Source organism: Streptomyces sp. NRRL S-378 (assembly GCF_000720645.1).
GTDB lineage: Bacteria > Actinomycetota > Actinomycetes > Streptomycetales > Streptomycetaceae > Streptomyces.
Genome location: NZ_JOBX01000012.1, coordinates 56,288 through 112,677, shown reverse-complemented (window position 1 = coordinate 112,677; position 56,390 = coordinate 56,288). Strand labels below are relative to the sequence as shown.

The window sequence follows — 56,390 nt, the reverse complement described above, 5'->3', positions numbered from 1 at the left end:
GGGCGACGATCGCGCGGGCGCGCAGATGGGCGGTGGGTTCGCCCGGGGGGCACCAGGGGGCGAGCGCGACGACTCCTCGGACCTGCGGGTCGTCGGCGGCGCGCAGGGCGGCGCGGCCGCCCATGGAGTGCCCGACGAGCACGACGGGGACCGGTCCTGCGACGGCGCGGAGTTCGTCCAGGGCGCGGCGGGTGTCGGCGACGGGATGGGCGTGCCGGCCGTTCCAGCCGCGGTGGCGGTAGCGGACGTGGGCGACGAGTACGTCGGGGTGGGCGGTGGCGCGCGTGAGGGCCGTCGCGAAGGGCCGCATGCGCAGGCCGGGAAGGTTCAGCCGGGTCGGCGGTCGCAGGGCGTCCACCCGGCCGCCGTGCAGGAGCAGGACCGCGGCGGACGCCCCTGGCGACAGCCGGTGGCCCGGGGCGGGCGTCAGGGCCTGGTCGGGCCGTTCCCGGTCCGCGTCGCCGCCTCGGTCGTCGGCGGTCTCCGGTGACGGCTGCTGGTTCACGTCTCATCTCCTGCGTTGCGGGGGTGACGGGGCGGGCGAGGTGGGCGGGGGAGGAATCCGCTGGTGCGGGCGGCGTACTCGGCGTAGCCGGGACGGCCGGCCATGTGCTTCTCCAGCAGGCGTTTGCCGCTGCCGACGGTCAGCAGTGCCGTCATGACGACCGGGGAGACCAGGCTCAGGAGGGCCGACGACGGGCTCGTGCAGGCGAGCAGGTAGAGACCCCACCATACGAGGCTGTCGCCGAAGTAGTTGGGGTGGCGGGTCCAGCTCCACAGGCCCCGGTCCATGATGCGGCCCCGGTTGGCCGGGTCCTCCTTGAACCGGGCCAGCTGGTGGTCGCCCACGGCCTCGAAGCCGAGTCCCGCGGCCCACACGATCAGCCCGACCACGCCGAGGAAGCCCACCGGGCCGGCCGCGTACGAGGCCACCTGGACGGGCAGGGAGATCAGCCAGACCAGCGCGGCCTGGAGGAGGTAGACGGTGCGCAGCGCGTACCACGTCCGGTTGCCCCGTGCCTTGTCCAGGAGCGCGGTGTAGCGCGGGTCCTCCCCGTGGCCGCGGGAGCGCCATGCGATGTGCGCGGACAGCCGCAGTCCCCACAGGACGGTCGCCGCGGCGACCAGCAGCCGTCTCTCGGGGTCTCCGTGCCCGGCGGACAGCAGGTAGGTGGTGGCGGCCACGGCGCTGAAGGCGGCGCCCCAGGCGATGTCGACGACGCGGTGCAGGCGCAGGCGGGTGCCGGCGGCGAACGCCGCGAGGAGCACGGCCGCCGCGATGGCCGCGCAGACCGCGAGGTTGGTGCCGAGGGCGCCCCAGGCCGTGCCGTTCACGACCGCTCCCCCGTCGGGTTCCGGGCGCCAGCGGCCGGGACGGGGGCGTGCCCGGCCGGGCTCATCGCGGGCTCCTCTCGGTGAGGACGATCTGGCGGACGTCGAGGTAGCGGGAGCGGAATCCGGCTTCCGAATAGGCCAGGTAGAACTCCCAGAGCCGCTGGAAGACGGTGTCGAAGCCGAGGTCGGTGACGGTCTGCCGGTTCGCGGTGAAGCGTTCCCGCCACAGGCGCAGCGTGTGGGCGTAGTGCTCGGCGAACCCGAGGTCGGACTCGGTGCGCAGGCCGGCCGCCGCCGCGTGCTCGGTGATGGCGCGGCGGGAGGGGATCACACCGCCGGGGAAGACGTACTTGCTGATCCACGTGTGGGTGGCGGCGGTGTTCAGCATCTGCCGGTGTCCCATGGTGATCGACTGGAGGGCGATGCGCCCGCCGGGGCGGAGCGCCGCGCGCAGGGTGGCGAAGTAGGAGGGCCAGTACTCGGCGCCGACGGCCTCGATCATCTCGACGCTGACGACGGCGTCGTAGCGGCCCTCGACGTCGCGGTAGTCGCACAGCCGGATGTCGACGCGGTCTCCGAGGCCGACGGCGTGGATCCGGGCCCGGGCGAGTTCTGCCTGTTCGGTGGAGAGGGTGAGGGTGGTGACGCGGGCTCCGCGGGCGGCGGCGCGCAGCGCGAGTTCTCCCCAGCCGGTGCCGATCTCCAGCAGTTCGGTGCCGTCCGTGACGTGCGCGAGGTCGAGAAGGCGGTCGATCTTGCGGTGCTGGGCGGCGGGGAGGTCCTCGAACCGGGCGGGGAAGCCGGTGAAGACGGCGGCGGAGTACGTGAGGGTCGGATCGAGGAAGGAGGCGAACAGGTCGTTGGACAGGTCGTAGTGGCGGTGGATGTTCTCGCGTGCGCCGCGCCGGGTGTTGCGGTCACGGCCGGGCCGGGCGGTGACCCACAGCGGTCGCAGGCCGCGCAGCGGGGCGGGGACCAGGTCGTCGACGTGCGTGGCGAGGACGGTCAGGAGACCGGGCAGGTCGTCGCTGTCCCATTCGCCGGCCATGTAGGACTCCCCGAAGCCGATGAGGCCGTGGCTGCCGATGCGCCGGAAGAAGGCGTCGGGGTCGTGGAGGGTGAGGTCCGGACGCCGTGCCGGTCCGGTGGCGCGTCCGGTGCCGGTTCCCCTGCCGGTGCCGGTGCGCACGTCCAGCGGGAGCTGCCTCAGGGCCCGGCCGACCAGGTGTGCGGCGACGGCCGTCCGGACCTGGCCGCCCGCCGGGAGCCGGGCCACGTCGGGCCAGCGTGCGGGGTCAGCCCGCTGCGGGGGCCCGGCCTGAGGGGCGGGCAGCCGTGCCTGGTGGTCGGACGTGGTGGCCGGGTGGGTCACGGGACCATTCCCTTCTGCGGTGTGTGCCGGGGGCGGGGCTGTACGGGCAGACCGCGCAGGAGCAGGCGGATGCCGTGGGAGCGGATCCCCGCCCAGACGGCGGCGGTCGACCAGGGCCTGCGGGCGGCTGCCCGCAGGAGGGCGCGGGCCGTGGCGGGACGGGCGCGTCCCCGTACGGTGGCGGTGAACGGCCGCCCGGCCTCGGTGTCGAGGTGCACGGTGAGGTCGAGGCGTTCCCCGGGCAGGGGCAGCCGCATCCGGTAGTGGCCTTCGACGGGGAAGAACGGAGAGACGTAGAACCGCTTCTCGGCCCTCGCCCGGCCGCCCGCGTCCGGGTGCAGGAGGTAGCAGTGCCGCTGCCCGTAGGTGTTGTGGACCTCCGCGACGACGCAGACCAGGGATCCGGACGCGTCGTGGCACCAGTAGACGCTGAGGGGGTTGAAGACGAAGCCGAAGACGCGGGCGTGGGCGAGCATCACCACGCGTCCGCCTTCGATGTCGATGTCGCGGGAGGCGAGGAACTCCTCCAGGCCGGCCCGGATCGTGGGGGCGCGGCCCGCGAAGTGGTCCCGCGGGTCGAACCGGGCGAGCGGGCGCAGCGGGCGGGGCAGGACCGGAAGCCGGTCGAGGTCCACGCACCACAGGTAGGTGCGGTGCCGGACGTCGTGCCGCAGCGGCGCGGTGCGGGTGTGGACGACAAGGCACTCGTACAGCGCGGCGGCGGGCGCCGCTTCCCCGGTCACCAGCGCACCCCGAGGGAGCGGGCGGCTGCCGCGCCGGAGCGGCAGCCGTCCTCGTGGAAGCCCCAGCCGTGCCATGCTCCGGCGTAGGCGGTCACGGCGGTGTTCAGGCGCGGCAGTTCCTTCTGTGCGGCGACCGAGGCGGGCGTGTAGACGGGGTGTTCGTAGTGCATCCGGCGCACCACCCGGCCCGGGTCCACACGGTCGTCTGCGCCCAGGGTCACCACGTAGTCGGCGCCGTCGGGCAGGTTCTGCAGGCGGCGCATGTCGTAGCTGACGCGGACCGACTCGGTGGAGGGGTCGCAGGCCGGGAGGTGGTAGTTCCAGCAGGCGCGGGCGTGGGGCGAGCGGGGCAGGAGGCCGGTGTCGGTGTGCAGGACCGTGGGGTTGGGCTCGTACGTGAACGCGCCCAGGAGCCGCCGTTCGTCCGGGGTGGGGTCGGCGAGCATGCGCAGGGCCTGGTCGGGGTGGGTGGCGATCACGACGGCGTCGTAGCCGTCGGTGGCGCCGTTCTCGGTGGTTATCCAGGCGCCGGAGCCGCGTGCGGCACGGTGGACGGTCTGCACGGGGCTGGAGGTACGGACCCGGTGGACGCTCTTGGCCGCGGCCTCGACGTAGGCGGCGGAGCCTCCGGTGACGGTCTTCCACTGCGGGGAGCCCGTGACCGACAGGAGGCCGTGGTGCTGGAGGAAGGTGAACAGGTGGGCGGCCGGGTAGGACAGCGCGGTGCGTGCGGGACACGACCACACCGCGGAGACCAGCGGGAGGGCGAAGTGGCTGACGAAGTACGGGGAGAACCGGCCTTCCCGGAGGAAGTCGCCCAGGGTGACGTGGTGGGAGGGCGGGTCTGCGAGCAGCCGCCGGGCCTTGCGGTGGAAGAGCGGTACCTGCGCGAGCAGGGCCAGGTAGCGTCCCCGCAGCGCCGCCCGGCCGGTGAAGAGGCCGGCCGGGCCGCGGGCGCCCGCGTACTCCAGGCCGCAGCCGTCGCACCGTACCGACATGCTCATCTCGGCGTCCTGGGTGGAGATCCCCAGCTCCCGGAAGAGCCGCAGCAGGTTCGGATAGGTGCGTTCGTTGTGCACGATGAAGCCCGAGTCCACACCCATGGGCCGCCCGTCCGGGCCGGTGAGCTCATGGGTGTGGGCATGGCCGCCGAGGCGGCCTTCGGCCTCGTAGAGGGTGACCTCGTACGAGCGCGCCAGGACGTGGGCGGCCGTCAGGCCTGCGATCCCGGCGCCGATCACCGCTGCTTTCCGGTGTTCCACCTCAGCACTCCCGCCGTTCGACGCGCCGCTGGGTGCGGTCGCTCACCCGTATTCGCAGCGGACGGGCGGGCGGATGGGTGCGGATGCGTCGTGACCGTGGAACGGCGGGTCGCAGGGGGTGCCGAGGCGGACGGGCGTCGTCAGGTGGGCAGGGCCATCAGGAGCAGAGGGGCGGTGGTGGGACGGCGGGAGCCTCCTGCGGGTTCGAGCGTGAGTCCTACGGCCCCGGCGTCGGCGGTGTCCCCGTCGAGGAGGACCGTACCGTCCTGGCGGATGAACCCGGCCGGACGCATGGTGCCGTCGTGGTCGAGCCACAGCTGGTACGTCATGCCCGCCGCGGGGGCGGGCAGCCCGGCGGCGGTGAAGACGGCCCTGTTCTGCCGCTCCGAGGCGACGACGGTGGTGAGCGCTCCGTTGCTGGCCCTGCCGTGCGCCGCGCGGGCGTCGGGCGCGGCCAGGACGGCGCTGACGTCGTCGAGGCGCCGTTCGGCCCGGAGCGCCCGCTGCTGGTACTGCTCGCTCTGCTGGTTCTGCCAGACGGCCAGTCCGGCCAACGACGCGGCCGCCACCACGCTGGCGGCCAGCGCGAGGGGTACGGCGCGACGCCGCAGCGCGCGGCCGGCGCCGGTCGGCTGCGTGGTGTCGGGGACGCGCGGGGGCAGTTGACGTACGCCGTCGACGGCGGCCATGACGTGCTGCTTCATCTGGGGCGGCGGGTTCTGCGCCGCGGCGTCCGCCAGACGCGCGGCGGTGGCCTCGAACTCGGCCACCTCCTCGCGGCACGCCTGGCACTGCGGCAGGTGGTCGCCGAACGCCTGCCGCTCGGCGGGGTCCAGGGCGTTGAGGGCGTAGGCGGCGGCAAGGGTGTGGAGGTCGGAGTGGTGTTGCTTCATGTGGTCACCCCCATGCAGTCGCGGAGCCGGATCAGCCCGTCGCGCATGCGTGTCTTGATGGTCGGCAGCGGTGTGCGCAGGGCTTCGGCGACCTCACGGTAGGTCAGGCCACGGTAGTAGGCCAGGGTCACGGCCTGGCGCTGAAGTTCGGTCAGGCCGCGCATGCAGCGGCGTACTTGTTCGCTCTCCAGGCGGGTCTCGACCTGCTCGGAGACCTCGTCGAACGCCGTCTGGTGCTCGTGGGCGGCCCGGGCCTGTTCCCGGTCGGCGGACGCCTGGGCGGAGCGGACGCGGTCGACGGCCCGCCGGTGGGCGATGGTCGCCGCCCACGCGGTGACGCTGCCGGCGTCGGACCGGTAGCGGGCGGCCTGCCGCCACAGGTCGATCATCACCTCCTGTGCGACCTCCTCCGACTGGGACCGGTCGCGTACGACCCTGATCACGATCCCGAAGACCATGGGTGCGAGGGCGTCGTAGAGGAGCGAGAAGGCCTGTTTGTCGCCGCGGGCGACCTCGGCCATGACCTCGGCGAGGTCACTGCGGCCGGCGTGACTCGCCCGGCCGGTACGACCGGGCCCGAACGGGAGTGGTTGGTTCACCGGGCGGGCTCCGGCTGCGGGCGCGTGTGCGGCTGTGACTGCGGCGACAAGGGGGATGGGCGGCCTGGGGCGGCCGGCCGGGGGCGGGGTGTCCATCGCATGGGGGTCCGAGTCCTTGTCCTGGGAGCGGGGCCGTGTGGTGTGTCCAAGACCTCTTCGTAGCGGACGTGCGTGCGGATGGCCGGACTTTTGGCAATCGGAGCAATTCAGCGTGTCGACGCAGGTGGGGCGGTGGCGTGCGGACAGCCCGCGGGGTGGACTGCGATCAGCCACGCCGCCATGCGGCGGGCTTCCCGGGCGGTCTGCCGCCCTGGCGGGAGGGGGTGGTGAACGGTTGACGGCCGCGTGCGGGGTGCAGTGGCGAGTGCGGCGTCCAGGACGAGGCCTGGTTCCTGATCGTGGTGGGTGGACCGGCGGGGGTTGCGGGGCACGGGCCCCGGACCCCCCGCCGCGCCCGGGTCGGCGCTACCACTTGTCGTGGCAGTTCCAATGCCCGGGAACCCAGTGGTTCACCGAGTGGCCGGGCACCCAGTGCTGCTTCCAGTAGCCCTTGCTCCACCAGCCGTCGTGCCAGTTGCCGTGGTGGTCGCGGTAACCGTGGTGCCAGCTGCCCGGGTGCCACGTGCGTTCCCAGTGGCCCTTGCTCCACTTGTCGGGCGCCCAGTGGCCCTTGACCCAGGTGCACCGATCGTGGTCACGGCGGTCCCAGCGGTTCCAGCCGTCGTGGCGGTCCCATCGGTTCCAGCGGTCCTGGCGGTTGTCCCGGTCACGGTCGTGATCACGGTCGCCGGTGAGCGCAGAGGGCACCGTCGACGGCGTCGCCGTCGGGGCGGCGCTCGCCGTAGCGGACAGGCCCAGCAGCGAGCCACCGGCCAGCAGCCCGGCGGATGCGACTCCGACGACCAGACGCTTCATGTGCGGCGAAGCGGTCATCGGGCTCACCTCCTCCCTTTCGTCTGGTTCATCAAGCATTGGGCTTCTTCTGCTCCTTCACCATCTGGAGCGTCACCACGGATTCGTGACGAGCGGGGTGAAGGATGGGCAAGAGAGTCAAAGCGTCATATCTCCTCCCTTCGGAGTGCGTGCGGTGAACCCTGTCGACCCTGCCCGGACCGTGGCGCGCTGGGGTCCGGGCCGGGGTTCTGGGGTGGCAGTGGCAGTGGATTCGTGCGAGCTACCTCAGCAACGGCTCCTCCTCCCGGCCCCGGGAACCGTCGGACCGGCCCGACTGCTCCTGCGAACCCCCCTGGACAGGGGGGTCCTGGACCCGCTCGCTCCCCGGCCGAGGGCCGGACGGCCGGCGCGCGTCCCCGCCGCCCGTACCGGCCTGAGGAGACCCGGTCCCGTCAGCGCTCCCCTGCCCCTGCCCTCCGGGCCGGACCTGACCGGGCGTCTCCCCCTGGCCCTGACCGGACCCCTTGCCGGACCCCTTGCCGGACCCCTGGCCGGGAGTCTTGCCAGTCCCCTGGCCGGGGGCCTTGCCGGTCTCCTGGCCGGGCGCCGTGCCCGGGCCCTGGCCGGGCCCCTGGCCCGGGCCGTGGCCGGATCCCTTGCCCGGAGCGGTGCCGGAGCCGTGGCCGGATCCCTGGTCGGGAACCTTGCCAGTGCCCTGACCGGGAGCCTTGCCCGGAGCCGTGCCCGAGCCCTGCCCCGGAACCTTGCCCGGGGCCTGACCGGGCCTCTGGCCGGGATCCTGGCCCGGGCCGTCGCCGGAACCCTTGCCCGGCGACTTGCCGGAACCGTGCTCGGAGCCCTGGTCGGGAACCTTGCCAGTGCCCTGACCGGGAGCCTTGCCCGGAGCCGTGCCCGAGCCCTGCCCAGGAGCCTCGCCCGGAGCCGTGCCCGACCCGTCGCCGGAGCCCTTGCCCGGCGCCTTGCCCGGCGCGTGGCCGGATCCCTGGTCGGGAGCCCTGTCCGTCTCCTGGCCCGGGGCGTCCTCCGGGGCACCCGGGATCTTGCCCGGGACCTGGCCGGTACCCTCGCCGGACCCGTTGCCCGGGGGCTTGCCCGGGCTTTCGCCGGAACCCCTGCCCGGGTCCTGGCCGGACTCCCGCCCGGGGACCCTGCCCGGGGCGCGGCCGGTACCGTCGCCCCGGCCCTCGCCCGTACCGTCGCCGGAGCCCTTGCCCGGGGCCTGGCCCGGACCGTCTCCGGAAGGGTCGTGCTTGCCCTGGTCGGCCCCTCGGCCGGGGGCCTTGTCGGGCGTGCCGCCCGGCTCCTGCGACCCGCGGCCCGTGTCCTTCTCCGGCACCCCCTCCGGGTCGTGCGGTACGGGCCGGGGTGCCTTGCCCGGGTGCTCACGCGGAGCCGTTCCTGAACCCTGCTCCGGCACGTTCGCGGGGTGATTGTCCCGGCCCGTGCCCGATCCCTTCTCCGGCTCCTTGCGGGGGGCCTCCCCCGGTTGCGTGCCCGGTCTCTTCTCCGGCTCCGGGCCGGGATACTTGTCCTGGCTCGGGCTCGGCCTGCCGCGCGGCTCCCCGGCAGGGGCCCGGCCCGGGGCGACGCCCGGGGCCGGGTCGGGGCGCCCGGGGTCCGTCGCCGGTTCGGTGTCCGTCCGGACCGTTCCCCCGTGGGCCGGCGGCAGGGCCGGGTACGGCGAGTCCGCGGTCCGGCCCGGCGGCGGCTCGACCTCGCGGTCGGACCGTCCCCGCGCCGCACCGCTCGGGCGCTCGTACCACGCCTTGCGGCCCGGGTCGTAGACCGTCACGGCCTTGACCGGCTTCGCAGCCGGCCTGACCGCGACCAGCTCGGCGGACCGGAAGGAGGACCACTCCTGCCCGCTGATCCGGGCCTTCCCCCGGACCGCGACCGGCGGCGTCAGAGGGTTGCCGCAGGCGCACCGGACCCGCGGTACACCGCGCCCGTCGACCAGTACGGACGTACCGGCCTGCAGGATCGCCTGGTAGCCGGTGGGCGCGTCGTTCTTGTACCCGTGGTTGGTGACCCGCGTGTCCCAGCCCAGCCGGACCGGCGTGAGCGACCGCAGGTAGGCCGGGATCCCCGTGGGGCGGACGCCCAGCGTGGCGGCGAAGGCGTTGCCCTTGTCCGTGTGTTCCCCGAGGAACTTGATCTGCTTCTCCACGTCACAGCTCGCGATGTTCCGGGTACCTCCGTAGAGCCCTGGGTGGCCGCCGTCGACCTCGAGGGTGCGCGCGCCGCCCGTACCGCCCTGCACGGTCCCGGTGGTCCCGGCCGCGCCGCCACCGGTCTCCTGTGACGCCGTGGCCGTCGAGGGGGTGAACGGATCGGGACCGGCTGCCGCGGCGGCCTCCAGGAAGACCTCTCCGCCGGCCGCGGTGTTGCCGCCCAGCACGGTGAAGCCGACGACCACCGCCGAGACCACGAGCGCCGCCGTGCTCGCGCTCACCACCGTCCTGCGCGAACGCCAGCGGCGCCGTGGCCGCCCGCCCCCACTGTCGGCCGGAGGCACGGAGGACCCCGACGGGTACGACGGAGGCGGTGGGGGTATCGGCGGCGGGGCCTCGGCCGCAGGCACGGGCTGCGGCTGCGAGCCCCTGCCCGACAGCGGACCGGGCGGCGGGCCGACGGGGTGCTCGGACGAAGAAGACGGAGGACTCATGACACTCGCCCCCTGACACGGGGCACCGGGACAACGATGGTGACTCGCATGCGCTCGCTCCTTCTGGCCGTCGACGCCTCCACATCCCGGAGGGGAATCTCGGAAACCGGCGCCGCGGACCGGAAGTCGGCGAAGAAGGCCCCGGACGGGACGTCTCTTCACCGGCGACGCCGATGGGGTCACGTATGAGGGTGAGCCCGTCCCCCGAGTAAGCCCCCCGCACCCGGGCGGCGTCATGTCGCGACCATTCGGGACTTGACAGAACCCGCCCGCGATCCTGCCGGGACCCGCAGCGACGGTTCCGCCCGAGGCACGGCCGCGGGCCGGCCCGCGACCAGGCGGACCGCCGCGATCGCCAGGACGTAGGGGTCGCTGCCGGCGGCCGGCAGGTGAGGGGTTTGCGGCCGCAGGGCCACCAGCGCCCGCTGGGCCGGGGGCCAGGCCTTCTCCAGCTTCGCCAGGAGGTCCTCGGCCATGCCGGGCGGCGCGGCGAAGGTTCGGTCTTGCTCAGCACCGCGACCGGTACGGGCGGGAGGCGGCCGCCGCGCTCGATCGCCGTGACTCCGCCGTCGATGTCGACCTGCTCGAACGCGGGGTCGGTGTCCCCTGTTGGCCTGTTGGCCTGGGTCCCCTGTTGGCCTGTTGGCCTGTTGACAGCCGAAAGTGTGAGTGGTTTATTACTCACATGACCACGGAACGACGACGCCAACTCTCCTCCGCCGAAGAGCGCCGCGAGACCGTCCTGCGGACGGCCATCGGGGCCTTCGCCGCACGCGGCTACTTCGGCACGACGACGACCGAGGTCGCCAAGGCCGCCGGGATCTCCCAGGCCTATGTCTACCGGCTGTTCCCGAACAAGGAAGCGCTGTTCACCGCGGTCGTCGAACGCTGCTTCTCCCGGGTGCGGGCCAGCCTCGAAGAGGGCGCCGCGCAGGCGCGGGGCAGCAGCCCCCAGGCGGTGCTGGACAGCATGGGCGACACGTACGCCCACCTGATCGCCGACAAGGACCTGCTGCTCGTCCTGACCCACGCCCAGGCGGCGGCCGTCTCCGAGGCCGCCGTGCGGGAGGCCGTGCGCGCGGGGTACGCCCGCATGGTGGAGTACGTGCGCGGCGCGTCGGGCGCGGCGGAGGCGGACGTCCAGCAGTTCTTCGCGACGGGCATGCTCTGTCACCTGCTCGTGTCGCTGGACGCGCACGAGGTGGACGCGCCCTGGTCCCGGACGCTCTCGGCCGGCATCCGGCACTACTGACGGGCGACGGCCGGGCGGACCCGCGCGGTCCGCCCTTCTTTCGAGCAACGAGTGAGTGGTCAACCACACATAGGAGAAGGCATGCTGGCCACACCGCCCCACCGTCAGACCCCCACGGCGACCCTCGCGGCCCTGGCCGCCGCCCAGTTCGCGGTCACCCTCAGCACCTCGATCGTGAACGTCGCCCTTCCCGCCGTGCGCGACGGGGTCGGACTGTCCGACGCCGGCATGTCCTGGGTCGTCACCGCGTACGGCCTCGCCTTCGGCGCCCTGCTGCTCCTCGGCGGCCGGGCGGCCGATCTCCTGGGGCGACGCCGCGTTCTCGTGGCCGGCCTCGCGCTCTTCGCCGTGGCGGCCGTCGCCGCAGGGCTGGCGAGCGCGCCCTGGATGCTCGTCACCGCCCGCACGGTCCAGGGCGTCGGCGCCGCCGCGCTCGCGCCCGCCGCCCTCTCCCTGGTCATGCGGCTCCACCCGCCCGGGCCGGCCCGCGCCAAGGCCCTCGGGGTCTGGGGCGCGGTGTCCGGGGCGGGCGGCGCCGCCGGGGTGCTGCTCGGCGGGATCCTCACCGAAGGCCCCGGCTGGCCCTGGGTGTTCCACGTCTCCGGCATCGGCGCGGCGCTGGTCCTGGCCGCGACCGTGCGCGTCGTACCGGCCGATCCGAAGGAGGTGGCCGACGGGCCCCGTCCGCGGCTCGACGCGGCCGGGGCGCTCACCGTCACCGCCGGCCTGGTGTCGCTCGTGTACGGGCTCACGGCCGCGGGCCGATCCGGCTGGAACGACCCCCTGGTCCTGGGCTCCCTCGCCGCGGCGACGGTCCTGCTCGCCCTCTTCGTCCTGGTCGAACGCCGCCACGCTGCCCCGCTCCTGCCGTCGGGGTTCCTCACCCGCGGTGCCGTGGGCCCGGCCAACCTCCTCATGGCGTTGGTCGGCGCGGTCTGGGTCGGCCTGTTCTTCTTCCTCCCCCTCTACCAGCAACAGGTCCTCGACGCGGGGCCGCTGGAGGCGGGACTCGCGCAACTCCCGCTGGCCGCGGCGAACATGCTCGGCTCCGGCCTGGCGCCCGTCCTCACCCGCCGCATCGGGCCGCACCGCACGCTCCTCGCCGGCCTGGTGACGCAGGCCGCCGGGTTCCTGTGGCTGGCCCGGATCACGGCGGACGGCACCTTCCTCACCCACCTGCTCGGCCCCGTGCTCCTCGTCGGAGCGGGCCTCGGCGTGGCCTTCGTACAGCTCACCGGGGCGGCCGTCAGCGGGGTGGAGCCCGCCGCCGCGGGACTGGCCGGCGGGCTGGTCAACACCACCCGCCAGATCGGCGGGGCGGTCGGCCTCGCCGTCCTGGGCACGCTCGCCGCCACCCGCACCGCCGCCGCGTCCGCCGAGTTGCCGCACACCGCGGCCCTCACCGAGGGGTACCGCGGCGCCTTCCTCCTCTCGGCCGCCGTCCTGGGCCTGGGGGCGGCCCTCACCCCGCTGCTCGCCCGCAGAACCCGGCCGGTGCGCACGCCCCACCCCACCGACGGCCACGTCCCCGACCCCGCTCCCCCGCCACCCGCCGTCCGCCGTACGGCCTGCCGAACCCGCTGATCACCTCACCGCAACCGAAGGAGCACCTGCCATGACCACGCACCCCACCACGGTCGACGCCGAAGCCCCCGTCGTCGTCCGTGTCGAGACCACCGTGCACGCCCCGCTCGGCACCGTCTGGGACCTGCACACCGACATCGCCGCCTGGGCCGACTGGAACGCGGACGTGGACCGGGTGGAGTACGCCGGCCCGCTGGTACCCGGGACCACGTTCCGCTGGCTCACCCACGGCCTCGACATCACCTCCACCGTCCACCAGGTCGTTCCCGGTGAGCGGATCGTCTGGGGCGGCCCGGCGCACGGCATCGACGGCATCCACGTCTGGACGTTCCGGGAGACGGCGCCGGGCGTCGTGACGGTCCGCACGGAGGAGTCCTGGAGCGGTGCGCCCGTCGAGGCCCGCCGGGCCGAGATGGAACACGTGCTGCGGCAGTCGCTGGAGGCCTGGCTCGCCGCTCTGCAGACCACCGCCGAGGCCGAGGCGGCGGCGGGAGCCCAGGCCGTGGCGAACGCCGCGGCCCGCGCCGCCGCCGGACGGGACTGACGCCCGCACCGCACGACCCCACGCCCCACGCCCGGCACCCCGCACCGCCCTGCTCCCCCTCCGTTCCGTTCCGCCGTCGCCCGAGAGTCGAGGAGACCGCCATGAGCAGCACCGCCAAGCCCTACCTGACCGGCCATTACACCCCCGTCGCCGACGAGATCACCGCCACCGGCCTCACCGTCGAGGGCACCATCCCGCCCGAGCTGACCGGCCGCCTCATCCGCAACAGCCACAACCCGAAGCCGGGGATCACCCCCACCCACTGGTTCAAGGGCAGCGGCATGGTCCACGGCATCCGGCTCCGCGACGGCCGCGCCGAGTGGTACCGCAACCGCTGGGTCCACACCCCCGCCCTGGACGGCGCCCCCTACATGACCGACAAGGGCCCCGACCTCACCGCCAGCACGGCCGGCACCCACGTCATCGAACACGCCGGCCGGCTCCTGGCCCTGAGCGAAGCGGCCCTGCCCTTCGAACTGACGGCCAATCTGGAAACCGTCGGGGCCTACGACTTCGGGGGCAAGCTGACCTCGGCGATGACCGCCCACCCGAAGGAGGACCCGGTCACGGGCGAGCTGCACTTCTTCGCCTCCTCCCCCTTCCCGCCGTACCTGATCCATCACGTCGCCTCCGCCGACGGGAAAGTGCTGGAGAGCCAGGAAGTGCCGGGCGCGAGCGCTGCGCTCAAGCACGATTTCGCCCTCACCGAGCACTACGTGGTCTTCCTGGAGGGCTCCGTGACCTTCGACCCGACCGAGCACTCGGGCATCCCGTACGGCTGGGACGACGAGCAGATCTCCCGGGTCGGCGTCATGCCGCGCACCGCGGCGGGCACCGGCGGCCGGGCCCGTGAGATCCGCTGGATCGAGATCGGGCAGGGCTACGGCATGCACTTCGCCAACGCCTACGAGGACCGGTACGGCCGCGTGGTCGTCGAGGGCCCGAGCGTGGGCCGGGACGGCTGGCGGCGCTCGTGGAACTGGTGGGTCGGTGCCGAGGACCGCGGGGCCGAACCCAACTCCGGTTCGCGCAGCACCCGCTGGACCGTCGACCTGGCGGCCGGATCCGTCCAGGAGGAGGTGACCGACGACCTCACCGTGGAGTTCCCCACGATCAACGACGCGTTCCTCGGCATCGAGCACCGCTACCAGTACGCCCTCGCCTTCCCGGACGACCTGGGGATCGCCGCCCACACCCTCGTCAAGTACGACCGCACCACCGGCGCCCGGCAGCTGCTGCCGTTCGCCGCGGGCCGGCTCCCGAGCGAGGCCGTGTTCGTACCCGCCGAGGGCGCGGACGCCTCACAGGAGGACGCCGGGTACCTGCTGACGGTGGTCAGCGACCTGAACGCGGACGCCTCGCAGCTGCTCGTCCTGGACTCCTCCGACCTGACGGTCCCCCCGGTCGCCACCATCCACCTGCCGCGCCGGGTCCCGGCCATGATCCACGGTTCCTGGATCCCCGACGCCACCGCCTGATCCCGTCCACAGGGCGCCGCGCCGGGTGAGCCGCGTCTCACCTGGGCGGCGCCGCTTGTCTATGCAACGAGTTGCATAGCAGGATCGGGGCATGGCGCTCGAACACGCGATCCTCGTCTCCCTGCTGGAGAAGCCGGGCTCCGGCTATGAGCTGGCCCGCCGGTTCGAGCGGTCGATCGGCTACTTCTGGACCGCCACGCACCAGCAGATCTACCGCGTGCTCAAGCGCATGGAGAGCGACGGCATGCTCGCCGTCCGTACGGTCCCGCAGCAGGGCCGGCCGGACAAGAAGGAGTATTCGGCCGCGGCCCCCGGCCGGGCCGCCCTCGCGCAGTGGCTGCACGAGCCGATCGAGCCCGAGAGCCTGCGGCACGACCTGGCCGTGAAGATCCGCGGGGCCGCCTTCGACGATCCGGCCTCCCTGATCCGCGAGGTCGAACGGCACCAGCAGGCGCACCGCGACCGCCTCGCCCGCTATCTCGCCGGTGAACTGCGCGACTTCACCGGACCCGACGCCCCGGCCCCGCTCGACGCCGGCCGGGAACTCCAGCACGTCGTGCTGCGCGGGGGGATCGCTCAGGAGCGGATGACGATCGCCTGGCTGGACGACGTCCTGGCCACCCTCCACCGGCTCGGCCGGACGGCGCCGCCCGTGAACGGCTGAGCCGCAACCCGGCCGTCCCCCTCATCCTCTCCTCCTCCCTCCGCGCAGCCGCGCGAACCTCGACTCCGACCCCTCGGAAGGTGATCCGCAGTGTCCGACCCTCTGCTGTTCCACCCGCACACCTACGACCCCGCCCACTTCGACCCGGAGACCCGCAGGCTGCTGCGCGCCACCGTCGACTGGTTCGAGGCCCGCGGCAAGCGGCGGATCATCGAGGACTACCGCACCCGTGCCTGGCTGGCCGACTTCCTCGCCTTCTCCGCCAAGGAGGGGCTCTTCGCGACCTTCCTGACCCCGGCCTCCGCCGCCGGTGAGGACGAGCCGGACAAGCGCTGGGACACCGCACGGATCGCGGCCCTCAACGAGATCTTCGGCTTCTACGGCCTCGACTACTGGTACGCCTGGCAGGTCACCGTCCTCGGGCTCGGCCCCGTCTGGCAGAGCGACAACGCCGCCGCCCGCGGGCGTGCCGCGCAACTCCTGTCGGAGGGCGAGGTGTTCGCCTTCGGCCTGTCCGAGAAGACCCACGGCGCCGACATCTACTCCACCGACATGCTGCTGGCGCCCACCGGCGACGGCGGCTTCCGCGCCAGCGGCTCCAAGTACTACATCGGCAACGGCAACGCCGCCGGCCTGGTCTCCGTCTTCGGCCGCCGCACCGATGTCGAGGGCCCCGACGGCTACGTCTTCTTCGCCGCCGACAGCCGGCACCCGGCGTACCGGCTCGTGAAGAACGTCGTCGACTCCTCCAAGTACGTCAGCGAGTTCCGCCTGGAGGACTACCCGGTCACCGCCGAGGACGTCCTGCACACCGGGCGCGCCGCCTTCGACGCCGCGCTCAACACCGTCAACGTCGGCAAGTTCAACCTGTGCACCGCCTCCATCGGCATCTGTGAGCACGCGATGTACGAGGCCGTCACGCACGCGCACAACCGGATCCTCTACGGCCGGCCCGTCACAGCCTTCCCGCACGTGCGCCGGGAGCTGGCCGACGCCTACGTCCGCCTCGTCGGGATGAAGCTGTTCAGCGACCGCGCCGTCGACTACTTCCGCTCCGCCGGCCCCGACGACCGCCGTTACCTGCTCTTCAACCCGATGACCAAGATGAAGGTCACGACGGAGGGCGAGAAGGTCATCGACCTGATGTGGGACGTGATCGCCGCCAAGGGCTTCGAGAAGGACAACTACTTCGCCCAGGCCGCCGTCGAGATCCGCGGGCTGCCGAAGCTGGAGGGCACGGTCCACGTCAACCTGGCGCTGATCCTCAAGTTCATGCGCAACCACCTGCTGGCGCCGGCCGAGTACGAGCCCGTTCCGACGCGCCTCGACGCGGCCGACGACGACTTCCTGTTCCGGCAGGGTCCGGCCCGCGGCCTGGGCTCCGTGCGGTTCCACGACTGGCGTCCGGCGTACGACGCCTACGCGGCCGTGCCGAACGTCGCACGATTGCGCGAACAGGCCGATGCGCTGGCCGAGTTCGCGGCGACCATGGCACCGGACGAGGCGCAGGGCCGCGATCTGGACTTCCTCCTCTCCGTGGGACAGCTGTTCGCCCTGGTCGTGCACGGACAGCTGATCCTGGAGCAGGCCCGCCTGACGGATCTGGACGAATCCGTGCTGGACGAGCTGTTCTCGGTGCTCGTGCGCGACTTCTCCCAGCACGCGGTGGAACTGCACGGCAAGGACTCCAGCACGCCGGAGCAGCAGACCTGGGCTCTGGAGGCGGTCCGCCGCCCGGTCGTCGACGAGGCCCGCTCGGCCCGCGTATGGGCCCGTGTCGAGGCCCTCTCCGGCGCGTACGAGATGGCCCAGTAGCCGCACCGCCCCCGGCGGTCCCCACGACCCCGTCGTGCGGACCGCCGGGGGACCGCGGGACCGGGCCGGGGACGCCGGTCAGTGCAGGGACTCGGCCGGGGGACGCTCGCGGAGGGCGCCGTAGGCGATGAAGTACGCCGGGACGCGGTTCAGCCAGGGTGATTCGGTGATGAGTTCCGTCATCCGCTTGGCCCTTCGGGGGTCTCCGAACGCGGTGCGGCCGGCGAGAAGGGGCTCGAACACCTGGGCGTGGGCCAGGCGCTGGAGGCCCTGGGTCGCCACGGTGGTGGGCCAGCGGCGGTACTGGACGCGGCGCACGTCGTACAGTCCCACCCTGCCCTCGCGCAGCGGGCGCACGAGGTGGCGGGCCGCGGCGACCGCGTCCTGCACGGCGAGGTTGATGCCGATGCCGCCCACGGGGGACATCGCGTGGGCGGCGTCGCCGATGCACAGCAGACCGGGCCGGTGCCAGCGGCGCAGCCGGTCCAGTCGTACGTCGAGCAGTTTCACCTCGTCCCAGGAGGTGACGGCGTGGGTCCGGTCGGCCAGCCAGGGCGCTGCCTCCGCGAAGCGGGTCATGAAGCGCTCCAGGCCTTCGGCGCGGCGCTCGGCGTCGGTTCCCTTCGGGATGAGCGCGGCGCACTGCCAGTAGTCGCCGCGGTCGATGAGCGCGGTGAAGAACCTGTCGCCGAGGCCGCCCACGAGCCCGCTGGGGTCGTCCTCGTGCCGCGGCACGCGGAACCACCAGGCGTCCATGGGGCACGGGAAGTGTTCCAGGCCGAGTTCTGGCAGGGCCCTGGCCAGTGAGCCGCGGCCGTCGCAGGCCACGGTCAGGGTGGCCCGGAGTTCGCCGGTGGCGCCGTCCGCAGTGCGGTAGCGCACGCCGTTCACCCGTCCGCCCTCGATGAGGAAACCGGTCGCCTCGGTGTCCATGCGCAGGTGGAAGGTGGGTTCGCGGCGCGCCTCGTCGGCGAGGAGGTCGAGGAGGTCCCACTGGGGCACCATGGCGATGTAGTTGTACGTGCCGCGCAGGGCGCCGATGTTCCCGACGGTGACCAGGGACCGGTCCGGTCCGATGGGCAGCTGCACCGTGGTGACGCGGCGCTGCGGCAGCCGGGCGAAGCGCTCGGCGAGGCCGATGTCGTCCAGCAGCGACAAGGTGCTGGGGTGCACGGTGTCGCCGCGGAAGTCGCGCAGGAAGTCGCCGTGCTTCTCCAGCACCGTCACCTCCACCCCGGCGCGGGCCAGCAGCAGGGCCAGCACCATTCCGGCCGGGCCGCCCCCCACCACGCAGCAGGTCGTTCGCTCCACGGCAACCACTCCCTTCGTGGAGATCGGGCGATCCCCAGGGGACGTATACCGCACCGGGGGCGGCCGTCCCGGCGGAACACCCGCTCCCGGGTCCCGCGTAGGCTCGACCCGTGTCAGCCTCCCGTCTCCACCGCGTCGCCGTCCTCGTCCTCGAAGGCGCGAAGCCGCTCGACGTCGGCATCCCCGCCCAGGTCTTCACCACCCGCGCGAGCATGCCCTACGAGGTACGGGTGTGCGGCGCGGCGCCCGGGCTGGTGGCCGGCGGCGACGGTCTGTCGTACCACGTGACGCACGGCCTCGACGCCCTCGCGTGGGCCGACATCGTCTTCGTCCCCGGCTACCGCTTCCCGGACCGTGAGGACCCTCCGCGGCCCGTCATCGACGCGCTGGTCGCCGCGCACGAGGGGGGCGCACGGCTCGCCGCGATCTCGACGGGCGCGTTCGCGCTCGCCGCGACGGGCCTGCTCAATGGGAAACGCGCGACGACGCACTGGCACTACGCCCGGGCGCTCATGGCCAAGCACCCGCTCGTCCGGGTCGACGAGAACGTCCTGTTCGTCGACGAGGGCAGCGTCCTGACCTCGGCGGGCGCCGCCTCCGGCATCGACCTGTGCCTGCACATCCTGCGCAGCGATCTCGGCGTGGCCGCCTCCAACCATGCGGCGCGCCGCCTGGTCGCCGCCCCGTACCGCAGCGGCGGTCAGGCGCAGTACGTGCCGCGCAGCGTGCCCGAGCCGCTCGGCGAGCGGTTCGCCGCCACGCGCGAGTGGGCGCTGATCCGGCTCGGGGAGCCCCTGACGCTGGAGTCCCTCGCCCGGCACGCCGGGGTGTCGCCCCGTACGTTCTCGCGTCGGTTCGCGGAGGACACCGGGTACACGCCGATGCAGTGGGTCATGCGTGCCCGCGTCGACGTGGCCCGTGAGCTGCTCGAACGCTCCCAGCGAGGGGTCGAGCAGATCGCCGCCGACGTCGGCCTGGGCACCGGTGCGAACCTGCGGCTGCACTTCCAGCGGATCCTGGGGACCACCCCGACCGAGTACCGGCGCACCTTCACGAAGGGTGAATAGGGCCGTGAGGATCCCGCCACCCCGCCTTGGCGAGATCCTTTTGAACAGTGGCGATCACGCCGCTGTCACGGGCGGGCGCGGGCGGCGAACCTGATGGCGAACGAAAGGGACTCGCTCATGACTCGCATCGCCATCAACGGATTCGGCCGCATCGGACGCAACGTGCTGCGCGCGCTGCTCGAACGCGACAGTGACCTCGAGGTCGTCGCCATCAACGACCTCACCGAGCCGAAGGCCCTCGCGCGGCTGCTGGCGTACGACAGCACCTCCGGCCGGCTCGGCCGCCCGGTGACCGTCGAGGGGAACACCCTGGTGGTCGACGGCCGCCGGATCACGGTGCTGGCCGAGCGCGAGCCGGAGCAGCTGCCGTGGGGCGAGCTCGGCGTCGACATCGTGCTGGAGGCCACCGGCCGCTTCACGTCGGCGGACGCCGCCCGCGCCCACCTGAAGGCGGGAGCGAAGAAGGTCCTGGTCAGCGCCCCCTCGGACGGTGCCGATGTCACGCTGGCGTACGGCGTGAACACCGACGCCTACGACCCGGCCGTGCACACGATCGTCTCGAACGCGTCCTGCACGACCAACGCGCTCGCCCCGCTGGCCGCGGTGCTCGACGAGCTCGCCGGCATCGAGCACGGCTTCATGACCACGGTGCACGCCTACACGCAGGAGCAGAACCTGCAGGACGGCCCGCACCGCGACCCCCGCCGCGCCCGCGCGGCCGGCGTCAACATCGTCCCGACCTCCACGGGCGCCGCGAAGGCGATCGGCCTGGTGCTGCCGCAGCTCGACGGCAAGCTGCAGGGCGACTCGATCCGCGTACCGGTCCCGGTGGGCTCCATCGTGGAGCTCAACACGACCGTCTCCCGCGAGGTGACGCGCGAGGAGATCCTGGAGGCGTACCGCGCCGCGGCCGAGGGCCCGCTGGCCGGCGTGCTGGAGTACTCGGACGACCCGCTGGTGTCCTCCGACATCACCGGCAACCCCGCCTCGTCGATCTTCGACTCGGAGCTCACCCGCGTCGAGGGCCGCCACGTCAAGGTCGTCGCCTGGTACGACAACGAGTGGGGCTTCTCGAACCGCGTGATCGACACCCTCACGCTCCTGGCCGCGGGCTGAGCAGCCGCCCCGCCGTCAGTGACCCGCGCTCCGGCCGGCCCCTCGGGCCGGCCGGAGCGTGCCGTTTCCACCGCCGCCGTCGCGAGGTCCGCGTCCGGAGGTCCTGCGTCAGAAGTCCCCGTAGCGCATGCGGCCCAGGGCCGTCATCGGCCGGTCGTGGGCGGCGACCGGGGCCGGGAGGCACGTGGAGCCCGTGAGGTAGCGGTCCACGGCGGCGGCCGCCGCCCGGCCCTCGGCGATGGCCCACACCACGAGTGACTGCCCGCGGCCCGCGTCGCCCGCCACGAACACCCCCGGCGCGCGCCCGCCGCACGCCGCGAAGCCGGCGTCCCGCGCGAAGTTGCCGCGCTCGTCGAGCTCCAGCCCCAGCTGTTCGCGCAGGCCGCCCGCCCGCTCAGGGCCGCAGAAGCCGAGGGCCAGCAGGACCAGCCCGGCCGGGAGGACCCGCTCCGTGCCCGCCAGGGGGCTGCGGCCCACCGGCTCGACGGCGGTCAGGTGCAGGGCCCGTACCCGGCCCGAGGCGTCCCCGTCGAAGCGCAGGGTGGCGCAGGCGAACAGCCGCGGATCGCGGCCCTCGCGCCCGCGCGCCTCGTCGTGGGCGTGGGAGATCCGGTACGTCTTCGGGTACACCGGCCAGGGCTCCTCGGCGGTGCGGTCCGGGCCGGGCTCCGGGTTGATGTCGAGCTGGACCACCGAGATCGCGCCCTGCCGCAGGGCGGTCCCCAAGCAGTCGGAGCCGGTGTCGCCGCCTCCGACGATGACGACGTGCCGGCCTTCGGCCGTGATGGGCGACTGCGCCCAGTCGCCCTCCCGGACCCGGTTCGCGCAGGTCAGGTAGTCCATGGCCTGGTGGATTCCGTGCAGCTCGCGGCCGGGGACGGGCAGTTCCCTGCGTTCGCCGGCTCCGACCGCGACGACGACGGCGTCGCACCGGCCCCGCAGCGCGGCGGCATCGGTCGCTCCCGCCATGGCCGTGCCCTCGGCGCCGCCCACGTCCTGTCCCGTGACGAACACCGTGCCCTCGGCCCGCATCTGCTCGATCCGGCGGTCCAGGTGTGCCTTCTCCATCTTGAACTCGGGAATGCCGTAGCGCAGCAGGCCACCGATCCGGTCGGCCCGCTCGTGGACCGTGACCGCGTGCCCGGCCCGGGTCAGCTGCTGCGCGGCGGCCAGCCCGGCCGGCCCGGAGCCTATGACGGCCACGGTCCTGCCGCTGTGCCGCTCCGGCGGGCTCGGCGTCATGTAGCCGCGCCGCAGTCCCTCGTCCACGATCGTCTGCTCGACGTTCTTGATGGTCACCGGGTCCGCGTTGATCGTGAGGACGCAGGCGTCCTCACAGGGGGCGGGACAGAGGCGTCCGGTGGCCTCCGGGAAGTTGTTGGTGGCGTGCAGCCGGTCGTAGGCCGCGCGCCAGTCGGCGTGGGCGGCGTACGCGTTCCACTCGGGTATGAGGTTCCCGAGGGGGCAGCCGGTGTGGCAGAAGGGGATTCCGCAGTCCATGCAGCGGTCGGCCTGCCGGGAGACGAGCGGCAGCAGCGCCTGGCCCGCGTGGACCTCGCGCCAGTCGCCCAGCCGTTCCTCGACGGGGCGGGCCGGGACGGGCTCGCGGGGGATCCTGAGGAAGCCGAAGGGATCGGTCACTCGCCGCCTCCCTGGATCGTTCGCGGCGGGGTGTACGGGGGTGCGCACCGCGGTCCCGGCGCGCGCGTGAAGTGGCGGTCCGACCAGGTTACGCCGCCCGGGTGGCGGGTGCGCAGGGCGCGCGGCCCTGCGCACCCGCTGTGGTCACCCCCGCAGCAGGGCGCAGACGAAGTCCTCCTGGATCTCCCGGACCCGCGCGAGCAGCTCGGGGTTGTTGGTCAGGGAGGTCTGGGTGGTGATCGAGAAGGTCAGCGAGCGCTCGCCGTCCGCCGTGGCCGCCGCCAGCTGCGTGTAGCCGGGGGTGTTGCCGGTGTGGCCGTACACCGTGCCGCAGCGGGTGGTGTAGCGGTAGATGGCCAGGCCCGCCTCGGTGCGGCCGGGGCCGGGGGGCTGGGACAGGGCGCCGGGGATGAACGTGAACTGTTGCCGGCGGGTGCGCTCCGAGAGGAGGGCGCCGCCCGCGTACCCCCGGATGAAGGCGGTCAGGTCCTTCGGCGTCGAGACGATGCCGCCCGCGGCCCAGGCCCCCGAGGCGCTCACGGCCTCGCTGACGTCGACGGGCCCCTCCTGCGGGTCGATCTGGTAGCCGTGGAGGAAGGGCTCGGGCAGCCGGTAGCCCTGGGGGAGGCTGGTGTCGGTCAGTCCCAGCGGCTGGTACACGAGCTCACGCAGCAGCGTCTCGTACCGGCGTCCGGTGGCGGCCTCGGCCATCAGCGCGACGGCGATGTTGTCGGAGTTGGAGTACAGGTAGCGGCTGCCCGGCTCGAATTCGAGGTCCTCGTCGGCCACGAACTCCAGCAGGCGCCGGGAGTCGAAGTGGTGGCGGGTGTCCTCGCTGACGATGTCGATGAACGGCTGGGAGGCCGAGTAGTCCGGCAGTCCGCTGGTGTGGTTGAGCAATTGACGCAGCGTCACCTCGTGCCACGCTTCCGGCTGCTCGGGCAGCACCTCGCCGATCGTGTCGTCCAGGTGCAGCCGGCCGCGGTCGACGAGGCTCAGGGCCACCGCTCCGCTGAAGGCCTTGGCGACGCTGGCGATCCGCATGTGGTCGGTCGCCCTCGGCGGCCGGCCGCTCTCCACGTCGGCCACGCCCGCGCGGTAGACCCTGGTGCGGTCCCCGTCGCGCAGAACGGCGATGACCCCGGGGGGTCCGTCCGGGCGCCCGACCAGTTCCCGCAGCTCCTGGCGGAGGGCCGCTCCGCGGTCCGGCGGCGGGTTGCGGTCCGCCGCGGCCTGCGCCGGCAGTACGGAGGCGCCGAGCAGGGCGCCGCACACCGCGGTCGCGGCGGCCAGGCGCAGCGACGGGCGGATCCGGCGGGAGTGGCCGTACGGGCGTGGGGACACGGCGGAAACCTCCAGGGGGAGACACGAGCGCGGTGGCCCACGATGGCAGGAGCCGAGGTGACGCCCCGGCAGGCACGGCCGCGCACGGGCGCGCCGTGGCCCATCCGGCCCTGACGGATCCACCCGTCCCCGTACCCGAAACCCTCCGGGCTGACCTTCCCTTCATTGCACATTCATGAACAGAACCTCACATTCGAAGGCGATAAGGCCGATTCGATCTACGATCCACCCATCCCTTCCTTTGGCTCACCCTCTGCACATGGATCACACAATGATTTCTGCACTGCCGCGTCGGCGTACCCTCATCGCCGCTTCCGCCGCCACCGTCCTCGCGCTCCTCGTGTCCGGCTGCGGCGTCGGCGGAGGGGAAGCCCACCGCATCAGGGTCGGAGTGTCCGGCGACTCGCCGGAGTGGGACGTCCTCGCCAAGGAGGCCGCGAAGGAGGGCCTCACCGTCGAGACGGTCGTGTTCGACGACTACTCGCTGCCCAACAAGGCCCTCAGCGCGGGCGACATCGAGCTCAACGCCTTCCAGCACCTGGTCTTCCTCGCCCAGTCGAACACCGAGAACAAGACCGACATCGCCCCCATCGCCGCGACCACCGTGGTCCCCCTGGGCCTCTACTCCCGCACGCACAAGCAGCTCGCGGACCTCCCCGACCGGGCCGAGATAGCCCTGCCCAACGACCCCGCCAACCAGGGACGCGCACTGCGCGTACTGGAGCAGGCCAAGCTCCTCGAACTGCGTCCGGAGGCGGGCCTCTTCGCCACCCCCGACGACATCACCGCCAACCCCCGGCACCTCAGGCTCACCCCGGTCAACGCCCAGCAGACCCCGCGTACGCTCCAGGACGCCGATGCAGCCGTCATCAACGACGGCGTCGCCGAACTCGCCGGGATCAAGGCCGACACCGCCCTGTACAAGGACGACCCCGCCGCCCCGCAGTCCGTGCCCTACCTCAACGTCATCGCCGCCCGCGCGGACCAGAAGGACAACGAGGACTACCGGAAGATCGTGGAGCTGTACGCCTCCCGGGCCGTGCAGGACGAGGTCCGCCGCACCAGCAACGGCACCGCGCACCACGTCGAGCTGCCCGCCGCCGACCTCCAGGCCGAGGTCGCCCGCATCCAGAAGCAGCTGAAGCGATGACCGCCGCCGTGGAACTGCGCAACGTCGCCAAGGAGTTCCCGGGCGGGGCGCGCGCCGTCGACGGCGTCAGCCTCTGCGTGGAGGCCGGCACCGTCTTCGGCGTGGTCGGCCACAGCGGTGCGGGGAAGTCCACACTGCTGCGCCTCGTCAACGGCCTGGAGGAACCGACCTCGGGCAGTGTGCTGCTGGACGGGCAGGACCTGTCCGCGCTCGGTGAGCGCCGGCTGCGCCCCGTCCGCCGCGAAATCGGCATGATCTTCCAGCAGTTCAACCTGTTCCGCTCGCGCACCGTCCTGGGCAACGTGCTCTACCCGCTGCGCCTGGCCGGCATGGACCGGGCCTCGGCCCGGGCCCGCGCCGAGGAGACCCTCGAGTTCGTCGGCCTGGCCGGGCACGGCGGGCGCTACCCCGAACAGCTTTCGGGCGGACAGCGCCAGCGCGTCGGCATCGCCCGCGCGCTCGCCACCCGCCCGAAGGTCCTGCTGTGCGACGAGGCGACCTCCGCCCTGGACCCGCAGACCACCGGCGAGGTCCTCGCCCTGCTGGGCCGCGTCAACCGGGAGCTGGGCGTCACGATCCTCCTGATCACCCACGAGATGGAGGTCGTACGGACCCTGTGCGACCGGGTCGCCGTCATGGAGGACGGCAGGGTGGTCGAGAGCGGCGAGGTGTACGAGGTCTTCGCGCGGCCCCGGCACGCGACCACCGCCGCCTTCGTGCGCTCCGAGCGGCACAGCGAGCCGGACGCCGCGCTCCTGAAACGGTTGCGCGCCCGCCACCCGGGGCGCCTGGTCACACTGCCCGTTGCCGACGGCGGCCCCGCCCTGGACGGTCTCTCGGAGCTCGTGCGGCTCCACGGGGTCGACTTCACGCTCGTGTACGGCGGTGTCGGCGAGGTCCGGGGACGGCCCCTGGGCAGCGTGACCGTGGAACTGCGCGGGAAGCCCGCGGCGGTCGACGCCGTCGTCGCCGGGCTGTCCGTACCCGCCCGGGTGGAAGCGGGTGCCCGATGAAGGCCGACTGGAGCACCTTCTGGCCCAAGGTCCTCGACGCCACCGGCGAGACCGTCTACATGGTGCTGATCACGCTGGCGCTGTCGACCGTCGGCGGACTGGCGGTGGGGCTCGCGCTGTACGCCACCCGCAAGGGCGGTGTCCTGCCCAACCGGTTCGTGCACGCGGTCCTGGGCACGCTCATCAACATCATCAGGCCCGTCCCGTTCATCATCGCGATCGTCGCCCTCGCCCCGGTCACCCGCGAGGTGGTCGGCACGATGATCGGCACCAACGCCGCGGTCTTCCCGATGACGGTCGTTGCGACCTTCGGGGTCGCCCGCATCGTGGAGTCCAACCTGCTCGCCGTCGAACCCGGGGTGATCGAGGCGGCCCGGTCCATGGGCGCGAGCCCCCTGCGGATCCTGCTCACCGTCCTCGTCCCCGAGGCGCTCGGCCCGCTGGTACTGGGGCTGACCTTCATGCTCGTGGCACTGATCGACTTCTCGGCGGTGGCCGGCACGGTCGGCGGAGGCGGCGTGGGCAACCTGGCGATGACCTACGGATACCTGCGCTTCGACACCTCGGTGATGGTCGTGACGGTGCTGGTCCTGATCGCCCTCGTCCAGTCGGCGCAGCTCTTGGGCAATGTGGTGTCCCGCAAGGTGCTCCGCCGCTGACCCGGGTCCCTTTCGCCGGGGAGGGTTTCAGGTCGCCCCGATTGAGCAGGCGTCTGACGACCGGACCCGATCGATCGGAGGCATGTCGCATGGCGGGCGAGGGCAAGGAGCAGGATGTGGTGGCGGCGATCCTGAAGGACCACCGCACGATGGAGGAGCTGTTCCGCCGGATGCGGAGCGTCGAGGCCGACCGTGAGGCGGCCAGGGACCAGTTCTCGGCGCTGCTCATCGCACACGGCGAGGCCGAGGAGGCCGAGGTCTACAGCGCGCTCAAACGCTTCAGGGGCGTCGACGACGACGAGGTCGAGCACGGCGAGGAGGAACACGCCGAGGGCAACGAGGCCCTGCTGAAGCTCTTGGAGGTGGACGACGTCGGCTCCGACGAGTGGGACGAACGCCTGGAGGACCTCGTGAAGGCGATCACCCACCACCTGGACGAGGAGGAACGGACCATCCTCAACGGCGCCCGGGAGAGCGTCCCGGACGAGCGCCGGGCCGAGCTGGGCGCCGCCTTCCTGGCGGAGCGGGAGAAGCAGCTCGCGTCGGACTGCGGCAGCATCGAGAACGTGCGCAAGATCGTCGGCAAGTGACGGTGACGGCCCCCGGCCGGGCTCTCAGAGGGACGGCCCTCGACGAGTTCCGCGCCGGGGAGCTGTGCGAACCGCGTGCCGGGAGTGACCGGTCTGCCGCGGCGGCGTCCGCTGCCGACGCGCACGCAACGGGTTCCGTGAGGCGGCCGGGAGCGGGCACCGCGTCGTCGAAGGGACCCGCGGAGGTGTCTCGCCGGTCAGCCGCAGGGACTGACCGGGCACCCCTCAAGGGCCCGCGCATGTGCGCACGTCGACACCGGCCGCCCGTAAGCAGAGGGTGTCCCGTACGCAGAGGGCGGAGGGGGCGACCGGCGGGGGCGCGGGCAGCCGGAGCGGTCGGCTGCCCGGGGTGATCGAGCCCAGGACGCGGGGGCCCGCGGCGCCGGTGCAGCCGGGCGCGTTGCCCGGCAGCCCGTGCAGCGTCAGGTACCCGAGCACGGCGAACGCGTACGCCTCCTTTGCGGCGGCGGGCAGCCCGAGCTCCTCCGAGGTGCGCAGCCGTGTGCCGGCCAGCTCGGCACGGAGCATCGCCGTGAGGGTCGGGTTGCGCACCCCGCCTCCCGAGGCGAAGACCTCGGTGGCTCCCAGCGGCCGCAGCGCGTCGGCGACGGTCCGGGCGGTGAGGCACGTGAGCGTGGCGACCAGGTCCTGCGGCGGGATCTGCCCGAACTCGGCCAGGCTGGACCGGAGATACCCCTCGTGGAAGAGTTCCTTGCCCGTCGTCCGCGGCGGCGGCAAGCGGTAGTACGGCTCGCCGAGCATGCGTCGCAGCAGGCCTTCGTGTACGCGCCCGGAGGCCGCGAGAGCGCCGTCCTCGTCGTACGCGAGGCGCCCGCCGCTCAGTTCGCGTACGGCGGCGTCGATGAGCGCGTTGCCCGGGCCGGTGTCGAAGGCCACGGGGTCCGCGTTCTGGGGCACGACGGTGACGTTGGCGATGCCCCCGATGTTCAGGGCGGCCGGTACGCCGGGGCGGCCGCGCAGCAGCATCAGGTCGATCAGGCTGACCAGCGGCGCGCCCTGCCCGCCGGCGGCGACGTCCCGGGGCCGGAATCCGGAGACGACGGGGTGGCCGGTGGCCTCGGCGATCCAGGCGGGTTCGCCGAGCTGCAGGGTGCCGTGCACCTGCCCGTCGGCCGCCCAGTGGTAGACGGTCTGCCCGTGGGAGGCGACCAACTCGGCCCGGCCCGCACACAGTTCGCTGTCGGCCCGGACGGCGAGCCGGCCGAAGGCCTGCCCGATCCGGGTGTCGAGCCGGCATACGTCGGCGAGGCTGGTGGCGGCGGGGGGCAGGGCCTCGGCGAGCGCGGTCCGCAGGTCCGCCGGGTAGGGCTCGCTGACCATGCCCAGCGGGGTGAGGTGCAGTGCGCCGTCCCCGGGCCGGTGCCCGAGGTCGCAGGCGGCGGCGTCGACGGCGTCGTACGAGGTCCCGGACATCAGGCCGATCACCCTCATCGCAGCGGCTCCCGGTGGTCGTCGGCGCGCAGGGTCAGCAGCGCCGGCGCGCTGAGGGCGCAGGCGGTGGCGGCGTAGAGGGCGGGGACGGCGGTGCTTCCGGTCCGGGCGGTGAGTGCGGTGACGAAGAGCCCCGCGCAGCCGGAGAACACGGCGTTGGCGAGGGCGTAGGAGAGCCCGAGTCCGGTACAGCGGACGCGTCGTGGGAACATCTCGGCCAGCATGGCCGGTCCGGGTCCGGCGAGCAGGCCGACCAGCGCGCCGGCCGCGAGCACGGCTGCGGCCCTGGCCTGCGGGGACGCCCCGGGCGACTGGAGCACGTGCAGGAGGGGGAAGGCGGACACGGCGACGCCGAGTGCGCCGCCGAGCAGGACGGGGCGCCGCCCGACGCGGTCGCTGAGCAGGCCCGCGGGCAGGATCGACGCGGCGAAGCCGAGGTTGACGAGGGTGGTGGCCAGCAGGGCGTCCCGGAAGGACGCCCCCAGGGCGGACTGCAGGTGGGACGGCAGGACGACGAGGAAGGTGTACCCGGCCGCCGACCAGCCCATGATCCTCCCGATGCCGAGCCCGACGGCGCGCACCTGCTCCCGTACGGTGGTCGTCCAGGCCGGGGCCGTCGCCTCGTCCGCCGTCCCGGCCGTGCCCGGCGCGGGCGGGGAAGCGCCCGGTGGTTCCTCCAGCGCCGTACGCAGCCACAGCGCGACCAGCCCGAGGGGCAGGGCCAGCAGGAACGGGATCCGCCACCCCCACGCGTACAGCGCCGCGGCGGGCAGGACCGTCGCCAGGGCGGCGGCCGTTGCGGCGCCGGCCAGCAGGCCGAGGGCCACGGTGAAGGACTGCCATGCGCCGTAGAGGCCGCGGCGGCCCGGTGGCGCGTACTCCACCATCATGGACACCGCGCCGCCGAACTCGCCTCCGGCGGACAGCCCTTGCACGACGCGCAGGAACGTGAGCAGCCACGGGGCCGCGGCACCGATGTCGGCGCGCGTGGGCAGGAGCCCGATCAGGGTGGTGGCGAGCGTCATGAGGCCGATGACGAGGACGAGGGTGGGACGGCGGCCGAAGCGGTCGCCGATGCGGCCGAACAGGAGGGCGCCGACGGGCCGGAAGAAGAAGGCGAGGGCGAACGAGGCGTACGTGGCGACCAGCGCCTCGACACCACCCCCCGGGCCCTCCGCGGCCCTTCCCGTCCCCGGTCCCCCGTGCGCGGTGAAGAAGTTGGCGGCGATGACGGTGGCGAAACAGCCGTAGACGCCGAACTCGTACCACTCGACGAGGTTGCCGGCCGAACCAGCGAGCAGGGCCCGGCGGGCCGCGGCGTGCGGTGGCGGCGCCGGAAGCAGGTCGGTCGTGGTCACCCGTGCTGGGTGCCCGTTCCGCGGCGGGCCGATGCCTGCCGGCGCCCCGATTCAGCACATCGGCGGTGGCCGCGGCACCGCGCCGTCCCGGTATGAAAATCCGTCCTACCTATCGTCTCGAATCGAACACAAAATCGCGACAAATCGCTTCGTGTCCGATGCGGCCGAGGCGGGACGTCCGGGAAAACTGGTCCGCCGTCAGAGCCAAGACGACTGCCACCGAGAACAGGACCAGGCCGCTGATCTGAATCGTCGCCTGCCAACCGATTGCGGAGGTGTCACGATGTCCTGCTCCAGGACCGACTTCCGAAAGGCCCTCAAGGGCACTTCTCCGATGTGCTGTTGCCCCAGAGCACGCGCCTTCTTCTTCATACTGCTCCTCGCGGCCGGCGCCCTGACCGGCCCCACGGACCTGGCTCACGCAACACCGTCGTACGGCGAGAGAGCCGTGGCGGTGGCCGCCTCCAAACAGGGCTCGCCGTACGCCTACGGCGCCACCGGACCCAAACGCTTCGACTGCTCGGGGCTCACCCTCTACGCGTTCAAGAAGGCCGGCAAACGCCTTCCCCGCACGGCCGACCAGCAGTACGAGCACACCCGCCACATCCCCAAGGCCGATCGAACGGCCGGTGACCTGGTCTTCTTCCCCCGAGGGGCGACCATGGGCCACGTCGGCATCTACGCCGGCGACAATAAGATCTGGCACGCTCCCCGCCCCGGCACCACCGTGCGTCTGGAGCAGATCTGGAGCGAAGCGGTCCGCTACGGACGCGCCACCTGATCGGCAACCCCCCGCGCCCGCCCGCGCACGCGCGCTCACCGCCCCACCCGCGGTGGCAGCCGTACGCGCGCCTGCACGTCGGCCGAACCCGGGTCACCGATCCTTTCTCGGTGGTACGCGTGACCTGGAAGCGGGCGACGGCCTGCGCAGCCGCCCGGCACACCTTCCTAGTGCAGTCGCCAGGTGAGTTTCCCGCCGCCGACCCAGCGGACCACGTCCGGGTCGTCGAGGTCGTGGATGGTGATCCCCGCGTCCGCGGCAGCCAGGATCACGTCGGTCATGGATGTCGCCATACGGACCATCTCCCCGTCGATCTCCACGATCCGGAACGGCGGCTCGCCGGGCTGCACCCCCAGGACGGTGACCCGCGGCGAGGACATGTACGGGCTCATGCTCTCTGTCATGCGGAGAATCGTTCCATGCCGAGCCCCCTGTCCTGCCGATTGGCAGCGCGTCGGCCGTGCTGCCGACGCCGGCTGCCGACGCCCGGGGCGGGATCTGAGTACGCGTACTGAGTACGCGCGCTCTGACCAGGCGGGCGGGGCTGCACCACCATGGCGATCACCGGGGCTCCCACGGCCCCGTCCCACCCGGACATCACGAGGAGTCCCATGCGTTCTGGACCGGTGCGCGCCTTCGCCCGCATCACCTTCGGCAACTGGTTGTCGAGGGCGTACCTCGGCGCGGCCGCGTTCCTGCTGCTCATAGGCGCCGGCGACGGAGGCGATCAGGTGGCCGGGGTGCTCGCCCTGATGCTGGCCGTCCCCACCGGGGCCCTGCTGCTCTCGGTGGTCAATTCGCTGGGCGCCTGGGCACAGACCGGCGGGACCATCTGGGCCGCCCTGGTGTTCTCGTACGTCTTCCAGGCCTGGCTGCTCGGCCTGCTCGTCCATGCCGTCCGCCGGGGATCGCGTCCCGCCGGCCTCTGACCGCTCGTCCTCGGTGGACGGCGACGGTATCCGTCCAGGTCAGCGCCTCGCGGATGCGGTCCGGTCGATCATCGGCAACCCTGGCCGTGGGGGACGGACGCAAAGGAGACCGTCGTGTCGATGATGGACAAGCTCAAGCAGATGCTGCGCGGCCACGAGAGCCAGGCCGACCAGGGCATCGACAAGGCCGGTGACTACGTCGACGGCAGGACCCAGGGCAAGTACGGCAGACAGGTCGACATGGCCCAGGACAGGCTCAAGGAGCAGCTGCGCCGCGACCAGGGGAACCCCCCGCCGCCCCAGTCCTGACCCAGCCCCCGCACGCGGACACCGGCCCGGTGCCGGCCGGACCCCGGCCGGCCCGGGCTGGCCCCGTGCGTTCCGGGCCGACCGGGTGAGCGGGTACGTTACCGGTCGGGCGGACGCGTCCGCCCGACCGGATCCCTGTCCGAGAGGCGCGCCATGACCCTGCCGGACCTGCTCGCCGTCTTCGCGCACCCGGACGACGAGGCACTGGTCGCCGGAGGAGTCCTCGCCCGGCATGCCGCCTCGGGGGCGCGCACGGGCGTGGTGACCACCACGTGGTCGCCGGACAGTCCGCGGGCCGCCGAACTCGCCGCATCCCTACGGATCCTCGGCGCGGGCGTGCCCCGTATGCTCGGCCACGCCGACGCCCGTGTCCCCGGGTCGGCCCCCGGCCGGGCGCGCCTGCTGGACGTGCCGTTCGACGAGGCCGTCGGCCAGGTGGTGCGGCACATGAGGGAGTTCCGGCCCGAAGTCGTCGTCACCCACGACGCGTACGGGCAGCTGACGGGCCATCCGGACCACGTGCACACCCACCGGGTGGTCCTCCTCGCCGCGCACGCCGCGGGCCTCGGGCACCTCTACCCCGAGGCGGGCGAGCCGTGGCAGCCGCGGGCCGTGCACCTGGCCACGCACCCGGACTCGGGCATCGCTGAACTCGGCCCCCTCCTCACCCGAGTGGGCAAGAAGCTGCTCAGCGCACCGGACGAGCACGTCGACGCGGCCGTCGACGTGCGGCCGTGGCTCCACGAGAAGTGGTCCGCCGTGCTCGCCCACCGCAGCGAGGTGGCGCGGGAGCGCTCGCTGCCCGGCATCCTGTCCCGCCTCCCGGCCGACGTCCGCGAACGGATCATCTCCACCGAGTGGTTCACCCGCGTCGACGTGCGGCGCGCACCGCGCGAGGACCGTCCCGCCCCGACGCTCTGACCCGCCGGGTACGGCTCACCGTCAAGCGGTGGCGGTCGCGGTGAAGCGGCCGCTCCGTTCGCCGCGGAGCCTGCCGGGCGGCAGCCTGCGGCCGAAGGCGAGCAGGAGTGCTCGCCTGGCCGGCCGCAGGACCCGCGAGCCCTGCGGCGCGGGCCCTCCTGGACCGCCTGCGTGAGGTCCTGCCCCACGTCCCCGAGGGCTCGAGCGGTGGCGGGAGCGAGGACGAGGCCGCGGTTGCGGGTCCGGGCTCACGGCGCTGACCACCTGACGGTGCCCGTGCCGACGCCGATCACGGCACGGGGCCGCATGGGTCCGTCACCGCGGCGGGAGAGCAGCACGACCTCGTCCACCCGTGCCGCCATGGCGCCCAGCCGGGCCGCGCACTCCGCGGCGAGGCCGCGCGGATCGTGGGTGCGACCGAGGGAGAGGTGCGGTGTGAACGCCGGAAACCGGCCGCGACACGCGGGGAACGGCTCCACCAGGCTCTCCCGCAGCGCCCTCCACGGGGCCAGGCCGGCCGCGGCGGGGTCCAGCCAGACCGTCGCGCAGGCGCGGTGCCGGAACGCCCGCACTCCGCTGAGCCGGATGTCGAAGGGCTCGATGCCGGTCGCCGCGGCGGCCAGCACCGGCGCGGCCGGGGCGAAGTCGGCCTCCGGAACGAAGCCGAAGACCAGGTTCACGTGCGGGGGCCAGCGGCGGATCTGCGGGTCGTGCTCGGCCCGGACGGCCTGGATCGCGGGCCACAGCCCGGCCGGGGGGAGCCAGACCACGGCGGTACGGGGCGTGGGGGCCACGCCGAGGAAGCCTGGGACGCCGGCTCCGCCGCCGGCGGCCGGGGACACGTTCACACAGGCCATGATGCCCCTCGGCACCCGGGCGGTGGGCCCGCCGCCCATGCCGCTCAGTCGGTGAAGGAGCCGTGGCGTCCGGCCCCGGCCGCGAAGCGGTCGGCCCCGGCCCGGGTCTCGCCGGCGGTGAGCGGCACGAGGCCGTGCCGGTACTCGGCGGCCAGTGCCTCCCGCTCCCCCAGCCCGTGCTGTTCCCGTACGGAGAGCCGGTCGTGCCGCATGCACAGCTGCGGGAACCCGGCGATCTCGTGCGCGAGGCGTTCCGCCGCCCGCCGGGCTTCGCCGGGTGCTACGAGGCGGTTGACGAGCCCGATCGCGTACGCCTCGGCGGCGGTCACGGGACGGCCGGTCAGGATCAGGTCCATGGCGCGGCTCTCGCCGATGAGGCGGGGCAGCCTCACCGTCCCGCCGTCGATCAGCGGCACGCCCCAGCGCCGGCAGAACACGCCGAGGGTGGCGTCCTCCTCGGCCACCCGCAGATCGCACCACAGGGCAAGTTCGAGCCCGCCGGCCACGGCGTGACCGCTGAGCGCGGCGATCACCGGCTTGGTCAGCTCCATCCGGGTGGGGCCCATGGGGCCGTCGCCCTCGGCGAGCACCTGGTTGCCGCGGTCGGTCCCGACGGCCTTCAGGTCCGCGCCCGCGCAGAACGTACCGCCCTCACCCCACAGGACGGCGACGGACGCGTCCTCGTCCGCATCGAACGCGCGGAAGGCGTCCGCCAGCCGGGCCGCCGTCGGGCCGTCGACGGCGTTGCGGACCCCCGGACGCCCGAGGATCACCGTGGTGACGGGTCCGTCCCGTTCGATCCGGACGGCGGTGGCTTCTGCGGGCGGGGCGGCGGGCGTCGTCCCTGACGGTTCGGAGGTCGTGGCCACGTCGGAACTCCATGGGTAGTGGTGCTGTCGGATGCGCGGGAGGTGCGGACGATCACTCTGGCGCAATCCCGGCACCGGCACGAGAGGGCCCCCGGCCCGTGGGGACCGCCGGCCGACCGGACGGCGACGTTCGGACCCGGCCGAACGGGGTAGGCGCCCTGTCCGGATCCGATGACCGACCGACCGGACGGTGAGAACCGAGATGACCCAGTGCAAGATCCCCGACTACCGCACCGGCCACCGCGGCCGCCACTGGACGCATGCCCTGCGCAGCGCCCAGCGGGCCGGGGCCGTCGTCGTCACCGACGACACGCGGGAGCCGGTCACCTACGCCCATGACGGCAGGGGTCCCGGCCGCTTCCGGCCGTGGATCACCGCCGCCGGCGACCGCTACGACAGCCATGACGTCCATCCCGAGTGGTAGCCGGCCATTCGTGCTCGGCCGTGGCCGGACGGGTACCTTCCGTGGTCAGGCGCTCGCCGGCCCGGTCGGCCCGCCCGCGCAGGAGGGGCACAGCCCGCGGTAGACGACCTCGGCCTCGGACACCGCGAAGCCGTAACGCTCCTGCGCCGGCAGACCGGCCAGCGGGTCACCGGTCGGGTGGACGTCACGGATGAGCCCGCAACCGGAACACACCAGGTGCTGGTGCGGGCGGTGCGCGTTGGGGTCGTAGCGCTTGGCCCGGCCGTGCGCGGAGAGCTCTGCGACCTCGCCCAGCGCGACCATCTCGCCCAGGGTGTTGTAAACGCTGGCCCGGGAGATCTCCGGGAGGCGCAGGGCCGCGCGGGCGTGCACCTCGTCGGCCGTCAGGTGCACGTGCTCGCCGTCGAGGACCTCCGCGACGACCCGTCGCTGGGACGTCATGCGCCAGCCGCGCCCCCGCAGCCGCTCCAGCAGGTCACTCATTCGGCTCACCGGTTCATGATCGTCGGGACGAAGGACTGAGGAACTGGGCGGGCCCCGCCACCCCTGAATGCGAGCTACAGATTACCGGCAGGCAATGGCCGCCGGCGCTTTCCACGGCGGCGGAGCGATAACGATGATCGTACGATCTCCGCCTTTCCCTCCTTTCCCGTGCGCACGGGATACCGGTAATGCTGGTTGGGCGAGTGCGCCCTGCGTGTTCTCTCAGCCCCGCGGTCCGCGGTGCGCGACCATACGGACGCCGTCAAGAGCGAGCATCCAGCAGATGGAAGCACCGAGACAGGAAGAAGGACGGACGTGTCCGGCAGCGAAAGCGAGAACCCCGCAATCCCCTCCCCGACCCCCGCTCCCACTCGTCCCAGGACGAACCGGGACTGGTGGCCGAACCAGCTGGACCTTCAGGTTCTCCACCAGAACTCGCCCCAGGCCAATCCGATGGGTGAGGACTTCGACTACGCGGAAGAGTTCGCCACCCTGGACGTCGACGCGCTGAAGCGGGACGTCTTCGAGGTGATGACGACCTCGCAGGAGTGGTGGCCCGCCGACTACGGCCACTACGGGCCGCTCTTCATCCGGATGAGCTGGCACGCCGCCGGTACCTACCGCATCGCCGACGGCCGCGGCGGCGGCGGTTCCGGCGCGCAGCGCTTCGCCCCGCTCAACAGCTGGCCGGACAACGCGAGCCTGGACAAGGCGCGTCGTCTGCTCTGGCCGGTCAAGCAGAAGTACGGCCGGAAGATCTCCTGGGCCGACCTTCTGGTTTTCGCGGGCAACTGCGCGATGGAATCAATGGGGTTCAAGACCTTCGGATTCGGTTTCGGACGCGAGGACATCTGGGAGCCCGAGGAGGTCTTCTGGGGTTCCGAGGACACCTGGCTCGGGGACGAGCGCTACAGCGGCGACCGGGAACTCACCGGTCCTTTCGGCGCGGTGCAGATGGGATTGATCTACGTCAATCCCGAAGGACCCAATGGCAATCCGGATCCGATCGCCTCCGCCAGGGACATTCGTGAGACGTTCGGGCGCATGGCGATGAACGACGAGGAGACCGTCGCGCTCATCGTCGGCGGCCACACGTTCGGCAAGTGTCACGGCGCGGTCGACCCCGAGTACGTCGGTCCGGAGCCGGAGGCCAGCCCGCTGGAGCAGCAGGGCCTCGGCTGGCACAACTCGTACGGCAGCGGCCGGGGCGTCGACACGATCACCAGCGGGCTCGAGGGCGCGTGGACGAGCGAGCCGACGAAGTGGGACAACGGGTACCTGGACAACCTGTTCGCATACGACTGGGAGCTGACGAGGAGCCCGGCCGGGGCGCAGCAGTGGACGCCCAAGGACCCCTCGGCGCAGGGCACGGTGCCGGACGCGCACGATCCCGCCAAGCGGCACGCGCCGATGATGCTGACGACGGACCTCGCGCTGAAGGTGGATCCGGTCTACGCGCCGATCTCCAAGAGCTTCCACGAGAACCCGGACAAGCTCGCCGAGGCGTTCGCCAAGGCCTGGTACAAGCTGCTGCACCGCGACATGGGGCCCATCTCGCGGTACCTCGGCCCGTGGATCCCCGAACCGCAGCTGTGGCAGGACCCCGTCCCCGCGGTCGACCACGAGCTGGTCTCGGCCGGTGACGTCGCCGCCCTCAAGGGCCGGATCCTCGCCTCGGGCCTGACCATCTCCCAACTGGCGACCACGGCTTGGGCGTCCGCGGCCAGCTTCCGCAGCACGGACAAGCGCGGTGGGGCCAACGGCGCCCGGATCCGGCTCGCGCCGCAGAAGGACTGGGAGGTCAACGACCTGCCCGAGGTGGCCGAGGTGGTGCGGACCCTCGAAGGGATCCAACGGGACTTCAACGGCTCCCAGGGCGGCGGGACCAAGGTTTCGCTCGCCGACCTGATCGTCCTGGGCGGGTGCGCGGCGGTCGAGCAGGCCGCGAAGAACGCCGGGCACGACATCACGGTCCCGTTCGCACCGGGACGCACGGACGCCACGCAGGAACAGACCGACGTGGAGTCGTTCGCCGTGCTCGAACCGAAGGCCGACGGATTCCGCAACTACCTCCCTGCGGGTGAGAAGCTGTCGCCGGAGACCCTGCTGCTCGACCGTGCCAGCATGCTGAACCTGACGGCGCCCGAGATGACGGTGCTGGTCGGCGGTATGCGGGCCCTGAACACCGGATTCGGGCGCAACGCGCACGGTGTGTTCACCGACCGGCCGGAGACGCTGACCAACGACTTCTTCGTCAACCTGCTCGACATGGGTACGCAGTGGAAGGCGTCGGCCTCGGACGAGAACGTCTTCGAGGGGCACGACGTCGGCGGCAAGGGCGAACCCAAGTGGACCGCCACCGCCGTGGACCTCGTCTTCGGTGCGAACTCCCAGCTCCGGGCCATCTCGGAGGTCTACGCGTGCAAGGACGCGCGGGAGAAGTTCGTCCGTGACTTCGTGGCGGCCTGGGACAAGGTCATGAACCTCGACCGGTTCGACCTCGCCTGACGCGGGAGTCCCGGCCGGCCGCCCGTGGCGGCCGGCCGGGACGTCAGCCGTGTGTCAGAGGGAGCTCTTCGACGCGGTGGAGACGACGCATTCCTTGTACTCGCTGCCGTCGCCCTTGCCGGTGTACGGCGCGGTGGCCTCGGTCTGCTGGGAGGCACCGGCCTTGACCTTGAGTCCGGTGACCCGGGCCTGGGCCGCGACCGCGCTGGAACCGGCGGCCGGGTTGAACTTCATGGTGATGCTGTAGGTCTGGTCCAGCGAACCGCTGTTGGTGACGGTCAGCCGGGCGACCAGGTTCTTGCCGGAGCTGTCCAGCTTGCAGCTGTCGATCCTGATGTCGCGCTCGGCCTTGTCCCTGCTGGTACCGCCGGTGGTGGTGGTGCCGCCGGAGCTGCTGCTCGTACCGCTGGTGCTGTCGCTGCCGCTGCTGCCGCTGGTGGTGCTGCCGCTGCTGCCGCCGGAGCTGCTGGAGCTGGAGCTGGAGTGGCTGCTTCCGCCGCAGCTGGCGCCGTGGGAACCGCGGGCACCGGTGAGCGCGACGACGGCGATGCCGAAGACGGCTATGGCGCGGACATGACGAAACTTCACGTTTTGACCCCGTTGGAATGTCAGGAACCGAAATACGCCCGCCTTGACGAGCACACGTCACCCTAACAGTGGATTCGGACAACCCGATTCCGCCACGCCCGGGCCCACGCCCGGCTGCGCCGGCCGCCGTTCGGGGTGCGGTCAGCCGGGGTCGACGACGAGGTCGGCGCGGTGGCGGCCGGCGGCGACGAGGCGGGCGTTCGCCTCGTCGGAGCGGGCCACCCACGCACGTGCGAGGGCGGGATCCTTGCCGTGCCGCACGTGCCGTTCGACCAGGCGTCGCACCCGCGTCCCCTCGTCCGGGGCGCAGTACCAGACCTCGTCCAGCAGCGGCCGCACCCCGGCCCACTCCCCCGCGTCGTGCAGCAGGTAGTTGCCCTCGGTGATCACCAGCGGGACGTCGGGGGGAACGGGGATGCTGCCCGCGATCGGCTCCTCGACGGTCCGGTCGAACGCGGGCGCGTAGACCGTGACTCCGCCGGATCCGGCGCAGGCGCGCAGGCGCGCCAGCAGGGACACGTACCCGGCCGCGTCGAAGGTGTCCGGGGCGCCCTTGCGGTCGGCCCGCCCCAGCCGGTCGAGCTCGGCCCGGGCGAGGTGGAATCCGTCCATGGGCACGACCACGGCCGTCCGCGGGCCGAGCGCTTCGGCCAGCCCGGCGGCCAGGGTCGACTTCCCGGCGCCGGGCGGCCCGGCGACGCCGAGGATCCGCCGACCGCCGCGGCGGGCCAGCCCGGCCGCCCTCTCCACCAGCTCCATGGTCGTCTGCACGTGCGTATCCTGCCCGAGGATCGGGCGGCGCGGAGGGGCGGGCCGGGCCGGCCCGGGGTCAGCAGCGGGGGCAGGCGTCGCGGATGACGCGCCAGGTGAAGCTGGTCGAGGCCGTGGCGCCCGCGGCGTCCCGGACGGTGACGGTGACCGTACGGGTTCCGCTGCCGCGCACGACGCCCGAGATCAGGCCGGTCGAAGGGCTGATCGTCGTGCCGAGGTGCAGGTTCGAGGCCGACCAGGTGTACGGCGCCACGCCGCCGGTGGCCGTCATCTGCAGGCGGACCGCGTCCCACTGGAGGTTGACCTGGCTACCGGGGTTGGCCACGACCGGCGCGGCCGCAACATCCGCGGCCACGGCGGCGGTTGCGGTCTGCGACGCGGCGAGGGCCGGGCCGGCAGGTGCGGCCAGGAGGGCCGCCAGGCCGATGGCCAGGGCCGCCAGTCTGCGCGGGGTGCGTAAGGCTGTGCTCAACAGGACCTCCGAACTCGTCGGGCGCCGCGGCCGGTTCCGGTACGAGTCCCGGATGCCGCCGACTCCCGTATAGGTATGTCTGTTCGAGGTGCGATGGGGCGTCGGCATCATAGGCGGCCCCGCCCCCGCAGTCGATGCCCCCGCACCGCACGATCGGCAAGGCGTCCGCTAGTGCTGTGACCGGAAAGGTTCACCGGGTCGGGACGCCCGGCACGGCACACCTTTCCGGCCACAGCACTAGGGAGCCGGTTTCCAGCCCCAGGCCGTGAGCATGCCGGGAGACAGGCCCGTGCAGGTCGGGGACGCCAGGTAGCGCACGGCTTCGTCGAGTTGCCCGTCGTCGACGAGACCGGTCGCCACCATGGCCCCACGCGCCCGCTCCCAGGTGTCGGCCCAGAACCTGCTGATCGGACTCCCCGGCAGGAGGGGCGGTACGTGGATCTCGGCCGCCACGGATTCCAGCCCGGCCGCCCGCAGCAGCTGGGGGTGACGGGGCACCTGTGAGACATCCGTACCGATGGTGTCGCGCAGCCCCCGCCACATGGCCCGCATGGCGCGGGTGTACGGGGTGCCCGGCGCGGAGTCCGTGGTCAGGTCGACCGCGTCACTGACGACGAGCACGCCGCCGGGGGCGAGGAGCCGGCTCAGTCCGGCGACCATGCGCTGCGGGGCGGGCAGGTGCATGAGCACGAACCGGGCGTGGACGAGCCGGAAAGGGCCCGGGGCGAAGCCGTCGGCGGTGACGTCCGCCTGGAGCACGGTCAGCCCGGTCACGGGCCGCGCGGCGAGGAACCGGACGTCGCGGTCCACGGCGAGGACCTCCGCGACACCCGCCTCCGCCAGCAGGCGGCGCGCGATCGTGCCCGTGCCCGCCCCCACGTCCAGGCAGGTCCAGCCGGGCCCCACCCCGAGCGCGCGCAACCGGGCCATGGTGGTGTCGTCGTAGGTGAGGGCTCCAAGGTCGATCCGGTCGCCCTCGCCGCCCTGGTCCGGCCGGAAGACCTGCTCTCCGTAGCGCCCCTCGCCCGGAGAGCCGACGCCGTCCGACGACGGCCCTGTGTCAGCCATGGGGCAATTGTCCCCTCGATCGGCCGTGCGCGCGTGGCGTCGCTCCCGGCAGGGCCCGGAAGTACCTCGCCCTCAGGCTCCGCCGGCCCGGGTCGACAGGGCAGTGCGCCAGGCCGGGGGTTCGGCGACGGGCTCCGGGGCGGGGCGGCGGCCGCCCGTGGCGAAGAAGGCGGACAACGGGAGCGTGGCCGCGCCGACCGTGACCGCATCCGGTCCCAGCGCGCCGAGACCCACCGTCACCCGTCCGGCAGGGTGGCGCAGGGAGTAGCGGGTCGCGTACTCCCGGACCGCGGGCAGGAGGTACGGGCCGAGCAGCAGCCCCGCCCAGCCGCCGATCAGGATCCGCTCCGGCTGGAACAGGTTGACCAGGTCCGACAGGCCCGCACCCAGGTACTCCGCCGTCTCCTCCAGGAGCTCGACGGCCACCGGATCCGCCGCCCGCGCCGCCGCGAGCAGTTCCGAGAGAGCCGTCTCCTCGTCCACGGCCCCGGGCCGCGCGGGGCCGCCGCGCTCGGCCCACCGGGCCAGCAGCGACTCCGCGCCCGTATAGGCTTCCAGGCAGCCCAGCGCGCCGCAGCGGCAGCGTCGGCCGCGCACCGAGACGGTCAGGTGGCCCCACTCCAGAGGGGTGCCCCCGGTGGTACCGCCGTCCGGCGAGCCGTCCGTGATCAGGCTCGCGCCGACGCCGGAGCCGAAGAGCACGACGACCGCGTCCCTGGCGCCCCGCCCGGCGCCGAACCACATCTCCGCCTGGCCCAGGGTCCGCGCGCCGTTGTCGATGAGGTACGGCACCTCCTCGGGCAGCGCCCCGGTGGCCCGCAGCAGCCGCTCCAGGGGGACCGCCTCCCAGCCGATGGTCTGGCCGTGCACCACGGATCCGCCGGGCGCGTCGTGGTCGACGATGCCGGGTACGCCGACACCGACGCCCAGCAACCGGTCCGCGCCGATGCCAGCGTCGGCCAGCACGCCGGCGATACCGGCCGCGACGTGCTCGACGATCGGGCCGACGTCGTAGCAGCCGCGGGGCAGCAACGGCATCTCGGTACGGGCGAGTTCGGTCAGGGCGAGGTCGAACAGCTCGACGCGGACCCGGGTCTCGCCGACGTCGACGCCGATCATGTACGCACTGCCGGGGCGGACGCGCAGCAGGGTGCGGGGCCTGCCGCCGTCCGAGTCGACGATCCCGGCCTCCTCCAGCAGCCCGTCCGCGACGAGTTCGCCGACGACGTTGCTGACCGACCCGGAGCTCAGCCCGGTGGCCGGCCCGAGTTCCTGGCGGCTCATCGGGCCCCCGAAGTACAGCCGCTGCAGCACGGCACTGCGATTGCCGCGCCGCAGGTCCCGTACCGTGCGTCCGCCACGCCCTGTGGTCATCTGGCCCCTTCCACCGTCACGTCCGCGTGACTCCGCTCGCAACATACCCTTGCGCGACCCCTTGACGCGACCCTTCCACGCCGCTTAACTCACGTCCTAAATTAAGACCTGGACGAACCCGTCGAAAGGGACCCAGCCCCATGCGCAGATCCTCATCAACCGCCACGGCCGCCGTCGTCACCGCCGCCGCCCTGCTCGCCACCGCCACCGGGTGCGGCGGCGGATCCACCGACGGCGCGGGCTCGAACTCCGCCCCCGACGAACTCACGTACTGGGCCTCCAACCAGGGGGCCGACATCGCCGCCGACCAGGCCGCCCTGGGCCCGGAGCTGAAGAAGTTCGAGGAGCGGACCGGCATCAGGGTCAAACTGGAGGTCATCCCCTGGTCCGACCTGCTGAGCCGGATCCTGGCCGCGACCGCCTCCGGGCAGGGCCCCGACGTCCTGAACATCGGCAACACCTGGTCCGCCTCGCTCCAGGCCACCGGGGCGCTGCTGCCCTGGAACGCCGAGAACTTCCGGGCCATCGGCGGCCGGGACCGCTTCGTGGCGTCCGCGATCGGCTCGGCCGGGGCGGCCGGCCAGGATCCGGCCGCCGTCCCCCTCTACTCCATGGCCTACGCCCTCTACTACAACAAGAAGATGTTCCGGGAGGCGGGCATCGAGAAGCCGCCCGCCACCTGGGACGAACTCCTCGAGACCGGCCGGAGGATCGGCAACGGCGGCCAGGGCGCCAGGTGGGCGCTGGGGGCCGAGGGCGCCAACCTCGCCAACAACGTCCATCAGGTCTTCGTCCTGTCACGCCAGCACGGCGGGTCCTTCTTCGACGCCGCCGGCAAGCCCACCTTCGACACCCCCGCCAACGTCGCAGCCGTCAAGCAGTACGTCGACCTGATGGCCGAGGCGAAGATCGTCGCGCCCGGCAACGCGGAATACGACAAGAACCAGTCCCTCCAGGACTTCGCGGGCGGCCGGACCGCCATGGTGCTGTGGCAGAGCGCGGCGGGTTCGTTCAAGGCACACGGGATGAAGGAGGGCGACTGGGGCACGGCCCCCGTCCCGGTCCCGGCCGGCGCCGTCCCCGGGACGGGCACGGGTGTCAACTCCATGGTCGCCGGCATCAACATGGCCGTCTTCAAGAACACCGACAACCTCGACGGCGCCCTGAAGTTCGTGGGGTTCATGACGAGCGACGAGGAACAGAAGATCCTCAACAGGACCTACGGGTCCATCCCCCCCGTCAAGGCCGCGCAGAGCGACCCCGCCTTCGCCGACCAGGACCTCACCGTCCTGCGCGACACCCTCGCCACCAGCGCCGCCCCGCTCCCCCAGGTGCCCGAGGAGTCGCAGTTCGAGACGACCGTCGGCACGGCCGTCAAGGAGCTCTTCGCCGACGCCGCGGCGGGCCGGCCGGTGACCACCGATTCGGTCAGGGCGAAGCTCGCCAAGGCCCAGCAGCAGATGGCGAACTGAGCCGCCGGCCATGACCTCCCCGCCCCGTACGGTCCCGGCCGGGACCGGCTCCCGCACCACCCACACGGCCACCGCCGGGACCCCCACGGCCCGGACCGGCGGCGTCCTCGCGCGCGTCCGCCGGACCGGCGGCGGATCCCGCCGCCCCGCCCGGCTCCGCCGCGCCTCCCTGCCCTACCTGCTCCTGCTGCCCGCTCTGCTGCTCGAACTCCTCGTCCACCTCGTCCCCATGGTGATGGGGATCCTGATGAGCTTCCGCAAGCTGACCCAGTTCTTCATCCGGGACTGGTCCCGGGCCCCGTGGACGGGCTTCGACAACTACGAACTCTCCGTCGACGTGGGCCGGCCCGTCGGCAGGGCCCTCCTCGACTCCTTCGTCACCACCTGCCTGTTCACCGTCCTGTCCGTCGCCCTGTGCTGGCTGCTGGGCACCGCGGCGGCCGTGTTCACCCAGCACTCCTTCCGCGGCCGCGGGCTGCTGCGCGCACTGTTCTTCGTCCCGTACGCACTGCCCGCCTACGCGGCGGTCATCACCTGGGCGTTCATGTTCCAACGCGACAACGGCCTGGTGAACCACGTCCTCCACGACCAGTTGGGCCTCGGCGGCGCCGAGCACACCTTCTGGCTGATCGGGGACAACAGCTTCTGGGCGATGCTGACCGTCTCCATCTGGAAGAGCTGGCCCTTCGCCTTCCTGATCGTGACGGCCGCCCTCCAGAACATCCCCAGGGAGCTGTACGAGGCCGCCGCCCTCGACGGCGCGGGCGTGTGGCAGCAGATCCGCCGCATCACCCTGCCCTCGCTCGGTGCCGTCAACCAGGTCCTGGTCCTCGTCCTGTTCCTGTGGACCTTCAACGACTTCAACACCCCTTTCCTGCTGTTCGGCAGGGCCGCCCCCGACGCCGCCGACCTCATATCCCTCCACATCTACCAATCGAGCTTCGTCACCTGGAACTTCGGCACCGGCTCGGCGATGTCCGTCCTGCTGCTGCTCTTCCTGCTCCTCGTCACCGCCGCATACCTCCTCCTGACCGGTCGCGGCCGGAAGGACGCCGATGCCCGCTAGTACGCACTCCCCCGGGAGCGGCCGCCGCGGCCGCGGCCCGCTCGACCCGCCGGCCTCGTTCCGGGCCGTGCGGGCCGTCTTCCTCACCCTGCTCGCCGCCTTCACCCTGCTGCCCGTCCTCGTGATGGTCACCAGCTCCCTCAAACCGCTCCAGGACGTCGCCGGACGGTTCCGCTGGATTCCGAGCGGGCTCACCCTGCGCCCCTACGCCGACATCTGGCACACCGTCCCGCTCGCCAAGTACCTGGTGAACTCGCTGATCGTGGCCGGCACCGCCACCGCCGCGTCCGTCGTCATCGCCGTGTTCGCCGCGTACGCCGTCAGCCGCCACCGCTTCCGCGGCAAGCGCCTGTTCACCCTGACGGTGCTCTCCACCCAGATGTTCCCGGGGATCCTCTTCCTGCTCCCCCTGTTCCTGATCTTCGTGAACCTCGGCAACGCCACCGGGATCGCCCTCTACGGCTCCCGCGGCGCGCTGATCCTCACGTACCTCACCTTCTCCCTCCCCTTCTCCATCTGGATGCTGATCGGCTACTTCGACTCGGTGCCGCGCGACCTCGACGAGGCGGCCTCCGTCGACGGCTGCGGCCCCCTCGGCGCCCTGTTCCGCGTCGTGGTGCCGGCCGCCGTCCCCGGGATCGTCGCCGTCGCCGTCTACGCCTTCATGACCGCATGGGGCGAGGTCCTCTTCGCGTCCGTCATGACCAACGACGCCACCCGCACCCTGGCCGTCGGCCTGCAGGGCTACTCCACGCAGAACGACGTCTACTGGAACCAGATCATGGCCGCCTCGCTCGTCGTCAGCATCCCCGTCGTCGCCGGGTTCCTTCTGCTGCAGAAGTACCTGGTGGCCGGCCTCACAGCAGGAGCCGTCAAATGACCCTCCCCCAAAGCCTTCCCACGACCGGCCGGGACGCCGTCGACGTCGGTGCGCTGCCCCGCGACTTCCTCTGGGGCACCGCCACCTCCGCCTACCAGATCGAGGGCGCGGTCGCCGAGGACGGCCGGGCCCCCTCCATATGGGACACCTTCTCCCGCGTCCCCGGAGCCGTCGACGGCGGCCACACCGGCGACACCGCCTGCGACCACTACCATCGCTGGCCCGAGGACATCGCCCTGATGCAGGAGCTGGGCACCAACGCCTACCGGCTCTCCGTCGCCTGGCCGCGCGTCGTCCCCGGCGGCGACGGCCCGGTCAACGCCAAGGGGCTGGACTTCTACGACCGCCTCGTCGACGGCCTCCTCGCCGCCGGGATCCAGCCCTCCGTCACCCTCTACCACTGGGACCTGCCTCAGGTCCTCCAGGACCGCGGGGGCTGGCCCGTGCGCGACACCGCCGAGCACTTCGCCGCGTACGCGGGGCTCGTCGCCGCCCGCCTCGGCGACCGCGTCACCCAGTGGGCCACCCTCAACGAGCCGCTGTGCTCCGCCTGGATCGGGCACCTGGAGGGCCGGATGGCTCCCGGGCTGGCCGACCTGACCGCCGCCGTACGCGCCTCCTACCACCTCCTGCTCGGCCACGGACTCGCCTCCGGCGCCGTCCGCGCGGCGGCCCCGGGCGCCCGGATCGGCATCGTCAACAACCTCTCCACCGTCGACCCCGCTACCCCCAGGGACGCCGACCTCGATGCCGCGCGGCGCATGGACGGGCACGTCAACCGCTGGTGGCTCGACCCGGTCCACGGCCGGGGGTTCCCCGCCGACATGCGCGAGGTCTACCGGGTCGACCTCCCCGAGCGGGCGGGCGACCTGGACGTCATCGCCGCTGCCCTGGACTGGATCGGGCTCAACTACTACTTCCCGCAGGTCGTCACCGCCGACCCGGACGGCCCCGCTCCGTACGCCCGCCAGGTCTCCCGTCCCGGTGTCCGGCGCACCGGCATGGACTGGGAGGTCGACGCCGGCGGTCTGGAGACCCTGATCATGCGCCTGCACCTGGAGTACGGCGCCGGGCCCGTCCACATCACCGAGAACGGCTCCGCCTACCCCGACACCGTCGCCCCCGACGGCACCGTCCACGACCCGGAGCGGGCCGCCTACCTCACCGCCCACCTCGCCGCCTGCGCCCGTGCCGCTCGCAGGGGCGCGCCCGTCGCCGGGTACTACGCCTGGTCCCTGCTGGACAACTTCGAATGGGCCTACGGCTACGACAAGCGCTTCGGACTGGTCCACGTCGACTACGCCACCCAGCGGCGCACGGTCAAGTCGAGCGGCCGCCTGTACGCCGGGATCATCGCCGCCCACCGGGACCGCTGACCGGGGCGCGGGGGCGCAGGTACTGCGGGGCGGCCGGCGCCGCCCCGCAGTCAGTGCGCCGACGAGGGTCAGGGGAAGGAGACGACGGTGGAGGGGACGGTCGAGGTGCCCGAGGTCGGGGCGCCCGTACTGTTGATCACGTGCTCGTACTGGCCGTTGCCGCCGAGCGAGACCACCAGCAGGTCGTGGAACTTCACGCCCGGCTTGACCGGTGCCTGGAAGCCGTGTTCCTGACGGATGGTCGGATCGACGTTGTAGTAGCAGTAGCTGCCCAGTCCCCATCCCTCGTGGACGTCGACCGAGTCGCCCACCTGGTAGGCCGCATAGCCCTTGATCGAGCCGTTCTGGATCGCCGCCTGATCGGGGGCGTCGTACGCCTTCTCGTTCTGGAAGAAGATCGTCCGGCCGCGTTCGCCGTTCCACTGCACGTCGTACTTGTTGAAGTGCTCGACGAACAGGCCGGTGGCGAGAACGTCGTCGCCGTTGACGCGGAAGCCGTAGTCGGAGCGGTTGGTCTCCCAGCCGACCCCGTCGCCGTGGTCGGCCCGCCAGATCCAGGTGTGGTCGACGATCGTGTCGTGGTTGTTGACGACCATGCCGACGGTGGCCCTGCCCGGGCCGGCGCCGCCGACGCGGATGAAGACGTCCTGAACGGTGGTCGGGTCGGCGGCGTGGTCGGTGGTGGTGCCGGCGGGACCGATCTCCAGCAGCGAGGGCGAGTTGACGGGAGCGGCGTCGATCAGGAACCCGGCCAGCCGCACCCCGTCGACGTCGCCGACCTTCATCGCGGTCACCCCGTTGTCCGGGATGATGGTGGCGAGGCCGAGGCCCAGGACCACGGTGCCGGGCCGGTTCACCTGGATGGTCCGGTCGACGTGGTAGACGCCGGGGGTGAACAGCAGGTGCAGGCCCTGGGCCAGCGCCTGGTTGATCGTCGCGGCGCTCGCGCCCGGCTTGACCACGTAGAACTGGCTCAGCGGAATCGAACTGCCTTGAGGGGTCGTTCCGTTGCCCCACGAGGTGCCGCGCGCATTGACCCGCTTGGCGGGCACGAACACCTCGTAGTCGTTGCCGTCGAGGTACAGGAAGGGCTTCTCGCGGGAGATCGGGGTGGTGTCCAGGGTGGTGTACGGCGGGTTCGGGAAGCCCTGGGCCGGTGCGCCCTGGGTGCCGGAGAAGACCTGGTTCCAGACGCCGTTGGACCAGCCGCCGATCGAGCTGTCGCGGGTGTACCACTGCTGCTGCGAGTAGTTGCCCACCTGGCCGTCGATCTTGGAGTCGGCGATGTAACCGCCGGAGGCCCATCCGTAGCCGTTCGGGGCCAGGTTGAGGCCGCCCCTGACGTGCATCCGGCGGAACGGCGCGGCCTGGGAGACGGCCCAGCGGTCGGTGCCGTTGACGGGGTTGAGGGCCAGGTTCTCGGCGGAGCGCCAGAAGTTCTGGGTGGCGTTGCCGTTGAACCAGCCCGCATCGACGGTCACGTCACCGTTGATGGTGGTGTCGTCGGGGCTCAGCCCCAGGCCGGAGATGGAGGTGTAGAAGCCGATCTGGGCGTTCAGGCCGTGGTAGGTGCCGGGCTTGAACAGGAACTGGTAGCGGCCGGACCCGAACTGCGCTGACTCCTGCTGCTGGAAGACCTGGTCGAGCGTGGCCTGGATGCCGGGGGTGGAGGGGTCGAAGACGATCACGTTGGGGCCGAGGTCGCCGCCGCCGGGGAGGGTCGGCCCGGTGTCCGTGGTCCCGTACACCTGGAACTCCCAGAGCGAGTAGCCCCAGGCGGTGGCGCGCTGGGTGCCGTACATCCGCACGTGGCGGGCGGTGCCGGTGATGTCGAGGGTCTGCACGCCGCCGGGCCCGGCGCTGGTGGAGTAGGCGGTGGTCCAGTCGGTGCCGTTCGTCGACAGCTCGATCCGGTAGGCCCGCGCGTGGGCGGTCTCCCAGCGCAGCACCACCTGGCTGAGCCGGGCGGTGGCGCCGAGGTCGACCTGTATCCACTGGGGGTCGGCGAACTGGCTGGACCAGCGGGTGCCGTTGTCACCGTCGACGGCGGCGGAGGCGGGGGTGCCGGCGCCTTCGATGCTGGAGGCGGTGGCCGGCCTGCCCTGCGAGAGCAGGACGGGCGCCGCCTGGGCGGTGGTGCTGCCGGGCAGCAGCACCAGGAGGGCGGCGACGAGCGTGGCGGCGAGGGCCGCGGCGAGAAACGGCCCGGGGCGCGGGAGAAGCGTGCGGCCTGTGGGGGTGAGGGGCATGCGGAGTGCTCCTGACGTCGTGGATCCGGGGGATCGAAGCGTGAGTGAACTGCCCGCCGGAGAGCCCGTCAAGGGCTTGCGCGTTCACGAAACGAAGACCGGAGGGTGCGTCAGATGGATGTCGGAGCTGTGAACTCGGGGTTTCTTCAATCCTTGTGAAAAGTGTTGACGAAAAAATCTGTCGTCGCTGTACTGACAATCCCGCCGATGCCCCCGCTCGATCCTGTCGATGCCCGCGCCGGGGAGATCGACTTCAGAGTTCAGGAAATGACCCCGGAGGGGCTGGGCGAGACCTCATGCGTTCGATGTTTTACGCCACATCGGCCGGTGAACCGGGCCGTCCCCACCGATCGATTCGGGGTCGAGGGCCCGGTCCACGGGCGGTCATCCTGCCTGCGGAGCAGGGGATGTCACGTCTGGTCAGGGGCCGGGGCGGCCGGCGGCGGGGTGGGGTCGGCCGGACCCGCCGGACCCGCCGGACCCGCCGGATCGGCGACGCCGTGCGCGGACGCGGTCGGGGCCGCGGCCGGAACCGTGGTCGGGGCCGCCGCGGCGATCAGGGACTCCGCGAGGTTCTCCTTGCGCATCCGCAGGTCGACGTAGAGCAGCGCGGTGACCAGCGGCGGGAAGCCGAACTGGAAGAGCCCGCTGATCAGACCGCCGACGACGATGCAGATCACGTACACGACGAGACCGACGACCGCCACGTCCGGGTCCGGGTCGCCCGCGGCCATCATGCTCGGCAGGAACGCGGCCATGCCGACGAAGCCGAAGGGCATCTGGATGGCGTAACCGACGGCCCCCGCCACGAGGTATCCCAGCATGGTGATGCCGAACACGCGCCACCAGCCGTCCTTGACCAGGTGGGAGGAGCGCCGCAGCGCAGCGACGGTGCCGAGCCCCTCGCACACCGCGGCGGCGGGCGCCAGGCTGAGTCGCACGGCCAGCCAGACCGATACGGGCAGGCAGACCAGGACGGCCAGGACCAGCAGGAACAGGGCGGCCGGCGGGCCGGATCCGTAGACGGACATGATGACCAGCGGGACGCCGACCGCGTACACGAGGAGCATCGGCGCGCCCGCGATCAGCCCGGCGAGGAGCACGGTGCCGAGCACCGCGGGCAGCCGGGACCAGCAACGGCGCCACATCGCGCCGAACGTCGCGGAACGGCCGAGCACGGCCTCCTGGATCACGGCCGGGCCCAATGCGCTGATCAGCGCCGCGCCCACGGTCACCGTGGCCAGCAGGAGCACTCCGACCGGTACGAAGGCGAGGAGCAGGCCCATCACGTCCTCGTCGGTGGCGCTCTCACCCGGCGCGAGGTCGAAGACGGCGGCCAGCCGGTCCTGTGCGACCGCGACGGCGATGCCGGTCGCGACGGCCACGAGCAGGATCCCCATGCCCTGCACGGCGACCATGATGCCGACCAGGGGCTTCCAGTGCCGGCGGAAGGACGAGAACGCACCGCCGAGTATGTCGCCCACGCTGAGCGGTTGGAGCGGTATGACGCCCGGTGCGGGCGCCGACGGCGGCACCCAGCCGCCTCCCCACGGCTGCATCGGCGGTCCCGGGTGCTGTGCCCACCCTGTGTTCTGCGACATCTGTGTTCCCCCTCGGATGAAGGGACACGGTAACCCGCCGCAGGCCGCGGCCGTGCACGGGCCCCGGACCGCCGTCGCCGCCTCCCGTGCAGGTCAGCGCCTTCGGACCCGCCACCGCACCGTGGGCACCGCGCACTGCGGACCCTCCGGACGCCCCTTGGCCGACCCGGAGAGTTCGCCGAAGAGCCCGAGTTCCGCCGCCGGTCCGCCCAGGGCGTCCGCGCGGCACAACGCGTCCAAGGCCTGTAGACCGCACCGGTCATCGACGCGGTCACCGACGGCCCGCGCCTGACGGTCCGGCGCGGCGGCGCGCCGGGCGCCGTCTCCCCCTGACGCCGGTCCGTGCGGCGCGTTCGGGGCGACCTGTTCGACCGTCGTCACGTGGCCGTTCGCCGTGACAGGCGGTACACCACGCTCGGGCGCAGCGGGCCGTCGGGCACGGTGAGGTCGTCGAAGTCGTCGGCCGGGTCACGGGTCATCCCGATACGGCGCATCACCGCCCGGGAGCGCAGGTTGCCGGCCGTGGTCACCGCAAGGATCTCCGGCAGCGCGAGGGTGTCGAAACCGAAGGCCACGACCCCGAGGGCGGCCTCCGTGGCGAAGCCGTGTCCCCAGGCCGGGCGGGCCAGCCGCCAGCCGGCCTCCACCCCGGTGAACGGCATGCCCTCGTCCACCGGGTCCAGACCGGTGAAGCCGATGAACTCGCCGGTGGCCCGTACCTCGACCGCCCACCAGCCCCAGCCGCGCTGCTCGATGGCGGCCCGGAAGCGGGCCGCGGACGCGTCGCTCTGCTCACGCGTCAGGACGCCGTCGAAGTGTGCGCGGACTTCGGGATCGGCGTTCATCGCCGCCCAGGGGCCCAGGTCGGATTCCCGCCATTGGCGCAGGACAAGACGTTCGGTTCGCAGTTCGGACATCCCGTCAAACTAACCGATCACGTGCACGGGGGCCGGAGGGAACCTCGGCGTACCGTTCGCACTCTCACGGGGCGTACGCCGGAAGGAGGCTGTCATGAACACCGGTACGAGCAGCGCGGGCGCGAGGCGTCCGAGGCAGATCGAGGCGGCGTGGGCGCTCACGCTGACGGCCGTGGCGGCCGAGGTCCTGGTGTGGGTGCTGGGGGTGTTCGTGGTGGCGCCCACCGGTCTGGACGAACTGACCGAGCATGCCGGGCGCAGCGGTGCGATCACCCAACTCGTCCTGTCGGGAGGGGTGCTGGCCGTCTTCGTGGCCGGCTGGCTGGCCGTGGCGGCGCGGATGCGGGCCGGGCGCGGCTGGGCCCGCGCGGTGCTGACGGTCGTGGGTGCGGCGTTCCTCCTCATCCGGGTCGGCGACTTCGGCATGGACGGGATCGACCCGGTGTGGTGGGGCGTCGTGAACGCCCTGCCCGATCTGCTGGCCGCGGCCGCCGTCGTCCCGATGTACCTGCCCGAGGCCCGCGCCCACTTCCCGGCGCGGCTGCGGCGCGCCGCCTGAGCGCGGCGCACGACGACGTGGCCGGAGGTCTCCCACGCGGCGCGACCTCCGACGACGGGCCGTCGGGTCCTTCGGGCCCGGCCGGCGAACCCGACGAACTCGACGAGCCCGACGCGCGCGTCCTAGTTCGAACGCGGGCGGGGTGCCGGACAGGCCTGCCAGGCGAGGTGGTAGAGCGTGCTCACGCTCGCGTCGGTGGAGTCCATGGTCATGAAGCTGGTGGCGGTCTGCGGATTGGACGTGCCGGCGTTCACGCGCAGTTCGGTGTTGATGTTGAAGTTGCGTTTCTCGCCGCACGGCGCCCAGACGAGATCTGCGTACTCCGTCCTGTCGGTCGCCTGCCAGTTGTCATTGAGCGGGCCGTTGAACTGATGGGTGCGCTGGGTGGTCTGCGGCATTCCCTGGAAGTAGTAGTTGGCCTTCTCCTGGCCCCACGCTCCCGGTTGGAGGAATGCGAATCCCCGGTAGTCGGCCTGGACAATGGCGTAGGTGAATCCCGAGGGAACGTGGACCCGTAGATTGAGCTGGCAGTTCTTGCGGAATCCGGTCGGCGGCGCGCCGGGCCCGACCTGCGCGAGATAGTCACTGTAGGTGACGGTGAAGGCCGTGTTGTCGGGTGCGACGGCCACTTCGGCGGTGCCCTCCCGACAGCCGGACCCGTTCACCGTGGCGAGTTCGATCACGATCTTGTCGGGCGGTGCGATGATCTGCGGGGTCGGGCCGGCGGCTCCGGCCGGGGTCGCCGTGACGATCAGCGCCGCGACCGCGGCACCGGTGAACAGGGTGCGGGGCAGGGAAGGGGACATCGTTGTCACTCCTGACCGTGATGTGCTGGTTCCGGGGCTCACGCCGTGTCAGACCGCGGGACATTCCTTCCACGCGAAGTGGTAGACCGTGCTGACGCTGCCGTCCGTGGAATCCATGCTCATGAAGCTCAGGGCCTGCGGGCTCGATGTTCCGGCGTACACGCGCAGTTCGCTGTTGACGTTGAGGTTGCGCTCCTCGCCGCACGGCGCCCAGACCAGGTCGGCGTACTCCGTCTGGTCGCTCGCCTGCCAGTTGTCGGAGTAGGGGCCGTTGAACTGGTGGGTCCTGCGGGTCGTCTGGGCCATGCCCTGGAAGTAGTAGTTGGCGCGCTCCTGGCCGTAGGCCCCGCGCTGCAGGTGGGCGAAACCGCGGTAGTCCGCCCGGGCGATGGCGTACGTGAAGCCCTGCGGCACGTGGATCTGCAGGGCGAGCTGGCAGTTCTTGCGGAAGTCGGTTCCACTCGAGCCGGCGCCGGTCTGGGCGAGGTAGTCGCTGTACGTGACCGTGAACGAGGTGTTGTCGGAGGCGGCGGCGACGCTCGCCGTGCCCTGGGGACATCCCGAACCGTTCACGCCGACGACGTCGACCGTGATTCTCCCGGGAGGATATGTGGCGTTGTGCGCCTGTGCCGGCATCGCCAGGGTGGACAACGCCACCACCGCCGCGCCGACGGTCAGCCTGCGGAGCAACATCCTTGTTTCTCCATTCATCGGGGCCGCCGATCGAATTTCGGCATGGACATGCCACCACGGGCCCGCCTGCGGCGAAAGGACGGGATATGGACAACCGCCTCCGGGCGGTGCCCGCCCCCGTTCCCTGGCCGAATTCCGCCACGTCGGCGGAGCACCGGATTCCACCGCGGCCGGCCCCGGTACGTCACTACGCAGGCCGGACGGCGGCGCCCGGGCCGGCCTCGTGGTCGGTCACCGCAAGGCACCGGGCGCCCAACTTGGCCGGACCGAGCGCGCTGCCCGGCCCGGCCCGTCGCGCGACGGGGCACGCGCGCCGGCCGCCCCGGTCCGAAAGCGGGTACGGGGCCACCCGGAGCCGGCCGGCCGACCGCAGGACCCGGACGGCCGACGCCCACCCGCAGGGCCGCACGGCACCCGCGCACCCGCGAGGCGGCATCTCTGGGGCCCACCATGGGACTTCGAGCCCGGACGGTCCAGCACCTCCTGGACGTCCGCGCTCCGATGGGCTCGTTCGCGGCGATCGACGGCCACGCCGGCGCGCGGTCCGCGGTCCGGCGTCCGGCGTCCGGCGTCCGGCGTCCGCCCGAGCCTCGATCCGGGCCGCTCGCGCAGGTTCGTACGTGTCCACCCGCCCGGCGCTGACGTCAGTGCCGGGCGGTAGCCTCCGGCGGAGGGGATCCACCGGCCTCTGGGCGATCAGCAGCCACCCCGACTCCTTCGTGGCCGCACTGTCGCCGACGCTGCTGCCCGCCCTGGCGGCGGACCGGTGCCTGCCGGGCGCCCAGGACGACTGGCGGCGCCGGCAGCGGGAACTGAGCGGCTCCGCCCACCGGGCCGTGCGCCGTCCCGGGCAGGTCAGCGGTCTCCGGCCTTCCGGGCCGCCGCCCGGGCCGCCTTGGCCTCCCGTACGGCCTCCCGGTGGCGCCGGTCGGCGGCCTCCGCCGCGGCGGCGAGGCGTTCGCGCTCCTCCCGGGCGCGCTCCAGCCGTGCCTCCAGCAGGCCGATCTCCTCGTCGAGCGCCTCGAGTCCGGTGCGGGCCTGCGCCCGCTCCGTCTCCGCCCGGGCGAGCACCTCCTCGGCGAGCTCGGCCCGCCGCCTCGTCCGCTCGGCCTCCCGCGCATCGGCCTTCGGCTTCGATTCCCGCTCCCGCTTCGGCTTCGGCTCCCGCTTCGGCTCCGCTTCCCGCTCCGGCCCCGGCTCCCGCTCCCGTTCCGCCTCGGCCATCGGCGGCCGCGGCGTCGCACCCGGTTCGGGTGCCACGTCGGCGAAGCCCACGGCGGGGGGCGGCGCCTTCGCCAGCACCCCCCGTACCCAGGCGCCGGCGGCTTCGGGATCGGCGAGGACGCTGCGCAGGATCTGCTCGACCTCCCGCTGGACCACCGCGGACAGGTCCAGACCCGCTTCACCGGCCAGCCGACGGGCCTCGCCGGCCATCGCGGCGATCACCACGTGCTGCTGGTGGGACAGCTTGCGCAGCTCCTCCCCCGACAGCGTCCGGTGCGCCTCGCGCAACCCCTCCCCCAGTTCCAGCAGCCGCCCCGCCTTGTCGGCGTCGGCGCGTGCGAGACGGTTCGCGGCCCACACCGCCAGCGTCGGCTTGTGCAGGGCGGCGATGTCCTTCGCCTCGGCGCGCCGCCCCGCCTTGCGCGCGGCGGCCGCGTGGGCGTCCCGGGCAGCCGTGAACTCCTCCGGCCTGAGCCCGTACAGCTCGGCTGCCACCGCGTCGATGTCGGCCACAGCACCACTGTCCCCCACCTGCGGGTCCGGAGCGACAGGGCACCGGCCGGAGCCCCGCCGCACCCGGGGCTCAGGCCGGGTCCCGCACCACCTGGGTGTTCTGGCAGGCGGTCAGCAGCCAGGGCCCGTCCGCCTCCCGCGTCATCACGTACAGCGGCGCACCCTCGCTGCCGTCGGGCGCGTGGTAGACCTGGCGCACCTTGACCGCCGCGACGTCCGGCCGCAGGAACTGCACGTGGACGACCTCGTAGGTGACCTCCCCGTCCCAGTTCGCCCCGGGCAGCACGGCACGAGTGAATTCGGCTATCTCCTCGAAGCCGATGAGGACCTTGCCGTGTGCCGTCGTCCACAGCGCGTCGGGGTGGAACAGGGCCAGGAAACCCTCGGCGTCCTTGGCGCGCTGGGTGCGTTCTACCGTGGCGACGACCTCTTCGATCGCCTTGATGTCGGCGGCCGTGGCCGCGTGCTCGATGTCCATGGGCTCGATCCTGCACCCTCAACCACACTTGAGGTCAAGCGATATGATCATAATGCGGCATGACCACGAAGACCCTCTACCTGCTCTGCTCCGCCGCCCCACCCGTGTTCGACGTCGCCCATGTCATCGAAGACGCACAGGCCCGCGGCTGGAACGTGTGCCTCGGGCTCACCCCCACCGCCGCGCACTGGCTCGCCGGGAGCCTCGACGGGCTCGCCGCCCTCACCGGCCACCCCGTGCTCTGGCAGTACCCGCTCCCCGGCGAGCCGGAGCAGTGGCCGGCCGCCGACGCGATCCTCTACGCCCCCGCCACCTTCAACACGGTCAACGCCTGGGCCCTCGGCCTCACCGACCGGCTGACCGTCGGCCTCGCCGCCGAA

General features: G+C 72.7%; 55 protein-coding genes (2 of these 55 running past the window's edge). 24 read left to right on the top strand and 31 right to left on the bottom strand.

Going from position 1 to position 56,390, the window contains the following annotated elements; all coding sequences use genetic code 11:
- From IH80_RS0111860 to IH80_RS0111815, 10 genes are all read right to left on the bottom strand, one after another.
- Positions 1-505, bottom strand: the 5' portion of a protein-coding gene (locus tag IH80_RS0111860; RefSeq protein ID WP_420708773.1) for an alpha/beta hydrolase. Its footprint begins 260 nt before the window's first position; 505 of the gene's 765 nt are visible here — the first part of the coding sequence; the start codon lies at positions 503-505; its stop codon lies off the left edge, out of view.
- Complete coding sequence (locus IH80_RS0111855) at positions 502-1,335, bottom strand: DUF1295 domain-containing protein (protein ID WP_030959903.1); 834 nt, start codon at positions 1,333-1,335, stop codon at positions 502-504. The genes IH80_RS0111860 and IH80_RS0111855 overlap by 4 nt, the downstream gene beginning before the upstream one ends.
- Before the next feature lie 61 nt (positions 1,336-1,396).
- On the bottom strand, positions 1,397-2,707 hold the full coding sequence (locus tag IH80_RS0111850) for an SAM-dependent methyltransferase (protein ID WP_078906458.1): 1,311 nt from the start codon (positions 2,705-2,707) through the stop codon (positions 1,397-1,399).
- Positions 2,704-3,453: a DUF1365 family protein gene (locus IH80_RS0111845; protein WP_030959900.1), complete on the bottom strand. Its 750-nt coding sequence runs from the start codon at positions 3,451-3,453 to the stop codon at positions 2,704-2,706. The genes IH80_RS0111850 and IH80_RS0111845 overlap by 4 nt, the downstream gene beginning before the upstream one ends.
- Complete coding sequence (locus IH80_RS0111840) at positions 3,447-4,712, bottom strand: NAD(P)/FAD-dependent oxidoreductase (protein ID WP_030959899.1); 1,266 nt, start codon at positions 4,710-4,712, stop codon at positions 3,447-3,449. Before IH80_RS0111840 ends, IH80_RS0111845 begins: the two co-directional genes overlap by 7 nt.
- A gap of 140 nt (positions 4,713-4,852) precedes the next feature.
- Positions 4,853-5,605 (bottom strand): anti-sigma factor, encoded by a 753-nt coding sequence (locus tag IH80_RS0111835; RefSeq protein ID WP_030959898.1) that lies wholly within the window; start codon positions 5,603-5,605, stop codon positions 4,853-4,855.
- Positions 5,602-6,204 carry an ECF RNA polymerase sigma factor SigK gene (sigK, locus tag IH80_RS0111830; protein WP_030959896.1) on the bottom strand — a complete coding sequence of 201 codons (603 nt, stop codon included), beginning with the start codon at positions 6,202-6,204 and terminating at the stop codon, positions 5,602-5,604. The genes IH80_RS0111835 and sigK overlap by 4 nt, the downstream gene beginning before the upstream one ends.
- Before the next feature lie 465 nt (positions 6,205-6,669).
- Positions 6,670-7,137 (bottom strand): hypothetical protein, encoded by a 468-nt coding sequence (locus IH80_RS0111825; RefSeq protein ID WP_051809137.1) that lies wholly within the window; start codon positions 7,135-7,137, stop codon positions 6,670-6,672.
- 241 nt (positions 7,138-7,378) lie between these two features.
- Entirely contained in the window at positions 7,379-9,571 is a 2,193-nt protein-coding gene (locus IH80_RS45325) for a DUF6777 domain-containing protein (RefSeq protein ID WP_051809135.1), read from the bottom strand.
- 446 nt (positions 9,572-10,017) lie between these two features.
- Positions 10,018-10,260 carry a hypothetical protein gene (locus IH80_RS0111815; protein ID WP_030959892.1) on the bottom strand — a complete coding sequence of 81 codons (243 nt, stop codon included), beginning with the start codon at positions 10,258-10,260 and terminating at the stop codon, positions 10,018-10,020.
- A 209-nt stretch (positions 10,261-10,469) separates the two neighbouring features.
- Here IH80_RS0111815 and IH80_RS0111810 point away from each other — a divergent pair, with 209 nt between their 5' ends.
- The 6 genes from IH80_RS0111810 (at position 10,470) to IH80_RS0111785 (ending at position 17,121) form a co-directional block, all read left to right on the top strand.
- Positions 10,470-11,036: a TetR/AcrR family transcriptional regulator gene (locus tag IH80_RS0111810; RefSeq protein WP_030959891.1), complete on the top strand. Its 567-nt coding sequence runs from the start codon at positions 10,470-10,472 to the stop codon at positions 11,034-11,036.
- Positions 11,037-11,117: 81 nt separating this feature from the next.
- Positions 11,118-12,620, top strand: a complete 1,503-nt coding sequence (locus IH80_RS0111805; protein ID WP_078906455.1) for an MFS transporter — start codon at positions 11,118-11,120, stop codon at positions 12,618-12,620.
- Between the two features lie 31 nt (positions 12,621-12,651).
- Positions 12,652-13,164 (top strand): SRPBCC family protein, encoded by a 513-nt coding sequence (locus IH80_RS0111800; RefSeq protein WP_063757281.1) that lies wholly within the window; start codon positions 12,652-12,654, stop codon positions 13,162-13,164.
- A 101-nt stretch (positions 13,165-13,265) separates the two neighbouring features.
- Positions 13,266-14,642 carry a carotenoid oxygenase family protein gene (locus tag IH80_RS0111795; RefSeq protein WP_030959886.1) on the top strand — a complete coding sequence of 459 codons (1,377 nt, stop codon included), beginning with the start codon at positions 13,266-13,268 and terminating at the stop codon, positions 14,640-14,642.
- 91 nt (positions 14,643-14,733) lie between these two features.
- Positions 14,734-15,306, top strand: coding sequence for a PadR family transcriptional regulator (locus IH80_RS0111790; RefSeq protein WP_030959885.1), 573 nt, complete (start codon positions 14,734-14,736; stop codon positions 15,304-15,306).
- A gap of 90 nt (positions 15,307-15,396) precedes the next feature.
- Positions 15,397-17,121 (top strand): acyl-CoA dehydrogenase family protein, encoded by a 1,725-nt coding sequence (locus IH80_RS0111785; protein WP_030959884.1) that lies wholly within the window; start codon positions 15,397-15,399, stop codon positions 17,119-17,121.
- A gap of 78 nt (positions 17,122-17,199) precedes the next feature.
- Here IH80_RS0111785 and IH80_RS0111780 read toward each other — a convergent pair whose 3' ends face one another.
- Positions 17,200-18,432, bottom strand: coding sequence for an FAD-dependent oxidoreductase (locus IH80_RS0111780; protein ID WP_030959882.1), 1,233 nt, complete (start codon positions 18,430-18,432; stop codon positions 17,200-17,202).
- A 110-nt stretch (positions 18,433-18,542) separates the two neighbouring features.
- On the opposite strand from IH80_RS0111780, the gene IH80_RS0111775 reads away from it, so the two are divergent.
- A complete protein-coding gene (locus IH80_RS0111775) occupies positions 18,543-19,499 on the top strand; it encodes a GlxA family transcriptional regulator (RefSeq protein WP_030959879.1) in 957 nt (318 codons plus the stop codon).
- Between the two features lie 117 nt (positions 19,500-19,616).
- Positions 19,617-20,615 (top strand): type I glyceraldehyde-3-phosphate dehydrogenase, encoded by a 999-nt coding sequence (gap, locus tag IH80_RS0111770; protein ID WP_030959878.1) that lies wholly within the window; start codon positions 19,617-19,619, stop codon positions 20,613-20,615.
- 108 nt (positions 20,616-20,723) lie between these two features.
- Here gap and IH80_RS0111765 read toward each other — a convergent pair whose 3' ends face one another.
- Positions 20,724-22,256 (bottom strand): glutamate synthase subunit beta, encoded by a 1,533-nt coding sequence (locus IH80_RS0111765; protein ID WP_030959877.1) that lies wholly within the window; start codon positions 22,254-22,256, stop codon positions 20,724-20,726.
- A gap of 144 nt (positions 22,257-22,400) precedes the next feature.
- Positions 22,401-23,600: a serine hydrolase domain-containing protein gene (locus IH80_RS0111760; RefSeq protein ID WP_030959876.1), complete on the bottom strand. Its 1,200-nt coding sequence runs from the start codon at positions 23,598-23,600 to the stop codon at positions 22,401-22,403.
- 271 nt (positions 23,601-23,871) lie between these two features.
- Here IH80_RS0111760 and IH80_RS0111755 point away from each other — a divergent pair, with 271 nt between their 5' ends.
- The 4 genes from IH80_RS0111755 (at position 23,872) to IH80_RS0111740 (ending at position 27,012) form a co-directional block, all read left to right on the top strand.
- Positions 23,872-24,750 (top strand): MetQ/NlpA family ABC transporter substrate-binding protein, encoded by an 879-nt coding sequence (locus IH80_RS0111755; protein WP_051809133.1) that lies wholly within the window; start codon positions 23,872-23,874, stop codon positions 24,748-24,750.
- The gene (locus IH80_RS0111750) at positions 24,747-25,763 is read left to right on the top strand and encodes a methionine ABC transporter ATP-binding protein (RefSeq protein ID WP_051809131.1); all 1,017 of its coding nucleotides are present in this window, start codon (positions 24,747-24,749) and stop codon (positions 25,761-25,763) included. Before IH80_RS0111755 ends, IH80_RS0111750 begins: the two co-directional genes overlap by 4 nt.
- Complete coding sequence (locus IH80_RS0111745) at positions 25,760-26,422, top strand: methionine ABC transporter permease (protein ID WP_030959870.1); 663 nt, start codon at positions 25,760-25,762, stop codon at positions 26,420-26,422. Before IH80_RS0111750 ends, IH80_RS0111745 begins: the two co-directional genes overlap by 4 nt.
- Positions 26,423-26,511: 89 nt before the next feature.
- Positions 26,512-27,012 (top strand): hemerythrin domain-containing protein, encoded by a 501-nt coding sequence (locus IH80_RS0111740; RefSeq protein WP_030959869.1) that lies wholly within the window; start codon positions 26,512-26,514, stop codon positions 27,010-27,012.
- Between the two features lie 225 nt (positions 27,013-27,237).
- Here IH80_RS0111740 and IH80_RS0111735 read toward each other — a convergent pair whose 3' ends face one another.
- Positions 27,238-28,464 (bottom strand): anhydro-N-acetylmuramic acid kinase, encoded by a 1,227-nt coding sequence (locus IH80_RS0111735; RefSeq protein ID WP_051809129.1) that lies wholly within the window; start codon positions 28,462-28,464, stop codon positions 27,238-27,240.
- Positions 28,461-29,822, bottom strand: coding sequence for an MFS transporter (locus IH80_RS0111730; protein ID WP_030959867.1), 1,362 nt, complete (start codon positions 29,820-29,822; stop codon positions 28,461-28,463). Before IH80_RS0111730 ends, IH80_RS0111735 begins: the two co-directional genes overlap by 4 nt.
- 334 nt (positions 29,823-30,156) lie before the next feature.
- Between IH80_RS0111730 and IH80_RS0111725 the strand changes: the two genes are divergently transcribed.
- A complete protein-coding gene (locus IH80_RS0111725) occupies positions 30,157-30,603 on the top strand; it encodes a C40 family peptidase (RefSeq protein ID WP_051809161.1) in 447 nt (148 codons plus the stop codon).
- A gap of 167 nt (positions 30,604-30,770) precedes the next feature.
- Here the strand turns inward: IH80_RS0111725 and IH80_RS0111720 are convergent, their stop codons facing one another.
- Positions 30,771-31,007: a hypothetical protein gene (locus tag IH80_RS0111720; protein ID WP_030959863.1), complete on the bottom strand. Its 237-nt coding sequence runs from the start codon at positions 31,005-31,007 to the stop codon at positions 30,771-30,773.
- Between the two features lie 207 nt (positions 31,008-31,214).
- Between IH80_RS0111720 and IH80_RS0111715 the strand changes: the two genes are divergently transcribed.
- From IH80_RS0111715 to IH80_RS0111705, 3 genes are all read left to right on the top strand, one after another.
- Entirely contained in the window at positions 31,215-31,532 is a 318-nt protein-coding gene (locus tag IH80_RS0111715) for an SCO4225 family membrane protein (RefSeq protein WP_158943409.1), read from the top strand.
- Positions 31,533-31,646: 114 nt separating this feature from the next.
- Positions 31,647-31,841: an antitoxin gene (locus tag IH80_RS0111710; RefSeq protein WP_030959860.1), complete on the top strand. Its 195-nt coding sequence runs from the start codon at positions 31,647-31,649 to the stop codon at positions 31,839-31,841.
- 153 nt (positions 31,842-31,994) lie between these two features.
- A complete protein-coding gene (locus IH80_RS0111705; protein WP_030959859.1) occupies positions 31,995-32,762 on the top strand; it encodes a PIG-L deacetylase family protein in 768 nt (255 codons plus the stop codon).
- A 248-nt stretch (positions 32,763-33,010) separates the two neighbouring features.
- Here IH80_RS0111705 and IH80_RS0111700 read toward each other — a convergent pair whose 3' ends face one another.
- On the bottom strand, positions 33,011-33,619 hold the full coding sequence (locus IH80_RS0111700) for a 2'-5' RNA ligase family protein (RefSeq protein ID WP_037879654.1): 609 nt from the start codon (positions 33,617-33,619) through the stop codon (positions 33,011-33,013).
- A 44-nt stretch (positions 33,620-33,663) separates the two neighbouring features.
- Positions 33,664-34,419 carry a crotonase/enoyl-CoA hydratase family protein gene (locus IH80_RS0111695; RefSeq protein ID WP_030959855.1) on the bottom strand — a complete coding sequence of 252 codons (756 nt, stop codon included), beginning with the start codon at positions 34,417-34,419 and terminating at the stop codon, positions 33,664-33,666.
- A 271-nt stretch (positions 34,420-34,690) separates the two neighbouring features.
- Between IH80_RS0111695 and IH80_RS0111690 the strand changes: the two genes are divergently transcribed.
- The gene (locus IH80_RS0111690) at positions 34,691-34,912 is read left to right on the top strand and encodes a hypothetical protein (RefSeq protein WP_030959854.1); all 222 of its coding nucleotides are present in this window, start codon (positions 34,691-34,693) and stop codon (positions 34,910-34,912) included.
- A 45-nt stretch (positions 34,913-34,957) separates the two neighbouring features.
- Here IH80_RS0111690 and IH80_RS0111685 read toward each other — a convergent pair whose 3' ends face one another.
- Positions 34,958-35,395, bottom strand: coding sequence for a Fur family transcriptional regulator (locus IH80_RS0111685; RefSeq protein ID WP_030959853.1), 438 nt, complete (start codon positions 35,393-35,395; stop codon positions 34,958-34,960).
- Between the two features lie 315 nt (positions 35,396-35,710).
- On the opposite strand from IH80_RS0111685, the gene katG reads away from it, so the two are divergent.
- Positions 35,711-37,903: a catalase/peroxidase HPI gene (katG, locus tag IH80_RS0111680; RefSeq protein ID WP_030959851.1), complete on the top strand. Its 2,193-nt coding sequence runs from the start codon at positions 35,711-35,713 to the stop codon at positions 37,901-37,903.
- 54 nt (positions 37,904-37,957) lie between these two features.
- Here katG and IH80_RS0111675 read toward each other — a convergent pair whose 3' ends face one another.
- The 5 genes from IH80_RS0111675 to IH80_RS0111655 form a co-directional block, all read right to left on the bottom strand.
- Complete coding sequence (locus IH80_RS0111675) at positions 37,958-38,491, bottom strand: hypothetical protein (RefSeq protein WP_030959849.1); 534 nt, start codon at positions 38,489-38,491, stop codon at positions 37,958-37,960.
- Between the two features lie 141 nt (positions 38,492-38,632).
- Positions 38,633-39,250: a nucleoside/nucleotide kinase family protein gene (locus IH80_RS0111670; protein ID WP_030959847.1), complete on the bottom strand. Its 618-nt coding sequence runs from the start codon at positions 39,248-39,250 to the stop codon at positions 38,633-38,635.
- A gap of 70 nt (positions 39,251-39,320) precedes the next feature.
- Complete coding sequence (locus IH80_RS0111665) at positions 39,321-39,734, bottom strand: Ig domain-containing protein (RefSeq protein ID WP_030959846.1); 414 nt, start codon at positions 39,732-39,734, stop codon at positions 39,321-39,323.
- A 237-nt stretch (positions 39,735-39,971) separates the two neighbouring features.
- A complete protein-coding gene (locus IH80_RS0111660) occupies positions 39,972-40,802 on the bottom strand; it encodes a class I SAM-dependent methyltransferase (protein WP_030959845.1) in 831 nt (276 codons plus the stop codon).
- Between the two features lie 72 nt (positions 40,803-40,874).
- Positions 40,875-42,176 (bottom strand): ROK family transcriptional regulator, encoded by a 1,302-nt coding sequence (locus tag IH80_RS0111655; protein ID WP_030959844.1) that lies wholly within the window; start codon positions 42,174-42,176, stop codon positions 40,875-40,877.
- 140 nt (positions 42,177-42,316) lie between these two features.
- Here IH80_RS0111655 and IH80_RS0111650 point away from each other — a divergent pair, with 140 nt between their 5' ends.
- From IH80_RS0111650 to IH80_RS0111635, 4 genes are read left to right on the top strand one after another with little or no spacing between them, the layout of a single operon-like run.
- A complete protein-coding gene (locus IH80_RS0111650) occupies positions 42,317-43,648 on the top strand; it encodes an ABC transporter substrate-binding protein (RefSeq protein ID WP_030959842.1) in 1,332 nt (443 codons plus the stop codon).
- 10 nt (positions 43,649-43,658) lie between these two features.
- Positions 43,659-44,714: a carbohydrate ABC transporter permease gene (locus IH80_RS0111645; protein WP_078906452.1), complete on the top strand. Its 1,056-nt coding sequence runs from the start codon at positions 43,659-43,661 to the stop codon at positions 44,712-44,714.
- A complete protein-coding gene (locus IH80_RS0111640) occupies positions 44,704-45,594 on the top strand; it encodes a carbohydrate ABC transporter permease (protein WP_030959838.1) in 891 nt (296 codons plus the stop codon). The genes IH80_RS0111645 and IH80_RS0111640 overlap by 11 nt, the downstream gene beginning before the upstream one ends.
- Positions 45,591-46,970 carry a GH1 family beta-glucosidase gene (locus tag IH80_RS0111635; protein ID WP_051809127.1) on the top strand — a complete coding sequence of 460 codons (1,380 nt, stop codon included), beginning with the start codon at positions 45,591-45,593 and terminating at the stop codon, positions 46,968-46,970. The genes IH80_RS0111640 and IH80_RS0111635 overlap by 4 nt, the downstream gene beginning before the upstream one ends.
- A 68-nt stretch (positions 46,971-47,038) precedes the next feature.
- Here IH80_RS0111635 and IH80_RS0111630 read toward each other — a convergent pair whose 3' ends face one another.
- The 3 genes from IH80_RS0111630 to IH80_RS0111620 form a co-directional block, all read right to left on the bottom strand.
- Positions 47,039-49,219: a discoidin domain-containing protein gene (locus IH80_RS0111630; protein ID WP_030959836.1), complete on the bottom strand. Its 2,181-nt coding sequence runs from the start codon at positions 49,217-49,219 to the stop codon at positions 47,039-47,041.
- 410 nt (positions 49,220-49,629) lie between these two features.
- Positions 49,630-50,820 (bottom strand): hypothetical protein, encoded by a 1,191-nt coding sequence (locus IH80_RS0111625; protein WP_158943407.1) that lies wholly within the window; start codon positions 50,818-50,820, stop codon positions 49,630-49,632.
- Positions 50,821-51,197: 377 nt separating this feature from the next.
- Complete coding sequence (locus tag IH80_RS0111620) at positions 51,198-51,737, bottom strand: GNAT family N-acetyltransferase (RefSeq protein WP_030959832.1); 540 nt, start codon at positions 51,735-51,737, stop codon at positions 51,198-51,200.
- Positions 51,738-51,831: 94 nt separating this feature from the next.
- Here IH80_RS0111620 and IH80_RS0111615 point away from each other — a divergent pair, with 94 nt between their 5' ends.
- On the top strand, positions 51,832-52,296 hold the full coding sequence (locus tag IH80_RS0111615; protein ID WP_030959831.1) for a hypothetical protein: 465 nt from the start codon (positions 51,832-51,834) through the stop codon (positions 52,294-52,296).
- Positions 52,297-52,418: 122 nt separating this feature from the next.
- On the opposite strand, the gene IH80_RS0111610 is transcribed toward IH80_RS0111615, so the two are convergent.
- From IH80_RS0111610 to IH80_RS0111595, 4 genes are all read right to left on the bottom strand, one after another.
- A complete protein-coding gene (locus tag IH80_RS0111610) occupies positions 52,419-53,090 on the bottom strand; it encodes a DUF4360 domain-containing protein (protein WP_030959830.1) in 672 nt (223 codons plus the stop codon).
- Between the two features lie 60 nt (positions 53,091-53,150).
- Positions 53,151-53,795, bottom strand: coding sequence for a DUF4360 domain-containing protein (locus IH80_RS0111605; RefSeq protein ID WP_030959829.1), 645 nt, complete (start codon positions 53,793-53,795; stop codon positions 53,151-53,153).
- An 855-nt stretch (positions 53,796-54,650) separates the two neighbouring features.
- Entirely contained in the window at positions 54,651-55,532 is an 882-nt protein-coding gene (locus IH80_RS0111600; protein WP_078906451.1) for a hypothetical protein, read from the bottom strand.
- 70 nt (positions 55,533-55,602) lie between these two features.
- On the bottom strand, positions 55,603-56,010 hold the full coding sequence (locus tag IH80_RS0111595) for an SgcJ/EcaC family oxidoreductase (protein WP_030959825.1): 408 nt from the start codon (positions 56,008-56,010) through the stop codon (positions 55,603-55,605).
- Positions 56,011-56,069: 59 nt separating this feature from the next.
- On the opposite strand from IH80_RS0111595, the gene IH80_RS0111590 reads away from it, so the two are divergent.
- Positions 56,070-56,390, top strand: partial view of a flavoprotein gene (locus IH80_RS0111590; protein WP_030959824.1) — the 5' portion only. 207 nt of this gene lie beyond the right edge of the window; 321 of the gene's 528 nt are visible here — the first part of the coding sequence; it begins with the start codon at positions 56,070-56,072; its stop codon lies beyond the right edge, outside the window.

Bases quoted from the DNA above. Each gene is read 5' to 3' on its own strand.
- IH80_RS0111650 (WP_030959842.1), top strand. From the start codon at position 42,317: ATGCGCAGATCCTCATCAACCGCCACGGCCGCCGTCGTCACCGCCGCC.
- IH80_RS0111660 (WP_030959845.1), bottom strand. From the start codon at position 40,802: ATGGCTGACACAGGGCCGTCGTCGGACGGCGTCGGCTCTCCGGGCGAG.
- IH80_RS0111725 (WP_051809161.1), top strand. From the start codon at position 30,157: ATGTGCTGTTGCCCCAGAGCACGCGCCTTCTTCTTCATACTGCTCCTC.
- IH80_RS0111690 (WP_030959854.1), top strand. From the start codon at position 34,691: ATGACCCAGTGCAAGATCCCCGACTACCGCACCGGCCACCGCGGCCGC.
- IH80_RS0111790 (WP_030959885.1), top strand. From the start codon at position 14,734: ATGGCGCTCGAACACGCGATCCTCGTCTCCCTGCTGGAGAAGCCGGGC.
- IH80_RS0111835 (WP_030959898.1), bottom strand. From the start codon at position 5,605: ATGAAGCAACACCACTCCGACCTCCACACCCTTGCCGCCGCCTACGCC.
- IH80_RS0111595 (WP_030959825.1), bottom strand. From the start codon at position 56,010: ATGGACATCGAGCACGCGGCCACGGCCGCCGACATCAAGGCGATCGAA.
- IH80_RS0111745 (WP_030959870.1), top strand. From the start codon at position 25,760: ATGAAGGCCGACTGGAGCACCTTCTGGCCCAAGGTCCTCGACGCCACC.
- IH80_RS0111640 (WP_030959838.1), top strand. From the start codon at position 44,704: ATGCCCGCTAGTACGCACTCCCCCGGGAGCGGCCGCCGCGGCCGCGGC.
- IH80_RS0111815 (WP_030959892.1), bottom strand. From the start codon at position 10,260: ATGGCCGAGGACCTCCTGGCGAAGCTGGAGAAGGCCTGGCCCCCGGCC.
- IH80_RS0111800 (WP_063757281.1), top strand. From the start codon at position 12,652: ATGACCACGCACCCCACCACGGTCGACGCCGAAGCCCCCGTCGTCGTC.
- IH80_RS0111635 (WP_051809127.1), top strand. From the start codon at position 45,591: ATGACCCTCCCCCAAAGCCTTCCCACGACCGGCCGGGACGCCGTCGAC.
- IH80_RS0111615 (WP_030959831.1), top strand. From the start codon at position 51,832: ATGAACACCGGTACGAGCAGCGCGGGCGCGAGGCGTCCGAGGCAGATC.
- IH80_RS0111750 (WP_051809131.1), top strand. From the start codon at position 24,747: ATGACCGCCGCCGTGGAACTGCGCAACGTCGCCAAGGAGTTCCCGGGC.
- IH80_RS0111755 (WP_051809133.1), top strand. From the start codon at position 23,872: ATGATTTCTGCACTGCCGCGTCGGCGTACCCTCATCGCCGCTTCCGCC.
- IH80_RS0111605 (WP_030959829.1), bottom strand. From the start codon at position 53,795: ATGTTGCTCCGCAGGCTGACCGTCGGCGCGGCGGTGGTGGCGTTGTCC.
- IH80_RS0111740 (WP_030959869.1), top strand. From the start codon at position 26,512: ATGGCGGGCGAGGGCAAGGAGCAGGATGTGGTGGCGGCGATCCTGAAG.
- IH80_RS0111645 (WP_078906452.1), top strand. From the start codon at position 43,659: ATGACCTCCCCGCCCCGTACGGTCCCGGCCGGGACCGGCTCCCGCACC.
- IH80_RS0111805 (WP_078906455.1), top strand. From the start codon at position 11,118: ATGCTGGCCACACCGCCCCACCGTCAGACCCCCACGGCGACCCTCGCG.
- IH80_RS0111795 (WP_030959886.1), top strand. From the start codon at position 13,266: ATGAGCAGCACCGCCAAGCCCTACCTGACCGGCCATTACACCCCCGTC.
- IH80_RS0111630 (WP_030959836.1), bottom strand. From the start codon at position 49,219: ATGCCCCTCACCCCCACAGGCCGCACGCTTCTCCCGCGCCCCGGGCCG.
- IH80_RS0111700 (WP_037879654.1), bottom strand. From the start codon at position 33,619: ATGGCCTGTGTGAACGTGTCCCCGGCCGCCGGCGGCGGAGCCGGCGTC.
- IH80_RS0111720 (WP_030959863.1), bottom strand. From the start codon at position 31,007: ATGACAGAGAGCATGAGCCCGTACATGTCCTCGCCGCGGGTCACCGTC.
- IH80_RS0111655 (WP_030959844.1), bottom strand. From the start codon at position 42,176: ATGACCACAGGGCGTGGCGGACGCACGGTACGGGACCTGCGGCGCGGC.
- IH80_RS0111735 (WP_051809129.1), bottom strand. From the start codon at position 28,464: ATGAGGGTGATCGGCCTGATGTCCGGGACCTCGTACGACGCCGTCGAC.
- IH80_RS0111705 (WP_030959859.1), top strand. From the start codon at position 31,995: ATGACCCTGCCGGACCTGCTCGCCGTCTTCGCGCACCCGGACGACGAG.
- IH80_RS0111670 (WP_030959847.1), bottom strand. From the start codon at position 39,250: ATGGAGCTGGTGGAGAGGGCGGCCGGGCTGGCCCGCCGCGGCGGTCGG.
- IH80_RS0111810 (WP_030959891.1), top strand. From the start codon at position 10,470: ATGACCACGGAACGACGACGCCAACTCTCCTCCGCCGAAGAGCGCCGC.
- IH80_RS0111620 (WP_030959832.1), bottom strand. From the start codon at position 51,737: ATGTCCGAACTGCGAACCGAACGTCTTGTCCTGCGCCAATGGCGGGAA.
- IH80_RS0111685 (WP_030959853.1), bottom strand. From the start codon at position 35,395: ATGAGTGACCTGCTGGAGCGGCTGCGGGGGCGCGGCTGGCGCATGACG.
- IH80_RS0111825 (WP_051809137.1), bottom strand. From the start codon at position 7,137: ATGACCGCTTCGCCGCACATGAAGCGTCTGGTCGTCGGAGTCGCATCC.
- IH80_RS0111715 (WP_158943409.1), top strand. From the start codon at position 31,215: ATGCGTTCTGGACCGGTGCGCGCCTTCGCCCGCATCACCTTCGGCAAC.
- IH80_RS0111625 (WP_158943407.1), bottom strand. From the start codon at position 50,820: ATGTCGCAGAACACAGGGTGGGCACAGCACCCGGGACCGCCGATGCAG.
- gap (WP_030959878.1), top strand. From the start codon at position 19,617: ATGACTCGCATCGCCATCAACGGATTCGGCCGCATCGGACGCAACGTG.